Genomic DNA, 44,558 nt, shown 5'->3' with positions numbered 1-44,558 from the left:
AATCTGGTGAGCGTTGAGGGGAGCAGGCATGGCCCGGTGCCCTGCGCATGGCAACCGGATTCAGCTGATCCACTCCAGAGCGGTCAACCTGTTTGGCGCGACCCCTCAACCAGATTGTCGTCGGACATTCGGCTCTCAACGCGATGACACCAACTCCCCCAGGTCTGCGTTGAAGCGTCCTGCACTGCAGCCTGATTGCCTGGTGATCGGCATCGGCAACCCCCTGCGCGGCGACGACGGCGTCGGCACCCTGCTGGCTGAGCAGGTGGGTGGGCGCAGCGTGCACCAGCTCACGCCGGAGCTGGCCGCCGATCTGGCGCCGCTGCAGCGGGTGCTGTTCATCGATGCCTGGCTGGCTCCACAGCAGCCCGGCCCCGTGCCCCAGCCCCGGCTCGATCCGTTGCCTGCCGTAACGCCCGGCGTTGGCAGCGGCGCCAGCCACCACCTTGATCCTGCCCAGTTGCTGGCGATCACCGCCGCCCTCTACGGCCGTGCCCCCAGCGCTTTCTGGCTGCGCATCCCCGCCCACAGCTTCAGCCATGGCAGGGATTTCTCCCACCGCCTCAAGGCCTCCCTGCCGGCGGCCCGCCGCCTGCTGCGCCGCTGGCTGGTGGACGCCTGAAATCCAATCGGCTTTCCGAGCGGTATCCGTGCGACCGGTGGCTGCATCACCCAGCCGGCCGCGCTCGATCCTTCGTTTTCCACCCCCCATTCCGATGAACACTCCTCAGGCGCCCCATGCCGCGGTCAGCACCGCCATCTCCGGCCTTCTGGCCCTTGGCTGGTGGCCGCCACAGGCGGCGAAGCCCTGGCCGGCAAGGCTGGGATGGAAAAGTGCGCCGGCATCGCCAAGGCCGGCATGAACGACTGCGGCACCAGCAAGCACTCCTGCGCCGGCGAGGCCAAGGTGTCCGGCGACCCGGAAGAGTGGGTCTACGTTCCCACAGGCACCTGCAAGAAGATCGTGGGGGGAACGCTGAAGAAGTCCTGAGCCTGCGTTGATCCATGGGGCTCTGGGGTGGTGTGTCCTCCACCCTCCAGAGCCCCCGCCCTTCTGTTGCTCTGCGCCTGCCGTGGCTGATTCCGATATCCAGGGGGTGGGCGTGGGTCTGCGCTCGCCCCACTACGCCGACATCCTCAGCCGCTGGCCGGCACTTCCCTGGTTCGAAGCGCTCTCAGACAACTACCTCGGTGGGGGCCTGCCCCTGCATCACCTCAGCCTCATCCGCGAGCGCTATCCGATCACCCTGCATGGGGTGGGCCTCTCGCTCGGTTCGGTGGATCCGCTCAATCAGGCCTATCTCCAGCGCCTGAAAGCGTTGGTGGATCGGGTGCAGCCCAGCTTCGTTTCGGATCATCTGGCCTGGGTGTCCCAGGGGGGCCGCTATTTCCATGACCTCGCCCCACTCCCTTACACCGAGGAGGCCCTGGTGCATGTGGCCGAACGCATCCAGCGCGTGCAGGACTTCCTGGGACGGCAGATTCTGATCGAGAACCTCTCTCCCTATGTGAGCTTTGCCGCAGCCGACTACCTCGAATGGGAGTTTCTCAGTGAGCTGGCCCGCCGGGCCGACTGTTTCCTGCTGTTGGATGTGAATAATGTGTTTGTGAATGGCTTCAATCACGGCTTCGATCCGCTCCTCTATCTCGATGCCCTGCCCGCCGAGCGGGTGAAGGAAATCCATCTCGCCGGCTATGAGGAAGAGGGCAGCTTCCTCTTCGACACCCATGGACGCGCCGTGCAGGATGGGGTCTGGGCGTTGTACCGGCAGGCCCTGCAGCGCTTTGCCCAGGTGCCGGCCCTGATCGAGTGGGACACCGACATCCCCTCTCTCGATGTGCTGATGGCGGAGGCTGCCAAGGCGGAGGCGCTGCGCTCGGATCAGGCGCTGCCATGAAGCTGGCAGCGCTCCAGCAGCTTTTCGCCGCAGCGGCCCTGGGCACGGCCAGCGAGCCCGAGCAGGCCCGCCTGGCAGCTCAGCTGCAGGGCAGCCGGGTGTTGCCGGCCCGGCAGGGGATCGAGGCCTACCGCACCAGCGTGAACGGCAAACTGCTGCGCAGCCTTGAGCAGATCTATCCCGTGTGCCAGCGGCTGGTGGGCGAGGCGTTCTTCCAGGCCATGGCGTCTGCGTTCCTGGAGCAGGGCGTTTCCCGCTCGCCAGACCTGGGCGACTACGGCGCCGGGTTGCCCGGGTTCCTGGCGGAGTTCCAGCCGGCCGGCGCCCTTCCCTACCTGGCGGATGTGGCGCAGCTGGAATGGCTCTGGCACCGGGCCTTCAATGCCCCGGATCAACCCAGCCTCAATCTGCAGGCCCTGGCCCAGGTGCATCCCGAGCACTGGGATCGGCTCGTGTTCCGCTTGCCGGCCGGGGCTGCCCTGATCGCCTCCGACTACCCCATCCACCGCATCTGGGAGGTCAACACCAACCCGGCGGCGCAGCACCAAGTGGTTGATCTCGATCAGGGAGGGATCCGGATCTTCGTGTGGCGCGACGGCCACACCACCCGCCTCGATCTTCCCGGCGAGCCGGAATGGCAGCTGCTCCAGGCCTTCGCGCGGGGGTTGCCCTTCGGTGAGGTCTGCCACCAGGGCATGGAGATCTCCGGCGCCTCGATCGGCTCCATCCTGCCCCTCTGGGTGCAGCGCGGCTGGCTGCGCGATTTCGAGCTGCAGGATGCCGCGATAACATCAGAATGGGGCGATTCGGAACCACTTAGCCCAAGACAACCGAAGGCTAGGCAGAAGGCAAGCGAAGGCTAGGAAGCGGGTATCGCAAAGTGCTGATTGAGATGAGCTTCAAAGCGGAGAAAATCATCGTCGATGCTGGGGTTCTTCATCACGTCGAAGCAAGCAAACGTTGGCAGCGGTTGCATGCCGAAGAATCGAAAGTTCAAATGCATTGGCCAGAACAAGTCGTCCAGACTCTTGCCCTCAAAAAACGACTGACTAGCATCATTTAAGGCAGACTTGGGAGCATTTAATGTCAGTGAGAGCATGTACTTGGCGTCGGTCAAGCTGCCACCAGTGCCATACTGCGAGCTGGGGTCGTGGCGGCTTCTACCATCACCGTTACAAAGTTGACCACCCATTCCAGCAGAGTAGACCAAATCCATGTAGCGCTTAAAGCTCCATGGCACTTCCATCCAATTCACAGGACTCTGTAGAATCAGCACATCAGCCCATTGATGGTTGCTCAGCTCTCCCTCGATGTCATAGTTATCCTTCATTGTCGTGATTCTGACTTCATAACCCTTCTGGATTAGATTGACTTTTGCTATGTCTACCAACGTGGCATTGAGCTTGCCTTCTGAGAAAGAGTAGGCTTCGTGAGCATTGATAATGAAGGCATTCTTCATGGTTAAATGGGGCTACGTGGTGATCGGCTAAGAGTGAGCTGCATTGGTCTCAAGCCTGCAGGGCCTTGACGATCTCACTGGGTTCAGCTCGCTTGGTGTAGTCGACATCCGCAAATGCATACTGGATGACGCCATCTTGCCGCACGACATAGGTTGCGGGGATCGGCAATTCAAAATGGTCATTGCCGTTGTAGGCAGTCAACTCGATGCCAAAGCCTTCGTAAATAGGCAACAAAGCTGCTGGTAGTTGAAACACCAGGCCAAAGTCCCTAGCCACCTGATTGTCAGCATCACTGAGCACTGGGAACTCCAAGTGGTTCTTTTCCTGGGTGGTCAGAGAGTTGTCGGGAGTTTCCGGAGAAATGGCAACCAGTGTCGCACCTGTGTCTCGGATACTTCTCAGCGCCTGTTGCAGTGCCCTGAGCTCAAGGTTGCAGTAGGGACACCATCCGCCGCGATAAAAGGCAAGGACCACCGGTCCATTGGCGAGTAAGTCGCGCATGCTCACGGTTTCCCCCGTTGCATTCGGGAGAGCAAAGTCTGGGATAGAGTCACCCACCTTGAGACTCTTCTCCAGAAGTCCTGATTGTTCCAAGGCGGACGTCGCCTGTTGCATCAGTGTTTGTGTGCTCTCAGGCACGTGGCTGAGGAAGCTTTCTCGTTGGGTCTGCAACTCAATCGCTAAAGTCATGCTGAAGTTTCCAGGGAAATGGTGAGCGTCTGCTTAGTCATTGAAGCGTGAGGCGTTTTCAGCCTGGGAGGCGGCTTCATCCCCTTGCCCAAAGAAGGCGGGAAATGGCTTGGGAATCGTGATGGCCTTTTGCGTGGCAGGCCGGGCGTCCATCCGATCAAACCAGGCTTGGAGGTGTTCTAATCCTTGGATTACAACCTTGGCCCAGGGAAATGACCTTGCCCACGGATACGTGGCCATGTCCACAATCGTGAACGTATCGCCAAGCAAGTAAGCCTTGCCCTCCAGCTGACGATCCAAGACCTCTAGGAGACGGCGCGACTCGCTCACATAGCGATTGATGGCATAATCATCTCGGTCGCCTTTTGGGGCAGCGATCCGCTGAAAGTACATGGCCTGTCCCATCATCGGGCCAAGCCCAGCCATTTGGAACATCAACCATTGGAGGGCTTCTGAACGGGCATTCTCCCCACATGGCAGAAACTTCTGGTATTTCTCAGCCAGGTACCAAAGAATTGCGCCCGACTCAAACACCACGAAGTCACTGTTGCCATGGTCGACAATGGTGGGAATCCGGCCATTGGGATTAAGCTTCAGATACCACTCAGACTTCTGCTCTTTCTTGCTGAAGTCAATCGGGGTGATGTCATACTCAATTTCTGCTTCTTCCAGAAAGATCACCGGTTTCCAGCCATTCATCGTGGAGGCGGTGTAGAGATGAATCTCGGAACCCATGACAGCTCTGACTGACGGCTGCACCGTAGACAGGGCAGTAACCAGAGTCAACTAGTATACTTTTAGTAACCACTCGATCCATGAGCGCATCCTCAGCGATCAGCACCGATGGCCAAGGCCGCAAGCAGGCTTTGCAGCCTTGCCTGGAGCCCTGCCCCATCGAGCGGGGCATGCGTGTTGTCGGCGGTAAATGGAAAGGATCCATTCTCTGGCATCTGAAGGATGGCCCTTTGCGGTTCAATGATCTGGCACGTCAGCTGGGAGGTGCCAGCAAAAGATGGTGACGCAGCGCCTGCGTGAGATGGAGGAAGCAGGCCTGATCATCCGCGAGGTGGTGAGTGATCGCCCGATTGCGGTGCAGTACAGCATTACTGATTTCGGCAAGACGGCCCTGGGCGTCCTCGATGCTCTGAAGGACTGGGCTGAAAAGCACCAACTCTAGTAGATTGTCGATATGATCGGTTACATCGAAACAGCTCAGCCACTCGCAATGTTGTCTCCATCCAAGCCATTGAATGACTCTTGCGTGACGACCTTCGAGGAGTTTGCACACGCGGCAGATTATTCATTGATGAACTCCTTGATTGCCGACCCTGATGCCACCGTTGATGGCGATGATCACCGTGTCAGGCAGGTCTTTTCGGGCCACTACGTCCCTGTTACGCCTACTCCCCTTGCTGACCCTGTCTATGTCGCCCACAGCAGCGCCCTGTTTGAAGACCTTGGCTTGAGTGACGCGCTCGCCCAGAACAATGACTTTCGCCAGGTCTTTTCCGGTGACCTGTCGAGCGTTCGGAAGCCGATGCATCAGCTCGGCTGGGCCACGGGGTATGCCCTTTCGATCTACGGCACCGAATACATCCAGCAATGTCCTTTTGGCACGGGCAATGGTTATGGCGATGGCCGGGCGATCTCTGTCTTTGAAGGTGTGTTCAAGGGCCAGCGTTGGGAGATGCAGTTAAAGGGTGGCGGCCCCACGCCCTACTGCCGTGGTGGCGACGGGCGTGCCGTGCTGCGCTCCAGTGTGCGTGAGTTTCTGGCCCAGGAGCACATGCACGCTTTGGGCGTTCCCACATCGCGCTCGTTGACCCTGTATGTGTCGACATCCGAGACCGTTGTGAGGCCTTGGTATTCGCCGGAATCCCGCTCCAGTAATCCTGATATTGCGGTCAGCAATCCTGTGGCTATTTCTACTCGCGTAGCACCGTCTTTTTTGCGGGTCGGTCAACTGGAGCTGTTTGCTCGCCGTGCTCGCAGCAAGGCACACCCTGGTGCACTGGACGAGTTGCGCATGATCGTGTCCCATCTCATCGAGCGGGAATATCGACAGGACATTGACCGAGGTCTTGCCTTTGTCGATCAGCTCGTTGAGCTGGCCAGGTGTTTTCGCGGCCGCCTCACCGCCCTGATCGCCAACTGGCTCAGGGTGGGGTACTGCCAGGGCAACTTCAACAGTGACAACTGTGCCGCTGGTGGCTTCACGCTTGACTACGGCCCCTTCGGATTCTGCGAGCTGTTTGATCCTTCCTTCCAGCCCTGGATCGGCGGCGGTGATCACTTCGCCTTCTTCAATCAACCGGTCGCCGCTGAAGCGAACTTCCATATGTTCTGGACCGCTGTGCGCCCACTGCTTGCAGACCATCCTGAAGTCCTGGACCGTTTCGATCACGTGCGTCGTGACTTTGCCGCGGCGATGGAAACGGAACTCCAGGCCATGTGGGCTGCCAAGCTTGGCTTGAGCACATCCAACCCAGCCCTGGTCACAGCATTGCTGCAGTTGATGGCCGAAACGAAGGTGGATTACACCATCTTCTTCCGCGAGTTGTCCCATCTGCCAGACCAGGCCTCAGCCCTGAACAGCAGCTTCTACGCCAACCCATCGCAGCAGCTCGATCAGCAATGGCAGGCTTGGCTGCAACGCTGGCGCGACCACGTCGGCAAAGACCGTGATCCAGCTGAGCTGTCAGCACAGATGAAGCAGGTGAACCCCAAATACACCTGGCGAGAGTGGCTGATTGTGCCCGCGTACGAACAGGCCATGCAGGGTGACTACGCCTTGGTGAGGGAGTTGCAGAACGTTCTTTCCCACCCCTACGAAGAGCAATCAGAGGAGGTGGAAGCTCGCTACTACCGCTTGAAGCCTGAGCAGTTTTTCAATGCAGGGGGCGTTTCCCACTACAGCTGTTCGTCGTGATGCTGCATGAGGGCGACGGTTGATCAACGCCCAGCCTGAACGCCCATGCATGAGCTCAGCATCATGGAAGCCGTGCGCGATCAGGCCCTGGAGCAGGCCGAGCGCCATGGCGGCGGTCTGATCACCGCCATCACCCTGCGCATCGGCAGCCTGGCCGGGGTGGAGATCGACGCCCTGGCGCTGGCCTTCGAGGTGGTGATGGCCGGCACCCCTGCCGCCGCGGCGCGGCTGCTGATCGAGCCGGTGGCGGCGGAATGTTTCTGCGCCGCTTGCCAGGCGCCGTTTCCTGCCCAGGATGGGGTGTGTGAGTGCCCCCGCTGCGGCGCCATCAGCCGCCAGCTCCTGCGGGGCCGTGAGCTGCAACTGGCCTCCCTGGAGCTGGCCGATCCGGAGCCCTGCTGACACCCCCACCGGGAGCCTGCTGAGATGTGCACCACCTGCCACTGCGGCCAGAGCGAACCGGCCGTGATCACCGCCCCCTCCCCCAGCGCCCGCCGGCTGGAGCTTGGGGCGGCCCTGCTGTCGCGCAACGACGCCGTGGCTGCCAGCCTGCGCCGGCGCTTCACGGCCGCAGGTCTGCCCGTGCTCAACCTGCTCTCCTCGCCCGGCTCCGGCAAAACCGCCCTGCTGGAGCGGCTGGGGCGCGACTGGAGCGGCAGCGGCCGCCTGGGCGCGATCGTGGGCGACCTCGCCACCGACAACGACGCCCGCCGTCTGCGCGCCGCCGGCATCGAGGCGGTGCAGATCACCACCGGCCAGGCCTGCCACCTGGAGGCCGCCATGCTGGAGCCGGCCCTGGAGCGCTTTGATCTGGCCGCCCTGGAGCTGCTGGTGATCGAGAACGTGGGCAACCTGGTGTGTCCGGCCGCCTACGACCTGGGCGAGAGCCTGCGGCTGGTGCTGCTGTCGGTCACCGAAGGGGAGGACAAACCGCTCAAATACCCGGCCATGTTCCACAGCGCCGATCTGGTGGTGATCAACAAGATCGACCTGGCCGCCGCTGTTGACTTCGACCGCGACCATGCCCGCCGCCACATCGCCAAGGTGGCGCCGGCGGCCTCCATCGTGGAGGTGTCGGCCCGCACCGGGGAGGGGATGGATGCCCTGCGCGACGCCATCACCGCCGGGCTGGCCGCACCGGCCCTGGCCTGAGGCCGCAGCTCCGTGACCGATCCGGCCCGGTTGCTGCTGCACTGCCGCGGCACCGTGCAGGGGGTGGGCTTCCGGCCGTTTGTGCACCGCCTGGCCAGCGCCCTGGAGCTCTGCGGTGAGGTGGAGAACGTGGACGGGGCGGTGCGGGTGGACCTGCACGGCGAACGCCCGGCCCTGGAGCGCTTTCTGGGCCGCCTCAGCAGCGAGCTGCCCGTTCCGGCGCGCCTGGAGCCGGTGGAGCCCAGCTGGCTGCCGCCCCTCTCCCAGCCACCGGCGGGCCTGCGCATCGCCGCGGCTGCCCCCCGGCCCCTGGGCACCGGCCTGATCGCCCCGGCCCTGGTGGCCGATCGGGCCCCCTGCAAGGCCTGCCTGGCCGAGCTGGCCGACCCCGCCAACCGCCGCTACCGCTACCCCTTCATCAGCTGCTGCGCCTGCGGGCCGCGCTACTCGATCGCCACCGCCACCCCCTTCGCCCGCGCCCACACCACCCTGGCGGCCTTCCCCCTCTGCCCCGCCTGCCGGCGGGAGTTCAGCGATCCCGCCGATCGCCGCTTCCATGCCGAGACGATCGGCTGCCCGGCCTGCGGGCCCCAGCTCAGCCTGAGCCTGGCGGCCTCGGCAGACCGCGAGCCGATCCAGGCTGCGGCGGCCCTGCTGCTGGCCGGCGGCATCCTGGCGCTGCAGGGGGTGGGCGGCTTTCAGCTGCTGGTGGATGCGTCCCAGCCCGAGGCCATCGCCCGGTTGCGCCGGCTCAAGCGGCGGCCCCACAAGCCCCTGGCCCTGCTGGTGCACGATCCCGCCGCCCTGGAGAACTGCGTGCAGATCTCGCCCCTGGAGCGCGACCTGCTGCACGCCCCGGCCGCCCCGATCGTGCTGCTGAGGCGGGCCGATCCCCTGGCCACGGAGGCCTGGCCGGGAGTGGCCCCAGGCAGTGCCCAGCTGGGGGTGATGCTGAGCGCCTCGCCCCTGCACCAGCTGCTGGCCCGGGCCGTGGGCCGCCCCCTGGTGGCCACCAGCGGCAATCTCAGCGGTGATCTGCTCTGCACCGATCCCCAGGAGGCCCGCCAGCGGCTGGCCGGCATCGCCGATGCCCTGCTGCACCACAACCGCCCCATCGCCCGCCCCCTCGACGATTCCCTGGTGCAGGTGGTGGAGGGCCGGCCGCGGCTGCTGCGCCGGGCCCGGGGCCATGCCCCCGCCGCCCTGGTGCTGCCGCTGGCCCCACCTGTCGACTGCCGCGCCCTGGCCCTGGGGGGCGATCTCAAGAACGCCGCCGCCGAGGCCAGCGGCGGGCACATCCGGCTGGCGCCCCACCTGGGGGATCTGGCCGGTCCGCGCCAGCACAGGGTGCTGGAGGTGTGGCTGCAGGAGCCACGGGCGGGGCCGCAGCCGCCCCAGTTGATCGCCTGTGATGCCCATCCGGGCTACGTCAGCCAGCGGCTGGCCAACGACGCCCTCATCAGCTGGAACCGGCAGGCAGCCGGCCCAGAGCGGGTGAGGTTGGTGCCGGTGCAGCACCACCGGGCCCATGGCCTGGCGGTGGCGGCGGAACACGGCTTGCCGCTGCCCTTGCTGGTGTGGGCCTGGGATGGCCTGGCTACGCCCCCGGCCAGGGCACCGGCCACCAGCTCTGGGGCGGCGAATTGCTGCGGCTCAACAGCCTTGACTCCACGCGACCTGCAGCTGAGCGGCTGGCGGCCCTGCGGCCCTTTCCCCTGCCCGGCGGTGAACGGGCCATGCGGGAGCCCCGTCGGGTGGCGCTGGGCCTGCTGGCCGCTCTGGAGGATGGGCGCTGGCTCGACCATCCGGCCGCGCAGTGCTGCCGCGAGGCCTTTGCCGAAGCGGAGCTGCCCCTGCTGCTGGAGGCCCTGCGGGCCGGCTGCCAGGCACCCCAGACCTCATCGGTGGGGCGGCTCTTTGACGGCGTGGCGTCGCTGCTGGGGGCGTGTCAGCGGCAGAGCCATGAGGGCCAGGCCGGCCTGCAGCTGGAGGGACTCGCCCGCCGCGCCCAGGCCCAGCGGCGGGCCGAGGGCCAGCGGAAGGCCCAGTCCAGGCGGGCCGGCGGTTCGCCGCTGTTGCCGCTGTTGCCGGCCCCGGACCTGCCCCTGGGCTGGCTGGACTGGCAGCCCTTGCTGCGCCATCTGCTGGAGCAGCGCAGCCAGGGGGTGGATGCGGCGAGGCTGTCGCTGGCTGTGCACCAGGCCCTGGCCGATGCGATGGCGGCTGCAGCGGCTGCGGCCGCGCCGCCAGGGGCGCCCCTGGCGCTGGCCGGGGGCTGCTTCCAGAACGCTCTGCTGCTGGAGCTCTGCGCCGCGGCCGCTCGCTCCGCGGGCCTGCGGCCCTTCTGGAGTGAGCAGGTGCCCTGTAACGACGGCGGCCTCGCCCTGGGCCAGCTGTGGGCAGTTTGTGAGCGGCCTTCCTAGAACGGAAGTAGCCCTCGCGGCACGGCCATGTGCCTGGCCACAGCAGGATTGATCCTGGCGATCAGCGACGCCGCCGATCCCCTCTGGCGCCGGGCCGATGTGGATTTCGGCGGCGTGCGCCAGCAGGTGAGCCTGGCCTGTCTGCCCCAGGCGCTGGTGGGCGATCGGGTGCTGGTGCACGTGGGCGTGGCCCTGGCGCTGGTGGATGACGACACCGAATCCCCCCGGGCGGAGCTGGAGCCATGACCGTTGCCGCAAGACCAGATCCAGGCGCCTGCATCACGGTGGATGGCAACGAGGCCGTGGCCCGGGTGGCCTACCGGCTCAACGAGGTGATTGCCCTCTACCCGATCACGCCGGCTTCGCCGATGGGAGAATGGGCCGATGCCTGGGCCGCCGAGGGGCGCCCCAACCTCTGGGGAGCGGTGCCGGAGGTGGTGGAGCTGCAGAGCGAGGCGGGGGCGGCCGGCACGGTGCACGGCGCCCTCCAGGCCGGGGCGCTCACCACCACCTTCACGGCCTCCCAGGGGCTGCTGTTGATGCTGCCCAACCTCTACAAGCTGGCCGGCGAGCTCACGCCTGCGGTGCTGCATGTGGCGGCCCGCTCCCTGGCGGCCCAGGGGCTCTCGATCTTCGGCGACCACAGCGACGTGATGGCCACCCGGGGCAGCGGCTGCGGCATCCTCTGCTCGTCCTCGGTGCAGGAGGCCGCTGATGGCGCCGTGATCGCCGCCCGGGCCAGCCTGCTCAGCCGCCTGCCCTTCCTGCACGTCTTCGACGGCTTCCGCACCTCCCACGAGATTCAGAAGGTGCACGCCCTCGACGACGAGCTGCTGCGCCAGATGATCCCGGAGCAGGCGATCCGGGATCACCGCGCCAGGGCCCTGAGTCCGGCCCATCCGGTGCTGCGCGGCACCGCCCAGAACCCGGATGTCTACTTCCAGGCGCGGGAAGCGGTGAACCGGTTCTATGACGCCGCGCCGGGCCATCTGCTGGAGGCGATGCAGCGGTTCGCCGCCCTCACCGGCCGCCACTACCGCCCCTACGACTACGCCGGCCCCGCTGATGCCGCGCGGGTGCTGGTGCTGATGGGCTCGGGGGCCGAAACCGCCCTGGAGGCCAGCGAGGCCCTGCAGGCCCGCGGCGAGCGGGTGGGGGTGCTGAAGCTGCGTCTGTTCCGGCCCTTCGCGGCCCGCTGGCTGGTGGAGGCCCTGCCCGCCAGCACCCGGGCGATCGCCGTGCTGGATCGCTGCAAGGAGCCCGGGGCGCCGGGGGAGCCGCTCTACCTCGACGTGCTCGCCGCCGTCAGCGAGGAATGGCGCCAGGTGCATGGCCCCCAGCCGCAGCCGCTGCTGCTGGGGGGGCGCTATGGCCTCTCCTCCAAGGAGTTCACCCCGGCGATGGTGAAGGCCGTGTTCGATCACCTCCAGGCGGCGATCTCCAGCCCAGGGGATGGTCCCCGGCCCCTCAATCACTTCACGGTGGGCATCCACGACGACGTGACCCGGCGCTCCCTGGCCCTCGACGAGGCCTTCGTCACCGAGCGTCCCCGGGCCGAGAGCGGCCAGGTGAGGGCTGTGTTCTACGGCCTCGGCTCCGATGGCACCGTGGGCGCCAACAAGGCCGCCATCAAGATCATCGGCGAGGGCACCGATCTGCACGCCCAGGGCTACTTCTCTACGACTCCAAGAAGGCCGGCTCGGTCACGGTGTCGCACCTGCGCTTCGGGCCGCAGCCGATCCGCTCCACCTACCTGATCCAGCGGCCCACCTTCGTGGCCTGCCACCAGTGGGACTTCCTGCGCCGTTTCGATCTGCTGGCGGGCATCGAGCCCGGCGCGGTGCTGTTGCTGAACAGCCCGTTCGAGAGCGCCGAAACCTGGATCCGGCTGCCCGAGCCCGTGCGGCAGCAGATCAGGCAAGCCGGCCTGCAGGTGCATCAGATCAACGCCGAGCGGGTGGCGCGCCAGGCCGGCATGGGGCCCCACATCAACACCGTGATGCAGGCCTGTTTCTTCGCCCTCAGCGGCGTGCTGCCCCGGCAGGAGGCGATTGCCCGCATCCGCGCCTCGATCCACCACAACTACGGCCGCAAGGGCGAGGCGGTGGTGGCGATGAACCTGGCGGCCCTCGATGCCAGCCTCGACCACCTGGAGCCCCTCGACTGGCGCCAGCTCGACGCCCAGGCTGCCGCAGGCAGCAACGACCCCCAGGCTGCCCCGCCTGATCCGGCCACCCTGCCGGGCACCGGCGAGCGCCTGGCCGGCGCGCCGGCCTTCGTGCGGGAGGTGATCGGGCCGATGCTGGAGCGCCGTGGGGACGAGCTGCCGGTGAGCGCCCTGCCCTGCGATGGCACCTGGCCTGTGGGCACGGCCCAGTGGGAGAAGCGCAACATCGCCACGGCCGTGCCGGTGTGGGAGAGCGACCTCTGCGTGCAGTGCGGCAAGTGCGTGCTGGTGTGTCCCCACGGGGTGATCCGCGCCAAGCTGGCGGCGCCTGAGGCCTTTGCGGCGGCGCCTGAGGCTTTCGCACCGCCCCCTGCCGGGACCGGACGTTCGCCGGCCAGACCTTCACCCTGCAGGTGGCCGTTGAAGACTGCACCGGCTGCTCCCTGTGCGTGGAGGTCTGCCCGGTGCGCGATCGCAGCCAGCCGAAGCGCAAGGCGATCAACATGGCCCCCCGGCGTGCCGAGCTGCCGGCCGCCCGCGGCCACTGGGACTTCTTCCTGCAGCTGCCCCATCCGCCCCGGGAGCTGCTGGATCCGCACCGCGTCGCCCACCAGCAATGGCTGGAGCCCCTGTTCGCCTTCTCAGGCGCCTGCGCCGGCTGCGGCGAAACCCCCTACCTCAAGCTGGCCAGCCAGCTGTTCGGCGATCGCATGCTGGTGGCCAATGCCACCGGTTGCAGTTCCATCTACGGCGGCAACCTGCCCACCACCCCCTGGAGCGCCAATGCCGAGGGGCGGGGCCCCGCCTGGAGCAACTCCCTGTTTGAAGACAACGCCGAGTTCGGCTACGGCATGCGCGTGGCCCTGGATCAGCAGCGCGCCATGGCCCTGGAGCTGCTGGCTCAGCTGGCGCCGCTGCTGCCGCCCAGGCTGGTGGAGGCGACCCGGGCCCACGCCGGCGGCGCCCCAGCCGACCAGGCCGGCGAGGCCGCGATCCTGGAGCAGCGCCAGCGGGTGGCGGAGTTGAAGCGCTGCCTGCAGCGGTTGCTCGGCCTCGATGGCGGCCAGGAGCCGGGTGGGCTGAGCGGCTCCGATCGCCCGCTGGCCGAACGCCTGCTGGATCTGGCCGATGCCCTCACCAAGACCAGCGTGTGGCTGGTGGGCGGCGATGGCTGGGCCTACGACATCGGTTTCGGCGGGCTCGACCACGTGCTGGCCAGCGGCCGCGATCTGAACGTGCTGGTGCTCGACACCGAGGTGTACTCCAACACCGGCGGCCAGGCCTCCAAGGCCACGCCGCTCGGGGCCGTGGCCAAGTTCGCGGCCTCGGGCAAGGCCGCCGCCAAGAAGGATCTGGGCCTGATGGCGATGACCTACGGCCACGTCTACGTGGCCAGCGTGGCGATGGGCGCCCGCGACGAGCACACGATCCGGGCCTTCCTGGAGGCCGAGAGCTATCCGGGCCCGTCCCTGATCCTGGCCTACTCCCACTGCATCGCCCACGGCATCGCCATGGCCCGCGGCATGGACCACCAGAAGCTGGCGGTGGACTCGGGCCGCTGGCTCCTCTACCGCCACGATCCCCGCCGCGCCGAGCGGGGCGAGAACCCGCTGCAGCTCGATAGCCCAGCGCCGCAGCGCTCCCTGCGGGAGGCCATGGCCGCCGAACAGCGCTTCGAGGTGCTTCGCTACAGCCAGCCGGAGCGGGCCCGCGAGCTGTTGAACCAGGCCGAGGCCGAGCGGGCGAGCCGCTGGGCCCGCTACCGCGCCCTGGCCCAGCCCTGGAGCCGCCAGAGCGGCCCGCCTCAGCCATGAGCGGGCCCGACCTCGCCACCACCTACCTCGGCCTGCCGCTGCGCACGCCCCTGGTGGTGGGTGCTGCCGGTCCGCTGAGCGAGAGCGTGGAGGCGCTGCAGGAGCTGGAGCGCTGCGGTGCGGCGGCCATCGTGCTGCACTCGCTGTTCGAGGAGCAGATCGAGCGGGAGCAGCTGGCCCTGCACCACCTGGGCCAGCAGGGCGCCGAAAGCTACGGCGAGGCCCTCAGTTACCTGCCGGAACCAGCGCTGCAGCACGGCGGGGCCGACGCTTACCTGCGCCTGATCGAGCAGGCCTGCCGCCGCCTGACGATCCCGGTGATCGCCAGCCTCAACGGCCGCAGTCCGGGCCGCTGGGTGGAGAGCGCCCGCCGCATCGAGGCGGCCGGCGCCGCGGCCCTGGAGCTGAACATCTACGCCATTCCCACCGATCCGGAGCTCTCCAGCGCCGCGATCGAAGCCCAGGTGGAGGAGATCGTGCGGGAGGTGCGCGCCGAGGTGGCCCTGCCGCTGGCCGTGAAGCTGGGGCCGTTCTTCAGCAACTTCGGAGCGATGGCCCGGCGCCTGGAGCACTCGGGTGCCCAGGGGCTGGTGCTGTTCAACCGCTTCTACCAGCCCGACATCGACATCGAGTCGATGACCGTGCGGCCCAACCTGCTGCTCAGCACCCCCCACGACCTGCGCCTGCCGCTGCGCTGGATCGCCCTGCTGCACTGCCGCGTGGGCCTGGACCTGATCGGCAGCGGTGGCGTCCACCGCGGCACCGATGTGGTGCGTCTGCTGATGGCCGGTGCCGCCGCCACCCAGGTGGTGGCGGCCCTGCTGCGCCATGGCCCCGGACGCCTGCAGGGGCTGGAGGATGAACTCGCCACCTGGATGCGCGACCACGAGGTGGCGAGCGTGGCCGCCCTGATCGGCTGCATGAGTCAGGCCCACTGCCCCAATCCCGAGGAGTACGAGCGCGCCCAGTACATGCAGGCCATCCACAGCTACAGCCCGGCCGGCGCGGCCACGGCCCGGGGGCCCTGGTGAGCAGCACCGCGGCGGTCACCGCGCTGGCCGCCAGGCTGCGGGCCACGGTCACCCGTCCCTGGACGTTGATGGAGGTGTGCGGCGGCCAGACCCACGCCATCGTGCGCTGGGGCCTCGATCAGCTGCTGCCGGATGGGCTGCGGCTGATCCACGGGCCGGGCTGTCCGGTGTGCGTCACCCCCGCCGCCAGCATCAACCAGGCCCTGGCTCTGGCCCGTCGCCCGGAGGTGATCCTCTGCGCCTATGGCGACATGCTGCGGGTGCCGGGCAGCGAGCCGGGCGACGACCTGCTGCGGGTGCGGGCCGCGGGGGGGGACGTGCGCCTGCTCACCTCGCCCCTGCAGGCGATCGCCCTGGCCCAGAGCCACCCCGCCCACCAGGTGGTGTTCCTGGCCGTGGGCTTCGAGACCACCGCTCCGGCCACGGCGCTGCTGGCTCAGCAGACGGCCCGGTTGGGCCTGGCCAACCTGTCGTTGCTGATGGCGCACGTGCGGGTGGTGCCGGCCATGGCAGCGATCCTGGCGGCGCCCGGCAACCAGGTGCAGGGCTTTCTGGCGGCCGGCCATGTGAGCACGGTGATGGGCCTGGAGGAACTCCGGCCCCTGGTGGAGCGGCATCGGCTGCCCGTGGTGGTGAGCGGCTTCGAGCCCGAGGAGCTGCTGCGCGGCGTGCTGGGCTGTGTGGAGCTGTTGGAGGCCGGCAGGCCCGCCGTGCTGAACGCCTACCCGCAGGTGGTGCGCGAGCAGGGCAACCCCGGGGCCCGGGCCCTGCTGCAGCAGGTGTTCCAGGTGGTGGATCAGCCCTGGCGGGGGCTGGGCGTGATCGCGGCGGGGGGCCTGGCCCTGCGGCCCGAGCTGGCCTGGCTCGATGCCCGCGCACGCTTCGATCTGGCGGAGCAGGGCCGGGCCGAGGGGGCGGGAGCCCAGGAGTGCATTGCCGCCCAGGTGCTGCAGGGGCGGGCGCTGCCCAGCGACTGCGCCGCCTTCGGCAGCCGCTGCCGGCCCGAACACCCGCTGGGGGCGCCGATGGTGTCGAGCGAGGGGGCCTGCGCGGCCTACCACCGCTACCGGGCGGTTCCATGCAGGAGCTGATCCAGCTGGCCCACGGCGGCGGCGGCACCCTGATGCAGCAGCTGATCGACCGGGACCTGCGGCCCCTCTACGCCGATCCCGCCCAGGTGCTCCACGATGCCGCCAGCCTGGCGCTGCCCCATGGCCGGCTCGCCTTCAGCACCGACGGCTACGTGGTGCAGCCCCTGGAGTTCCCCGGAGGCGACATCGGCCGGCTGGCCGTGATCGGCACCGCCAATGACCTGGCCATGGCCGGAGCGCGACCCCTGCACCTGAGTGTGGCCCTGATCCTGGAGGAGGGCCTGCCGCTGGCGCTGCTGCGCCGGGTGGTGGCCTCCATGGCCGCGGCCGCCCGGCTGTGTGGCCTCACCATCGTGACCGGTGACACCAAGGTGGTGGAGCGCGGCAAGGGCGATGGCCTGTTCATCACCACCAGCGGCATCGGCCTGCAGAGCCTGGGCGGAGCGCAGCCGGCAACGCCCGATGGCCCGGCCCTTGTTCCCAGCGCGATCCAGCCCAGCGCGATCCGGCCCGGCGACCAGCTGCTGGTGAGCGGCGATCTGGGCCGCCATGGCGTGGCGATCCTCGCCGCCCGCCACGGACTGCAGCTGGATCCGCCCGTTCTGTCTGACTGCGCTCCACTCTGGCCCCAGGTGGAGCGGATGCTCGCCGCCGGCCTGCGGCTCCACTGCCTGCGGGACCTCACCCGCGGCGGCCTGGCCAGTGCCCTGCAGGAGCTGGCCGAGGCGGCGGGGGTGGAGCTGGCGATCGAGGAGCCTCAGCTGCCGGTGATCGAGCCGGTGGCCCGCACCTGCGCCCTGCTGGGTTTTGAGCCACTGCATCTGGCCAACGAGGGCCGTTTCGTGGCGGTGGTGCCCCCTGAACACAGCGCCCGGGCCCTCGCCCTGCTGGAGCCCGACGGGGGCGCCTGGATCGGTGAGGTGCGGCCCGCCTCGGGCCGGCCGCGGGTGGTGCTGACCACGGCCCTGGGCACCGAACGGCTGCTGCTGCCCCTCAGCGGGGAGCTGCTGCCGAGGATCTGCTGAGCGGCGCCCGTTGCCACAGGGCCAGTCCACCGCCCCGGCCCCGGGCCACCAGCCAGGCCCCATCGCCCTGCTGCCCCGTGGCAATCAGGGCGAAGAACGGCAGTGCCCGCGGCTCGGGGCGCTGCAATGCCTTCTGCAGCAGCAGCCGCTCCCCCCAGCGCAGTTGCAGGCGCTCGAACCAGAACAGCAGCAGCGGCCGCCGCCCCCACAGTTCACCGGCACCGTCAAAGCGGAGCTGCAGCTGGCCCAGCTGCACGCTGTTGGTCACGGCCAGGGCGCCATCGCTGCTGGGATGGAGCTCCAGGGTGGCGGCCAGGGGGCGCAGCAGGGCCGCGGCTGCCAGCGGCCTGGCCTGCTGGCGGCTCCAGAGCCGGCTCAGCAGCCAGGCACCCTCCAGTTGAGGGGCGGTGAGGCCCGAGCCCTGGCTGCGGCTGCGTCGCTCCAGCTCCAGGATCGCGTCGCCATCGGGAACGCTCACACCCGGCGGGGGCACCATGCTTCACACCGCGCAATCAAGCCATGGGTATCCCTGCTCAATCTGCTTGCTTCCTGAACGTGCTGTTCATACGGTTCATGCACGTTCCCTCACATATGTCGCCATGACAGCCTCCCACACCAACGCTTCCCTCGCCCCTCGCAGTGGCGAACACGCCACGGCCGGATTCCCCGCTGCCGATCATGACCCGGTGGAGGCCTACTTCGAGTGCATCACCACCTGCTCGGTGGATGACGGCGACTGCGTCACCACCTGCACCGAGATCCTGCGCGAGCACAGCTGAACAACTTGTGATCAACGTTCCGAGCCTGAGGATCTAGCGGTTGGTCAACATGTTGCCTGCGACGGTCATGCGCAGGCAACTCCCACAACCGGCTCAAGGCCAAGATCAGCCAGGATGAACCGATCAGCCAGGATTCACCTTGGCAACTCACACTCGGGATTGACGCTTGGCTCTCATCCAGCACTCGGAGTCCTATCCCCACTGGGAGTTCACCGATGCCTCCGGATCGGAGGTTCTGCGGGTGGTTCCAGAACGTGGCGGGTTGGTCACAGGCTGGCGCAGCCTGGGCCGTGACTGGCTCTATTTCGACACCGAGCGCTTCACCGATCCATCCTGTTCGGTGCGAGGCGGCATCCCGGTGCTGTTTCCGATCTGTGGCGGGCTGCCGGGCGATGCGGTTCGCCTGCCCCAGGGACTGGTGCAGCTGAGCCAGCACGGCTTTGCCCGCGACCGGCCCTGGCGGCTGGCTGAACGTGCCGATGGCCAGGGGGTGAGCCTCAGCCTGGAACACGACACCACCACCCTGGAGGCCTTCCCCTTCCGCTTCCGGCTGCAGCTCGACTACCGCCTCGCCCCCGGGCTGCTGGAGATCACGGCCAGGGTGGAGAACCAGGGCAGCTCACCGATGCCGTTCAGCCTCGGGCTGCATCCCTACTGGGCTGTCACCAGCCTCGCGGATGTTCGTCTGGAAGGCCTGCCCCAGCAGGGTTTTGACCACCTCAGCATGGCGGAGGCGCCCACCGCCGCGGCCCTGGCCCAGCTGGAGCAGGGGGTGGATCTGCTGGTGCGGCCCAGCGGGCCGGTGAGCCTGGTGGATGGGGCCACAGGCTGCAGGGTGAGCCTGGAGCCCCAGGCGCCCTGGGATCTGGCCGTGATCTGGAGTGATCCGCCCCGGCCGATGCTGTGCCTGGAGCCCTGGACGGGCCCGCGCCTGTCCCTGATCAGCGGCGACCGGCTGCTGCAGGTGCCCCCCGCCGATGGCCTCAGCCTGCAGTGCCGCTATGGGGTGGCGTTGTCCTGAGGGGTCAGGGGCGGCGGCAGGGTGCTGGGGTTGCCGTTTCGCATGGCGTGGTACCCGGGCGAGAGGATTTCGATCTTGGCGTCGGCGAACTGATCCTGAATCGCACCGAGCAGCTCGGAGAGGGTTTCACGGTATTTCTTGGAATCACGGATGCTGGCGGTGAGTTCGTAGCTGATGTTGAAGTCGTTGAGGCTGGTCTGCAGCACAAACGGTTCTGCTTCCCGGCTGATGCCTTCCACACTTTTCGCCGCGCTGATCATCAGCTCATGCACCTGGCGCCAGGGCACGTCGTAGCCGATGGTCACCGTGGTGCAGACGGCCACCGGCTTGCGGATCTCGCGCCTCGAGAAGCTGTAGTTCACCACCGATGAGGTGATCACCGCCGCATTGGGGATGCTCACCAGTTCATTGCGAGGGGTGCGGATGCGGGTCACCAGCAGGGCCCGCTCCTGCACCAGTCCGATCACGCCGTTGATCTCCACCCGATCGCCCTCCAGGAAGGCCCGGGTATAGATGAGCATCAGGCCACTGATCACATTGGTGGCCGCGGCGCTGGAACCCAGGGCGGCCAGCACGCCGAACAACAGGCCCGCTCCCTGGAAGGCCCGGCTGTCGGAGCCTGGGATGTAGGGGAAGGCGAACAACAGGCCCGCCAGCACGATGAAGGTGTTGGCGATCCGACGGGTGGGAATCGCCCACTCCCGATAGAACCAGGAGATCTTCAGCCGCCCGCGCCGCAGGGCCCCGAACAGGAAATTGCTGAGGCGCACCATCAGCGCGGTGCACACTGCGATGAAACCCATCCAGAAAAAGTTTGGCACCAGGCTGAGCACGGCCCGCACGACCTGCATGAACCAGGTCAGGAGCTGGCCCCGCAGACCCTCGGCCATGGCCTGGGTGGGTGGGAAGAAGCTGAGCAGCAGCGGAATCAGGAGCCAGCTGATCAGCAGCAGCGCCCCCCAATGCGCCGTGTTGAGCAGCAACCGCGTGGTCACGATCGTCTGGGCCGGGGTGACCAGGGTCTGCTCCCCGAGCTTCAACCTGGGCGCCAGCGCCACGCTGCGGCGACTCAGCCAGCGCAGCAGCCGCCTGTGCAGGCGTTGCTGCCAGCGCACCCACAGCACATACACCCCCAGCACCAACATCGCCAGCAGGGTGCCGACGATCCAGGAGCGCCGGCTGTTGCGCACCCGGTAGTCGCGCACGGCGGTGCGGATCTGGTCGCGGTAGCGCTCGGCCAGCGCCTGCCGGCTGAGGCCGGCCTGCTTGGCGGCCCGGTCGTCCACGGCCAGGCCCGGCAGGAACTTGCCGTCTGAGGCGAGCAGCCCCACCGTGGCGTAGGGATCCTGATCCCGCACCACGATCCGATCCGCCCGGAAACGCGGATCACGCACCAGGCGCTGGAGCTGCCCGGTGATGCGTCGGGCCACGTCCTTGGGGTTCTGAGCGCCGGCGGCACTCTTGATCTCGATCACCCGGCGGCCATCCAGCATCACCCAGGCCCCCGCATCGTCTGCCGGGTCCGTGGCGGCGCTCTTGGTGTCTGGCTTGGCGGTGTCCTGCTTCGCCTGGGCAGTGAGCTGTTGACTGGCCAGGGGCTGCAGGGCCGGCTGTGCCAGGGACACCTGGTGCATTGGCCCGATCGCCAGAAGCACGGCCAGCATCAAGCGCTCAGCCAGCGCCAGGCCTGCCCAGGCTGTTTCAAGCTGAACCAACGCCGCATGGCCAAGGTGCTCGGGGGCTCAGGTCGATGCACCATTATCCGGGCCACTGGAGGCGGCTTCAAGGCGTGCCGAGCCGCCAGCGGTGGAACCGCTCCAGCAGCCCCAGCAGCCGCTGGGGAGCCCGGGCCTTCTTCCAGGCCCCGGCGGCGTACTTGTTCACCTCAGCGAAGGTGGGGTAGGCGTGAATCGTGCCGAAGATCCGGCTGAGTCCAAGCCCCCAGCGCATCGCCAGCACAAACTCCGCCAGCAGCTCGCCGGCGTGCTCGGCCACGATCGTGGCCCCCAGGATCGTGTCCTTGCCCGGGGCGGTGAGCACCTTCACGAAGCCCCGCTCGGCGCTCTCCACGATGGCCCGGTCGAGCTCGTGCAGGGGCACCCGCGTGACCTCCACAGGGATCTGCAGGGCCGAGGCCTCCGTTTCGGTGAGGCCCACCGTGGCCACTTCCGGATCGGTGAAGGTGGTGCGGGGGATCACCCGGTAGTCGGTCTTGAAGCGCCGCACGCTGCCGAACAGGGCATTCACCGCGGCATACCAGGCCTGATGGGAGGCGGTGTGGGTGAACTGGAAGGGGCCTGCCACGTCACCGGCGGCATAGATGTTGGGGTAGAGGGTCTGGAGGTAGTCGTTGGTGGTGATCGTGTCGCCGCTGGGAATGCCCAGCTCCTCAAGGCCGTAGCCCTCCAGCCTGGCCCTGCGGCCCAGGGCGCAGAGCACCGCATCGCAGGCGATCGAGCTGCTGGCTCCCTCGTGCTCCAGCAGCACCTGGGCCGTGGGTTCAGCTGCCGCACCTGGCGGGGTCGCGGCAAAGCCCAGCACCCTGGTCTGCAGCAGCAGCTGCACGCCATCGGCCTCCAGGGCCCGGCGCACCTCCTCGGCCACGTCGGCATCTTCCTTACGGAGCAGCCGCTCGCCGCGGTGGATCAGGGTCACGGGCAGGCCCAGCTGGGCCAGAGCCTGGGAGAGCTCGCAGCCGATCGGTCCGCCGCCCAGCACCGCCAGCCGTGGCCGCTCCAGGGGGCACTCGCGCAGCCAGCTCCACAGCGTTTCGCTGCTCAGCAGCGGCACCTGCGAGGCTCCCGGCAGGTCGGGCAGCACCGGAGCGGCACCGGTGGCCAGCACGATCGAGCGGCCGCTGAGCCGCTGCTCCTGGCCATCCCGGCCGCGGATCGCCACGGTCCAGGGATCCACCAGGCGGGCATGGCCCTTCACCACTTCCACCCCCAGCGCCTCATAGCGCTCCACGCTGTCGTGGGGAGCCACGGCGGCCACCTTGGCCGCCACCCGCTCCAGCACCTGCCTCACCGAGAGGCTCGGCTCCACCGGCCTGAGGCCGTAGCGATCTGCCCGGCGCATGCGGGCCGCCAGCCGCGCCGAGGCGATCAAGGCCTTGCTGGGCACGCAGCCGGTGTTGAGGCAGTCGCCGCCCATCGCCTCCGCTTCGATCAGGGTGACGCGGGCCTTCACCGTGGCGGCGATGTAGGCCGTCACCAGCCCGGCGGCGCCGGCCCCGATCACGATCAGGTTGCGATCGAAGCGGCGCGGACGGTTCCAGGGGCGGTAGAGCCGCCAGATGGCCAGGCGGTCGGTGGCGGCGCGGGCCAGCCAGGGGAACAAGGCCAGCAGGGCGAAGGAGAGCAGCAGGGGCGGCGACAGGATGCCGTCGAGGCCGCGCAACTGAGCCAGCTGGGTACCGGCGTTCACGTACACCAAGGTGCCTGGCAGCATGCCCAGCTGGCTGGTGAGGTAATAGGCCCCGGCCCGCATGGGGGTGAGCGCCATCAGCAGGTTCACCAGGAAAAAGGGAAACACCGGCGCCAGGCGCAGGGTGAGCAGATAGAGCACGCCGTCGCGCCGCACCCCCGCTTCGATCGGAGCGAGCTGGCGCCCGAAGCGCCGCTGCACCAGATCGCGCAGCAGGGTGCGGGCCAGCAGGAAGGCCAGCAGGGCGCCGGCGCTGGAGGCAAACGACACCAGCAGCGTGCCGAGGCCGAGGCCGAACAGGGCGCCGCCGGCGAGGGTGAGCACCGCCGCCCCCGGCAGCGACAGGGCCGTGACCACCACGTACACGGCCATGTAGGTGAGGGCGCTCTGCAGGGGCGCCTGCTGACGCCACCCCTGCAGGGAACCCTGGGCCTGCTGCAGGGCCTCGAGGGTGAGGAAGCGCTGCAGGCCAAACCCGAAGAACAGGGCCACCACCAGGGCGATCGCGGCCAGCAGGGAGAGCTTGCGCCAGCGGCCGCCGGACTGCTCCGGCTCAGGGGAGTCGTCGCCCGGGGAGGAGGCTTCTGAGGGGGGAGTCATGGGAGCCGGCGGTCTTCCTCTCTACCTTCGGGGGGCTGGAGCGGATTCGGGGCCCTGGGCTCCGCTGAGCTCGGCTCAGAGTCGCACTTTGGTCACCGCAGCCTGAATCGGCCGGCGCTGGGTCCCGATGTCGATCGGGCTGCGGGTGAAGATCTCCACCCGGATGCCCAGCCGGGCCACCACCACCACGGCCCGGGCCAGCAGAGCGGCGACCACCACCGCAGCGCCTGGCCAGAGCAGGGCGCGCAGGGGCAGGCAGCTGCTCACGGCCACGACACCCGCCCCGGCCAGCAGATGGTTGAGCAGCAGGCCCAAGGCGGCACCGCCGATCAGCAGGGCCAGCGAACGGGGTTGGAAGAGAGCAGGCATCAGACCACGGGCCCTTGGCGGTTGCGGAGGACGGAACTCTCAACCTATGGCTGCGGCCGTGGATGCAGCCGCTGGACACGGCCACACCTTCAGGCGCTCCTTAAGTGAGCAGGGAGCCCTCCACGAAGGGGACTCCCTGCAGCAGCGACTGGAGATTCGTACCGGTGATGCGAGCGATGTCGTTGAGGGCTTCATGGGTCAGAAACGCCTGGTGCGCCGTGATCAGCACATTGGGGAAGGTGAGCATCCGTGCCAGCAGATCATCCTGCAACACCGTTCCGGAAAGATCCTCGAAAAACACCCCTTCCTCCTCCTCATACACATCCAGTGCCACCCCACCCAGCGCCCGGACTTCAGGCCTTCGATCAGGGCCACGGTATCAATCAGGCCACCCCGGCTCACATTCACGAGGATCACGCCGGGCTTCATGCAGTCTATGGTCTCCCGGCGAATGATGTGATGGGTTTCGGCTGTCAGGGGAACATGGAGGGAGATCACATCGCTGAGGCTGGAGAGAGTGATCGGATCCACATAGGTGATCCCCTCTCGTGCCGCCCAGGCCGGATCGGGATAGGGGTCGTAGGCCACAACCACCATGCCGAAGCCCCGCAGGATCTTGGCCAGGATGCGCCCGATCTTGCCCGTTCCCACAATGCCCGCCGTGCGGCCATTGAGATCAAAACCCACCAGGCCCTGCAGAGAGAAATTGTGTTCCCGCACCCGGTTGAACGAACGATGCACCTGGCGATTGAGGGTGAGCAGCAGAGCCACGGCATGCTCGGCCACGGCATTGGGGGAGTAGACGGGCACGCGGGTCACGGCAACACCGAGATCGCGGGCCGCCTCGAGATCCACGTTGTTGAAGCCGGTGCAGCGCAGGGCCACCAGCTCGACGCCGCGGCTGGCCAGGGATTCAAGGCAGTACTTGTCAATCGCGTCATTGACGAACACGCACACAGCCCGAGCCCCATCGGCGGTGCCGGCCGTGTCCACGCTCAGGCGAAAATTCAGAAAGCGCAGATCCACATCAGGGCCCGCCGCCGCCGGCAGATGCAGCAGGTCGTAGGGCTTTGTGTCATAGACAGCCACAGAGCATTGCGTCCTCTGCATGAAGATTTTGGGGAGCAGCACGATTGTGACTGAATCACTCTAGCCACGCCTCGTCAGGCCACCGGCTCTGGCCCCGCCCCGTCAGGAAAGCCGGAAATGTTCAGCCCTGGATGGCGTCACAGACGTCCCTTCCAGGCCCAACTCCCATGACGAGAAGTTTCGTTGTCGTCCGGATTGCGTGGAGGACAGCAGCTCCCTGAGTGCAGAAATGGCATCGCCTCAACATCCACCAAAACACAGACTCTTTCTGAACGCAGATGCTTTCTGGACCGAGATGCTGCCTGAGTGGAAGGTCCACCTGGCCATGGCCGCGCCTTTCACCTCGTATCGCCCTGGGCCAGCTGGCCCAGGGCGATACGGTCGATCTTGCCCACCGGATTCAGCGGCAACGCCGGCAGGAAACAGATCTCTTCAGGGGCCTTGTAGCCCACCCGTTGCCGGGCGAAAGCGATCAGCTCGGCTGCCGCCGGGGCCGGCTGACCTGGCCTGAGCGCCACGTAGGCCCGCACGTTCTCGCCATGGAGCGGATCACGGATGCCGACTACTCCCGCCAACGCCACCGCCGGGTGCTCGGCCAGGGCCTCCTCCACGTCCTGGGGGCAGATGTTGGAGCCGTCGTGCACGATGATCTGTTTGCGCCGGCCGCAGAACCAGAGGTTGGCGTCGCCGTCAAGGCGCATCTCATCGCCGCTGTCGAGCCAGCCGTCCTGAATGCTGTCGGCCGTGGCGGCGGGATTGGCCCAGTAGCCCGTCATCACGGACGGGGCCCGCAGCCACAGCCGGCCGGCCTCACCCCGCTCCACCTCCTGGCCCTCGGGGTTGCGGATCGAGCCGCTCAGCCCCGGCGAGAGCGGGCCCACCGAGCCGATCCGGCCGTCCTGCGAGGGCGGCGCCAGGGTGGCGTAGGCGCACTCGGTGAGGCCGTAGCTCTCGTGGATGCAGAAGCCGGTGGAGGCCTGGAACTCCTGCTGCAGCTGGTGGGGCACCTTGTCGCCGCCGCTGATGCACAGCCGCACCGAGGCCAGATCCTGACGCTGTAGCCCCCCATCGCGCACCAGGCCAAACAGTGGGGCGGGCAGCATCAGCAACACCTCCGGCCGGTGGCGGCGCAGCAGGGTTTCAACGCTGGGGCTGTCGATGGCGTTGGCGATCACGGCCCCCGCCCCCGCCCCCAGGGCACCGAGGCAGAGGGCCGAGGCGGCCACATGGGCCAGGGAGCAGCCCGCCAGCACCTGCTCCCCCGGCCGCAACTCCAGGGCCTGCGCCAGCGACGCCAGCAGCGCCCCGAGGCTGGCGCGGCTGTGGGTCACGCCCTTCGGTTTGGCGGTGCTGCCGGAGGTGAAATAGATCACGCAGGGGGCATCACCTGGCAGCACCGGCCAGGGGGCATCGCTGCCGGGACAGCGTTCGAGCAGCGCCTCGAAACCGCACGGGTCGTCGAACTCAATGGTGCCCAGCGGCAGTCCGCCCGCCAGGGCGCTGGCCGCCACATCCGCCTGCCGCTCGCGGTGGAACACCAGGGCCGCCGCGCCGCTCACCGCCAGGGCATGGTCGATCTCGGCCGGCACGTAGCGGTAGTTGAGCGGGGTGAGCACCAGGCCACTGCGTAGCCCGGCCAGGTAGTGCACCACCAGTTCCACGCCGTTGGGCACCAGCGAGGCCAGCCGGTCGCCGGGCCCCAGGCCCAGGGCCCGGTAGGCCCGCGCCAGCTGCTCTGTGGCGCGCTCCAGCTCGGCCCAGCTCAGGCTGCGGCGCAGATCCCGCAGCGCCAGCTCCTGAGGAGCCCGCGCCAGCCCGAGCGCCAGGGGGCTGTCGATGGGGTCCGGCCGTGTCACCGCGGGGCCGTGGAAGGGCATGGACTCGGCCCGGCGGGGGAGTGGCTGAGGGCTGGCCCTGGGCCGGCCCTCAGGGGGGTTTCTAGGCTGGCATTCAACTGAGCCTTCCAGAGAGTTCCTGCCGATGCCTCTGCTGCCGCGCTGGCGCTACATGACCGATGAGGCCAAGGCCCTCACCAGGAGAACGGCGGTATCGGCCCTGGTGGTGCTGGCGGTGCTGCTGGTGTTCAGAGCCCTGCTGCCCTGGGTGCTGGTGGCTGTGGCTGCCTGGTGGCTCTGGAAGGCGTTCAGCCGATAGGGCCGCGCTCAAGGTGCAGCAGTCGCCTGGCAGAACGAATCAACATGGCAGATTCGTGGCCTGAAACTGAGCCTAAACAGTGAAGAACCAGCTGCCCAATCAAAACGTGCTGCTCATTGGGCTCAAGCCCGAGCTGGGTGGACTTCTCCCAGTGGCCAGGCTTCAGCGCCGAAAAACTGAACGCTGGCTTCAAGGACGTTATCAATCAGCTTCAGATGCTCAGGTTCACTCCTGAATGGTGCTTGACAGACCTTGGCGAGATAGCAGCAGACATGGTGAAGGGAAAACTCATCAATCGCTCCTACGTGGTGGTCGCTGTCGGCGCCGAGCTTAGCCAAACCTTGCCTTGAGGCATGGTCTTGTTGGTTCCCACGCCTCTGCACTCCTGGGCCGTCACCTCCCATCAGACTGAGCCTGCAAGACCCGCTCAACGCCCGCGTTGGCCTGGTGAATCAGCCCGACACCACAGCCATGACCAGCCCATCCCTACCGCCGATCGCGGGACGAGAAGCCGAGATCCTCGGCCTGGTGCAGCAACGCGGCCCCGCTGTTCGATCTCCCCAGGAGCGCAGCCTGGAGCAGATCCGCTCCGGTTTTGCCTGTGCCCTCCACATGCACCAACCCACGATTCCAGCCGGCGTTGATGGTGCACTCATCTCCCATCTCCAGTACATGCTGGAGCATCCGGGGGAAGGCGATAACCACAACGCAGAGCCCTTTGCCCAGTGCTATAGGCGCCTCGCTGAGATCATCCCCCAGCTGATTCAAGAAGGCTGCAATCCCCGGATCATGCTGGATTACTCCGGCAACCTGCTCTGGGGCTTTGAGCAGATGGGCCGCCGCGACATCCTCGAGGCCCTAGAACGCCTCAGCTGTGATCCCGGCCTGCAGCCCCACGTGGAATGGCTCGGCAGCTTCTGGAGCCATGCCGTTGCCCCGTCCACGCCGATTCCCGACCTCAAGCTCCAGATCCTGGCCTGGCAACAGCATTTTGAAACCCTGTTTGGCGCTGAGGCCCTGCAGCGGGTGAAGGGGTTTTCACTGCCGGAGATGCATCTCCCCAACCATCCCGACAGCCTCTACGAACTGGTGAAGGCCCTGCGGGAGTGCGGCTATGAGTGGCTGCTGGTTCAGGAGCACAGCGTGGAAAACCTGGACGGCTCCAGCCTCAGCCACGGCCAGAAGTACGGTCCCAATCAGCTGGTGGCATGCAACTCCTCTGGCGCTGCGCTGTCCATCACGGTTCTGATCAAAACCCAGGGCTCCGATACCAAGCTGGTGGGCCAGATGCAGCCCTGTTATGAAGCTCTTGGCCAAGAGCCCCTGCAGCTGGCGGGAACCACAATTCCCGCCTGGTGTCTCAGATTGCCGATGGCGAAAATGGTGGCGTGATGATGAACGAGTTCCCCTCCGCCTTCATCCAGGCGCACCACAGGATTGCCGCCCAGAGCAGAGAATCGGGCCCCGGCCCGGCCACGGTGGCCATCAACGGCAGCGACTACCTCGAACGACTTGCTGCGGCCGGAGTCAGCTCTGCGGACTATCCCAGAGTTCAGGCGATCCATCACCACAAGCTGTGGCAGGTCGTGGACGAGCGCACGGCGGGCGGACCCCCCACCCCCGAGGCCACCGAAGCCGCCATCGCCGAGCTCCAGGTCAGCGACCCCGCGTTCTCGATGGCGGGAGCCTCCTGGACCAACGACCTCAGCTGGGTGGAGGCTACGCCAACGTGCTGGAGCCGATGCAGCGGCTCAGTGCCCGCTTTCACCAGGTGTTCGATCCCCTGGTGGACAACGATCCCTCAGTGACCACCAGCGCGACCTACCAGAACGCCCTGCTGCATCTGCTGCTGCTGGAAACCAGCTGCTTCCGCTACTGGGGCCAGGGAACCTGGACCGACTACGCCCGCGAGATCCACAGGCGCGGTGAGGCCGCCATCGATGCCGCCGTCGCCCCTGGCGTCGTTCAACCACAAGCACCTGATTAGGAGGAAGGGGCCAGGGGCGGCCGGGGACTGCCTCCGCCGCCCGGTGCCGTGGCTGCCCCTGGGCTGTTCTCCTGCTTGTCCTTGCAGGTGGAGCACAGCAGCCGCCCTTTCTGCTCCCGATAGAGCCGCACCGACCGCTCGATCTGAACGCCGCAGCCCGCACAGGAGAACAGGGGACTCATCGGCGGCTCCAGGGTCATCCTGACTACCGGAGCCGGGGTCCAGCTGCAGTGTCATGCAGCACCGAAGGGGTGGAGACCGGGGTAGATCCCCCTGAAACAGATGTCCTTTAAATCCCGCTGAGACAGATGATCTGATCCAGGAAGCATGAACTCATTCAGCTCCACTAGATCCCCTTGAAGCAAGTCTCCCGATTACGATCTGAACAACTTCACTGAGAGCACCGTTGCGGCATGGAGACCGCAGGCGGCCTGCGGGTGCCCTCGTAAAGAGTTGTTCGAGTGGTTACTGTCTTGGTCCAGCAGCCCTCCTGTGGGTGGCACAAAACGGCCCTGGCCAAGGCGTTTTGCGTCAGTTGACGGAATCCAGCTGGCATGCCTGGATGCCATCAGTGATGCAACCTTGGCGGAATAGCTTCATGAGTACGTCACAACACTTTATTCTGCTTCGGGATCTCAATCAAGGGCGCCGTTTCACCGGCCTGTCCAGCCCTTCCCTGCCCTACCCGGGCGTGCGCAGTTTTGGCCTCGAACCGGCCGCCGACCTGCCCCCGGAACCCGCGATCAGCCTGGAGACGCTCAGCCCCGCGGACCTGCGCGACGCCGCCCGTGACCCCGACGTGCTCGGCGTGGCCCGCTCCATGCCCACGCGCCTGATCTCCCCCAGACCATCGGATGCCCCCGGTGCACCCGCGGCCGCGGCCACGGGCCCCACCTGGGGCGTACGGGCCGTGGGGGCTGACCGCAGCAGCTTCGACGGCTCAGGGGTGAGCGTGGCCATCCTCGATACGGGCATCGACCGCAACCACCCCGCCTTTGCGGGAATGGCGATCACTGAGCTGGATTTCAGCGGCGACGGCGATGGCGATGTCAACGGCCACGGCACCCACTGCGCCGGCACAGTGTTTGGCCGCGACGTGGACAGCCAGCGCATCGGTGTGGCCCGGGGCGTGAGCACGGCGCTGATCGGCAAGGTGCTGGGCGATCAGGGCGGCGGCGGTTCCGAGATGCTGTTCAACGGCATGGAGTGGGCCATCCGCAACAACGCCCAGGTGCTGTCGATGTCGCTCGGCTTTGATTTCCCCGGCCTGGCGGCCAACCTGATCAGCCAGGGCTGGCCCGAGGCCCTGGCCACCAGCGCGGCCCTGGAGGGCTACCGCATGAACCTGCGCATGTTCGATCGTCTGCTGGCCATGCTGGAAGCCCGCGCCGCCTTCAACGGCGGCACCGTGGTGGTGGCGGCCAGCGGCAACGAGTCCAGGCGGCCGCAGTTCGAGCTCTCGGCGTCGGTGCCGGCCGCGGCCCTGGGGGTGCTGTCGGTGGGCGCCCTCGGGGAGGGGCCAAGCGGCTTCACGGTGGCCTCGTTCTCGAACACCAACCCGGTGCTGGCCGCTCCGGGGGTGAATGTGGTGTCCGCCGCCACGGGCGGGGGGCTCACCGCCCTCAATGGCACGAGCATGGCGGCGCCCCACGTGGCCGGCGTGGCGGCCCTGTGGTGGCAGGCGATCCGCGAGCGCGGCGTGCCGGTGAACGCCGGTGCGGTGCAGGCCCGCCTGCGGGCCATGGCCAGCCTCGATGGCCTCGCCCCGGATCAGGACGTGCTCGACCGCGGCGACGGCATGGTGCAGGCCCCCTAGGAATCACCAGGCAGCACGCTGCCGTTGGCATGCCAGAAGCTGCCCGAATTCTCCAGGCTGAGTGCGTCGATGCGCTGCAGCAGGCCCTGCACCGCCTCCTCGGCGCTGATGCCCTGGCTGGTGAAGCCCGTCATGCGAGTGCTCACCAGGCCTGGGTGCAGGATCGCCACGGCGATGCCACGCGGCCGCAGGTCGTGGGCCAGCGACTTGCCCGCCATGCCCAGCGCCACCTTCGACATCCGGTAGCCGTAGGAACCGCCGGAACTGTTGTCGGCGATCGAGCCCATGCGGCTGCTCATCAGCGCCAGCTTCGACCCCTGGTGCAGCTGGCTGAGCAGGGCCTGGGTGAGCCGCAGCGGCGCCACGGCATTGAGCTCGAACTGGCGTCGCAGGCTGGCGGGATCGAGGCGCTCCAGGCTGGTCCGCTCCAGCACACCGGCGTTGAGGATCACCACATCGAGGGGCAGGCCCTCCAGCCGCCGCACCAGATCCGCCACCGCCTCCTCGACCGTGAGGTCCACCCCCGCCTCGATGCGCACGCCCAGCTGCTCCAGCTCCGGTGAGGCCGTGCGGCACACCGCGATCACGCGGTCGCCGCGGGCCTGCAGCTGGCGGCAGTAGGCCATGCCGATGCCGCGGTTGGCGCCGGTGATCAGACAGGTGGCCATGGCGGAACCCCGGGGGCGGGTGGAGGGAGACCGCCGCACCCTCTCACCTCCCCTCGCCCCAGCCAAGACCTCCCCGCTCTGCTTGGGCCCCGGCCACCGCTGGCAGTGCCGGGTGAACGGTTCATGCCGGCATCGGGGGGTTCAATGGAGCCCCACAGCCCCTGCGCAGCGATGGCCGAACGCCTGGTGGGCCACGTGGAGGCGCTGTGGCGCTATCCGCTCAAATCGATGCAGGGCGAGCGCCCGGTGCAGGTGGACGTGACCGCCGGCGGCATCTGCGGTGACCGGGCCTATGCCCTCTGGGACCATGCCACCCAGCGGGTGGCCAGCGCCAAGAACCCCCTGATCTGGCAGGCCCTGCTGGGTTATCGCGCCCGCTATGGCTCACCACCCCAGCCGAATGAGCCCCTGCCGGCGCTGGCGATTGCCCCGGAACTGCCAAGCGATGGCGCCTCAGCGGCCGCACCCCTCCTCAGCAGCGATCCCGGCGTCGATGCCGCCCTCTCCCAGCTGTTGGGGCGGCAGGTGAGCCTGCTGCACCAGGCCCCGGCGGGCGCCAGCCTCGACCAGTACTGGCCCGATGTGCCCGAGCGGGATTTTCAGAACGTGGTGAACGAACTGCCATTGCCGGAGGGCACGTTCTTCGATGCCTGCCCCATCCATGCCCTCACCACCGCCACCCTGGAGCGGCTGCGGCAGCTGGAACCCCAGCTCGATTTCGCCGTGGAGCGCTTTCGCCCCAACCTGCTGATCCGCCCCTGTGGACAGGGCGAGGGGTTCGTGGAGCAGGACTGGATCGGCGCTGATCTGCGCCTGGGCCGCGGGGCCCTGCTGCGGGTGGATGGCGGCTGCCCCCGCTGCGTGGTCACCACCCTGGCCCAGGGCGGCCTGCCCCAGGAGCTCGAGATCCTGCGGGCCACGGCTCGCCACAACAAGGTGGTGGCCGGGGTTCGCCTCTCGGTGCTGGAGCCGGGGGCCGTGGCCGTGGGGGATCCGGTGCTTCTCAGCTGAGGGAGGCGTCAGCGGCAGCCTCAGCGAAAGCCCCCCGGCTTACGGCGGCTGGTGGACAGGGAGACATTGCCCACCGGGGCCGGCGCCGCCTTGGCCTGGGGCGACACGGCCACCACGTTGAAGGCGAGGGAGAGGCGATCCCCCTCGCCCCGGAAGGGGGCCACGGAGTGCGGTTGCCAGGCGGGGAACACGTAGAAATCGCCCGGCACCGGCACCACGTAGTGGGCCATGCCGGTGCGGAAGCTCTGGATGTGCCAGTCCTCCGGGCCGTAGAAGCAGAGCTGGCCGTCGAAGCGCTCCGCCGTGATCTGGGGGGGCACCTCCAGAAACACCACACCCGAGAAGGTGCCGCCGTGGGTGTGGGTGGGGTTGTAATCGCCGGCCCGCTGCACGTTCAGCCACACATCCACCAGCTGCAGCTGGTAGCGCCCCCGCGCCCAGGGGCCGTGGGCTTCGGGCGGCTGCTGGTCCACCACATGGCGGATCCAGCGCTCACAGGCCGGCAGCAGCACCTGGGCACAGAGCTCCACCACCGGCGGATACTGGGGCCCCAGCTCCCGCTGCAGGGCCAGCTGGCCGGCCAGCTTCACCGAGGCATCCGGGGCCACGCCAGGCTCGGCCCGCACGCTGTGGGCCAGCTGCTGCAGGTCCGACAGCAGCGGGCCGGGCAACTCACCCTTGAGCAGGTGGCGGGGGAAGAGGCTCAACACCTCCATGCGGGGTTCCATGGCGCTGCAGGACATCCCGCAGAACTCTTGCAGATGCCCGCACTGTTGGACGGCACAGCCGATGGGATCAGCTGTGCATGCGCGGCTCGGGGTGCAGCTCCGCCAGCAGCGAGGCCTCCAGGCTGGCCAGCTGCTCCAGCCGCGCCACCAGCTGCGGGCGCGGCCAGCGCTGCTCCGCCAGCACCCAGTAGAGGCCGAAGTGGCGGGCCTCGCTGGCCAGAAGCGCGGCGTAGAGGGCCCGCAGCTCGGGTTCCGGACTGTGGGCGGCCAGCAGGGCCATGCGCTCGTGGCTGCGGGCCTCGATCAGGCCGGCCACCAGCAGGGAATCCAGCAGCCGCTGCGGCTCCTGGCGCTGCACCGCCTTGGCCAGCCCGGCCCCGTAGGGCGGCGGCGCCAGGGGCCGCAGGGCCCCACCGCGCCGCTGCAGCAGGGCCACCACCTGCTCGAAGTGCTCCAGCTCCTCCCGGGCCAGGGGGCTGAGCGCCAGGGCCAGGGCTGCGTCGCTGGGGTAACGGAACATCAGCTGCAGGGCCACCCCGGCGGCCTTGCGCTCGCAGTGCGCATGGTCGATCAACACCAGATCGGGGTGGGCGATTGCCTGGACGAGCCAGGCGTACTGGCTGGGGGCCGCCAGCCAGCGGATACGCGCCGCGGCCGCGGGGTTCGGGGTTGAGATCTGCGTCATGGACGGGCCCGCAGGTGGGCCACCAGGCCCTCCAGTCCCAACAGGTAACTGCCGGCGCCGAAGCCGCAGATCACCCCCACGGCCCTGTCGGCCAGATGGGAGTGGTGGCGGAAGGGCTCGCGGGCGTGGATGTTGCTGAGGTGCACCTCCACATAGGGGATCGCCACGGCCAGCAGGGCATCCCGCAGGGCGATGGAAGTGTGGGTGTAGGCGGCGGCGTTGATCACGATGCCGTCCACGGCGCCGCGGCCCTGCTGGATCCGGTCCACCAGGGCGCCCTCGTGGTTGCTCTGGACGCAGTCGATGCTCACGCCCAGGGCCGTGGCGCGCTGGTGCAGATCGGCATTGATCTGCTCCAGGCTGGCGCTGCCGTAGAGCCCCGGTTCCCTGCTGCCCAGCAGGTTCAGGTTGGGTCCATGGAGGACAAGGAAGTGCATGGAGAACGGCCGGTGGCCGGCTTAGTCGGCTGGTAAGTTCTTGCGGTGTGGTTCGGGTCGGTGCCCGAGTGGTTAATGGGGGCGGACTGTAAATCCGCTGGCTCTGCCTACGTTGGTTCAAATCCAACCCGGCCCATCCTCCACATGCCCTTGTAGCTCAGTGGTAGAGCACTCCCTTGGTAAGGGAGAGGTCACGAGTTCAAATCTCGTCAAGGGCTCTTCTCCCCGGTGGCACCCCGGGGCAACCACACTGCCCCGGCTGGAGCCGGCACACTGCGGCCTCACGCTTCTGACGCCATGGCCCAGCCCAACAGCTCTCCGGCCGAGCCGGTGCTGGTGCTGAGTGAGGCGGAGCGCTTCAAGCTCGACGGCAGCGACGACGCCCTGTTCTATGCCGAGCCGCGCCTGGTGCATCACCTCGATGCCGGTTTCCGGCAGCGGCTCAGCGCCCTCTACCGCGAACGGATCCCCCCCTGCGCCACGGTGCTGGATCTGATGAGCAGCTGGGTGAGCCACCTGCCCGAAGACATCCAGTACGACACGGTGATCGGCCACGGCCTCAACGCCAGGGAGCTGGAGGCCAACCCCCGTCTCAACCGCCACTGGGTGCAGAACCTCAACAGCAGCCAGCGCCTGCCACTGGAGGACGCCAGCGTCGACGCGGCCCTGATCGTGGCCGGCTGGCAGTACCTGCAGCAGCCGGAGGCCGTGGCGGCTGAGCTGCTGCGGGTGGTGCGTCCCCACGGGCAGCTGATCGTGGCCTTCTCGAACCGGATGTTCTTTCAGAAGGCGCCCCAGATCTGGACCGACGGCGGCGACCGCGACCACCTCGCCTATGTGGCCAGGGTGCTGCTGGCCCAGGGCTGGGGCCAACCGGAGCTGGTGGCCGAGGCCACCCGGGCGCCGGGGCCGCTCGGCTGGGTGGGCGGCCATGGCGATCCGTTCTTCGCCGTGATCAGCGCCCGCCCCGGGGGCTGAGCGGGGAGGGCCACGCTGCGCCGGGGGCATCCGTGAGACTGAAGCCACGCCTTGCCCTCGATGCCGTGACCGTGGAGAGCCCCCCAGCGCCTGCCGGCGCCCTGCTCAGCGTGGCGGTGGCCGCCATGCGCGACCCGGTGAGCCGGGGCCTCACCCAGCCGCTCGCCTGGCGGCTGGAGCAGCTGCAGCGCCTGGAGACGCTGCTCGACGAGCACGCCGAGGCCATCGCTGCGGCCCTGGCCGCCGATCTGGGCAAGCCGCCCGTGGAGGCCCACTTCGAGCTGGTGGCCGTGCGCCAGGAGCTGTGCCACAGCCGCCGCCAGCTGCGTCGCTGGATGGCTCCGCGCCGGGTGGCCCTGGATGTGGCCCTCAAGCCCGGTCGGGCCTGGGTGCAGCCCGAGCCCCTCGGCTGCGTGCTGATCATCGGACCCTGGAACTATCCGGCCCAGCTCTGCCTGCATCCGCTCGTGAGCGCCCTTGCCGCCGGCAACACGGCGGTGATCAAACCCTCCGAGCACGCTCCCCACACCGCTGAGCTGCTGGCTCGGGCCGTGGCCGCCTCCTTTCCCCAGGAGGTGGTGCAGGTGGTGAGCGGCGACGGCGCTGTGGCGGCGGCCCTGCTGGAAGAGCGCTTCGATCACATCCTGTTCACCGGCGGCGGCCGCGTGGGGCGGCTGGTGATGGCGGCAGCGGCTCGCCATCTCACCCCGGTGACGCTGGAGCTGGGCGGCAAGAGTCCGGCGATCGTGCTCGACGACGCCGATCTGGCCGTGAGCGGCCGGCGGCTGGCCTGGGGCAAGAGCCTCAACGCCGGCCAGACCTGCATCGCCCCCGACCACCTGCTGGTGGCCGCATCCGTGCGGGAGCCCCTGGTGCAGGCGATCGCCGCCGAGCTCACCAGCTTCTACGGCCCCGATCCCCTCGCCTCCCCCGACCTGGGCACGATCGTGAACCAGGCCCAGTACGAACGCCTGGAGGCCCTGCTGGAGGGGGCCCGCAGCCGCGGCCAGATCCTCCACGGCGGGGCCTGCGACCCCAGCCGCCGCAAGATCGCCCCCACCCTGGTGGCCGTGGCGGATGGCGACGACCCCCTCATGCAGGAGGAGCTGTTCGGACCGCTGCTGCCCGTGCTCAGCGTGGCCAACCTCGAGGAGGCCCTGGCCCAGGTGCGCTCACGGCCCAAACCCCTCGCCCTCTATCTCTTCAGCCGCTCGGAGGCGGCCCGCCAGCAGGTGCTGGCCGGCACCAGCTCCGGCTCGGTGTGTTTCAACGACGTGGTGATGCAGGCCGGGGCCACAGCCCTTCCCTTTGGAGGCGTCGGCGAGAGCGGCCTGGGCCGCTACCACGGCAAGGCCGGCTTCGACACCTTCTCCCACCAGCGCAGTGTGCTGAGCCGCCCCTTCTGGCTCGATCTGCCCGTGCGCTACCCGCCCTACGCCGGCAAGCTGGCGCTGGTGAAACGGCTGCTGGGCTGATCCAGCTGGGCCTGGGGGGCTGGACGAGGCGATCAGAGCCCTTACCTTGACGCCAGCTCTGCGTAGCGTCGATGCAACGTGCCCTTGCAGCCCTGGCCCTGGCGTTGGCGTCGCCGCTGCCCCTGCTCCTGGCTGGCCCCGCCCACGCCCAGGTGGTGGTCCGCTCCGGCGAAACCCTCTCTGAACTGGCCGAGCGCCACGGCGTGAGCCTCTCGGGGTTGATGCAGGCCAACGGAATCAGCAACCCCGACCACGTGATGGTGGGCCAGACCCTGGTGATCCCCGGTTCCGGCCGCAGCGCGCCGCGGGCCTCCGGCAGTCGGGGCGGCAGGGTGACCGTGCAGCCCGGGGACACCCTCTCCGAAATCGCCGCCCGTGAAGGGGTGGGCCTGACGGCGCTGATGCAGGCCAACGGCCTCGGCAATGCCGACCACGTGATGGTGGGCGAGCAGCTGCTGATCCCGGGCGGGGGGCGCAGCAGCGCCGCCGCTGCCGCCGGCGCGTCCCGCAAGAGCACCCCCACGGCGCCCTACACGGTGAAGGGCGGCGAAACCCTCTCCGACATCGCCGCTCACTTCGGCACCAGCACTGAGCGGCTGATCCAGATCAACGGGATCAGTGACCCCGACCACGTCATGGCCGGCTCGCGGCTGCAGATCCCCGTCCGCCCCGGCGCCCGCCCTGCCGCGAAGAGCTCCAGCTCCGCGAAGGCCTCCGCCACGGCGAAGGAGCACGTGGTGAGCCCAGGCGAGAGCCTGGGCGACATCGCCAGCCGCTACGGCACATCGGTGGCCCGTCTCAGCGCCCTCAACGGGCTTGACAACCCGGATCTGGTGTTAGCCGGCACGCGTCTCAAGCTGGTGGGCACCCCCCCCGCCAAGACCGCGGCGGCACCCGCCGCCAAAGCGGCCGCCAAGCCCGCCGCCAAACCTGTTGCCCAGCCTGTCGCCAAGCCCATGGCGCAGCCAGAGCCCAGCCCCACGCCAGATCAGACTGCGGCGGCGCAGGAGCCCGCCAGCACCAGCTCGCCCACAAGCACCTCCTCTGAAGCGTCCACAGAAGAACCTGCCGCCGCTCCAGCCACCCAGCAGCCCCTGATTCAGGCCAGCGGTGCCCTGGCGCCCCGCGCCGAGACCGCAACCGATGGCCTGGCCCCAAGGGCCAGCGTGGCTCCCGCAGCCACAGCCCTCCAAGCGACGACCCCCGCAGCCATGCCGGTCGCAGCCACCGCAGTCGCAGCAACCGCGGCCACGGCCACGGCAGCCACGGCCACGGCAGCCGCGGCAAGCCAAGCCGACGCGGCAGTCAGCAGCGCCCGTGCCACCACCAGCTCACTGCCCACCAGCAGCCGCCTTGCCCTGGCCACCGCCGGGGTGGGCAGTGTGAGCCAGGTTACCGCCGCCCCAGCCAAGGCAGCCAGCGCCGCGGCGACCAGCTCCACCATCGCCGCCCGGGCGGTCAGCAGCACGACCACCAGGCCCGCCGGCACCAGCAGCACCTCAGGCACCTCAGCCAGCCCAGCCAGTGATGAGACCCACGACTGGCGCAGCTACGGGCCCCTGCAGGTGGACTGGGCTAATTGGAAGCCCATGGGCGGCAGCTACGTGGCCCCCACCCTCAACAGCGAAGGAGCCCCCCTCTACCTTGCGATCAACTGCGGCGCTCGCAAGGTGAATGCCACCAGCCAGTCGGGCCAGTGGAACACCTGGGAAGACCCCACCGACGACCACGAGCAGAAGCTGGTGACCGATCTCTGCAAGACCAAGGGGGGCTGACGCTCAGGCCGCCCAGGGCAGCGGCCAGGGCTGGCGCAGGTAGTGCCGACCCGTGGGTTGCAGATAGAGGCGCTGGGCCCCGTCATCGCTCTCGCTGAGCAGCTCCTCCTGCACCAGACGCCGCGCCAGCCAGGCCCAGCGCTCCTCTGCCTGAAGCTCCTCTGCCTGAAGCTCCTCTGCCTGAAGCTCCCCTGCGTCCCCGGCGCCAGCTCCGGCCAGATCGGCCGCCAGGTTGCGCAGGTCGCGGCCGTCCCGGGGCAGCAGCGCCTCCAGCAGCGCGGTGGCCTGGGGAGCCCAGTCCTGACGCTGGTCCTGGCGCTGGCAGCGGTCGCAACGGCCACAGGGTGCCACCACCTCGCCCACGGCCAGCAGCAGGGCCTGTTCGCGGCACCCCTCGCCCTCCGCCACGGCCTCCATGCGGCGCAGCTGCCGCTGGGCCAGCTCCACCCGGCCCTGGTGGCGCGCGTCAGCCAGCCTGGCCGCAGCGGCTCCAGCCCCCCGGATCGCCCAGCCCAGAGAGGTGCGATCCCCCGGGTCGAACAGCACCAGGCAGTGGGCCGGCAGGCCGTCACGGCCCGCCCGGCCTGACTCCTGCAGATAGCCCTCCGCACTGGCGGGCAGATCGAGGTGCAGCACCAGCCCCACGTCGGGGCGATCCACGCCCATCCCGAAGGCCACGGTGGCCACCAGCACGGGGGTCGGCTGCCGCTGAAAGTGCTCCAGGGCCAGCTGGCGGCTCTCCGCGTCCAGCCCGGCGTGGTAGGCGATGGCCTCGCGGCCGCTGGCTGTGAGCCGGCTGGCCCACTGCTCCACCGAGCGGCGGGTGCGGGCATAGATCAGCACGGCGCCATGGCTGCGCTCCAGGGCCTCCAGCACCGCCGGCAGCGGATCGGCCGGCCGTCGCCGCATGGTGTAGGTGAGGTTGGCGCGGCGGGCGGAGCGCACCTGCACCAGGGGCTTGCGCAGTTGCAGCAGGCGGATGATGTCGGCGCGCACCCGCGGCGCCGCCGTGGCGCTCAGGGCCACCAGCGGCACCCCCGGGCACAGGGACCGCAACTGGCCGAGGCGGCGGTAGTCGGGGCGGAAGTCGTGCCCCCAGGCGCTGATGCAATGGGCCTCGTCCACGGCCAGGGCCACCAGCCGGCCCGTGTCGAGCACCTCCTCCAGCAGGCGGCGCGTGGCCTCCCCCTGCAGCCGCTCCGGGGCCAGGTAGAGCAGTCGCAGCCGACCCTCCCGCAGGCTCCTGTGCAGGCCCAGGCGCTCCGCAGGCCCCAGGCCGCTGTGCAGACAGGCCGCCGCGATGCCATGGCGCTGCAGCTGCATCACCTGGTCCTGCATCAGGGCCACCAGGGGGGAGATCACCAGCACCAGCCCCTCGCGCACGAGGGCGGGCAGCTGAAAGCAGAGCGACTTGCCACCCCCCGTGGGCAGCACCGCCAGGCAGTCCTGCCCGGCCAGCAGGGCCTCCACCACCGGTCGCTGGCCCGGACGGAAGGCCTCCCAACCGAAATGGCGACGCAGCGCGTCGGCCAGCCGATCCGCTCTGGGATTCAGGGGAGTGGCCGGCGCTGACGACACCGGGGCAGGCGAAGCCAACGAGGCAGCGTCCGGACCGGAAGGCACCAAGATCACCACAGCTAGCGCAGAGCGACCCTAGACGGCTCCAGATCTGGTGGATCAGGGCAACGGCGGGGCAGGGAGCTGCTCCGGGCTCTCTTCCACCAGCTGCAGCCGCAGCCGCTTGCCGCCGGCCAGCTCCCCCAGAGACACGCGCAGCACGTTGCCGCTGAGTGACTGCAGGGCGGTGAGCAGGTCGCGCAGGTGGGGCGTGCTGCTGCCGCTCTCCACCCAGAGCCTCTCCTGCAATCCGCCCAGCCGCCGCCAGCTGGTGTGCAGCTTCAGGGCGGCCGCCTCCAGGGCCTGGGCCTGACCCACCGCATCGGCCAGCAGGCCCAGGGCGTCGAGGCGCTGGGCTTCCTGCAGGGCCTTCTCGAACTGCAGGTCTCCCTGCTGAAACGCCCGCACTGCCAGGGCCGCCTCCGCCGCCTTGGAGAGCCAGCGGGCGGTGCTGGTCACGTCGCGGATGCGCTCGAGCTCGGGCTCTTCCCGCAGTACCCGGCGCAGGTCGTCCTGCTGCTCCTCCGGCAACTTGGCCAGCTCCTTCACCAGGGGCGCCACCACCCGGGGCGGCAGCAGGTTCTCGGCGGTGCGCTGGCGGATCTCCTCGGGCAGCAGGGGGCTGGTGGCGGCGGTGAACTCGTCGCTGAGGCGCCGCACCTGCTTGCGGGTGATCTGCTGGCCCTCGTTGGCGGCCTCCGAGATCATCAGCTGCACCTCCGGATCAGCCTGGGCCGTCTCCAGGAAGGCCCGCTTCGAGAAGTTGTTCACGCTCTCCTCTTCCAGCAGGCCCTCACCCACCAGGTCCTGGGCCGATTCGGCCAGCTGGATCAAGGTGTAGGCGCGGGTCTTGCTGATCTCCCGCTCCCGCAGCCACTGCAGAAAACCGGTGCCGCGGCCCTCGCCGCCACGCTTTTCGCGATCCCGCACCGCCCGCAGGATCCGCCCCCGCCAGATCTCCGTCTGCAGGTCGAAGCGGTCGCACACGGCCCAGGCCTCCTCGAGGCGGGCCAGGAACTCCATGGTGCTGATCGTGTCGCTGTCCGGATCGGGCAGCTCCAGGGAGAGAACGGGCGGGGCGGAGAGCTCCGTGGGCGCCATGGGCCGGTGCCGGCAGCAGTGCCGCCGATGCTCCCACGGGTGCGGTTCGGGCAAGGGCGACGAAACGTGACGCCACCGCCAACCGCCCCTGGCGGGCCGGGTATCTTCCCCTACGACAGCCTCCGAATCCACAGCGCAGCGATGGCTATTTCCCGCGGCGACAAAGTGCGCATCAAGCGCCCCGAGTCCTACTGGTTCAACGAAGTCGGCACCGTCGCCTCGGTCGACACCTCCGGGATCCGCTACCCGGTGGTGGTTCGCTTCGACAAGGTGAACTACACCGGCTACAGCGGCTCCGAGGGCGGCATCAACACCAACAACTTCGCCGAAGCCGAACTGGACAAGGCCTGAGCCTCGGCTCAGGGCCCATTGCAGATCCCCCTGCCATGGCAGCGCAGGATGGCTGACGCCCAGCCCCGCTCAGCTTCGCCGTGCCGGAACTTCCAGAAGTTGAAACGGTGCGGCGGGGCCTGGAGCAACGCACCCGGGGCTTCACGATCCAGCGGGCTGCGGTGCTTCGGGCCAGGGCTGTGGCCAGCCCCAGCGATCCCGCCGCCTTCATCCAGGCCCTGCAGGGCTGCACGGTGGAGGCCTGGAGCCGCCGGGGCAAGTATCTGATGGCGAGCCTCAGCCGCCAGGGTCGTGATGCGGGCCATTGGGGCGTGCACCTGCGGATGACGGGGCAGTTTCTCTGGCTGGAGCAGTCGCGGGAGCCCTGCTCCCACACCAGGGTGCAGTTCTGGAATCCCGCTGGCCAGGAGCTGCGCTTCATCGACACCCGCAGCTTCGGCCAGATGTGGTGGGTGCCGCCCGAGCAGCCGCTTGAGGCCGTGATCACCGGCCTGCAGCGGCTGGGCCCCGAGCCCCTGGGCCCGGATTTCACGGCCACCTATCTGCGCCAGCGGCTGCGGGGCTCCAGCCGGCCAATCAAGAACGCCCTGCTGGATCAGGCCGTGGTGGCCGGTGTGGGCAACATCTACGCCGATGAAGGCCTGTTCGCCGCCGGGATCCGCCCCCACTCCCCCAGCGGCAGCCTCAGTCGCACCCGGCTGGAGGGCCTGCGCCAGGCCCTGGTGGAGGTGCTCAGCATCAGCATCGGCGCCGGCGGCACCACCTTCAGCGACTTCCGCGACCTCACGGGCACCAACGGCAACTACGGCGGCATGGCCTGGTGTATCGCCGCGGCGGCGAGCCCTGCCGGCGTTGCGGCCAACCGATCCAGCGTCAGAAGCTGGCGGGCCGCAGCAGCCACTGGTGCCCGAACTGCCAGTCATGACTGCCAGCCATGACAATGGAAACCGAGCAGCCCCTTAGCCCGAGCGCCCAGACCTTGACCAGTTCTCCTGCAAGCCGTGTCCAACCAGCCCAAGTCCGCTGAGCTAGCCAGCGCCCTCAGCAGGGCGATGACAGACATTCACCAACGCGGCTGGTGTGACGGCACAGGCGGCAACTTCAGCTGCGTGCTCAGCACCTCCCCCCTGACCCTGTTGATGGCGCCCAGCGGGGTGGATAAAGGAGCTGTAGCACCTGAGAGCTTGATCACTGTGGATGGTGACGGCCGCGTGCTGCAGGGCAACGGCAGGGCCAGTGCCGAAACGCGCCTGCACATGACGATCGTGGAGACCACCGGCGCCGGGGCGGTGCTGCACACCCACTCCCAGGCAGGCACGTTGCTGTCGCTGCAACATCGGCCCAGGGACGGCGGAGCCGGCTGTTTCAGCATCAGCGATCTGGAAATGATTAAGGGCCTCGAAGGCATGACCACCCACGCCACCACTGTGCAGTTGCCGGTGCTGGCCAACGACCAGGACATCAAGCGACTGAGTGCGCTGGCGCGGCCGCTGCTGAGAGACGCCCCCAAGGGTCTCCTGGTCGCTGGCCATGGTCTCTATGTGTGGGGCAAGGATCTGCAGCAGGCCCGCCGTCACCTGGAAATCCATGAATTCCTTCTGGAGCAGGCCTGGCGGCAGCTGTTGCTTCAGGCGCTGCTGGACTCGCCTGCAACCCAGTCCTGAAGACGTTGGCCTTGCCTCCCGTGAACCCCGTAGCGACCCAAAGCCCCAGCCCCGGTCCGATCGTGCAGGTGCGAGGCGTGAGCCACGTACTCCTGGACATCGAAGGCACGACCTGCCCGGTGAGCTATGTCACCGATCAGCTTTTCCCCTATGCGGAGCACCGCATGGCGGGCTACCTCGAAGATCATGGCGAGAGCAGCGTTGTTCAGGCACTCCTACGGGAGAGCCTGCAAGCCCTGGAGCAGGATCCCGATCCAGCTGCCGTAGCGCTGCGGGGGAAAAGCAACGCTTGCCCCCTTGAGTATCTGAAGCTCCTGATCCAACAAGACCGAAAACTCACCCCACTCAAGGAGCTCCAGGGACTGATCTGGGAAGCCGGATACAGCAGCGGCGAACTCCGCGCACCGTTGTACCCGGACGTGGCCCAGGCCATCAGGCGCTGGCTGGACCAGGCGCTCGTTCTGGCCGTGTATTCCTCCGGGTCGGTGAAGGCGCAGCAACTGCTCTATGGCCACAGCACCAGTGGTGATCTGAAGGCCTGCTTCCAGCATTGGTTTGACACCCGGATCGGAGCGAAACAGCAAGCCGACAGCTACCGGGCCATCGCTGAAACCATGAACGTGCCCCCCTGTCGCGTGCTCTTCATCAGCGATGCCCTGGCCGAGTGCGAAGCAGCCAAGGTGGCTGGCCTCCAGGCTTTATTCAGCTCTCGTCCAGGGAATCCGGCCCGTGCGTGCGGCAGCTTCCCGGTGGTCGACACCTACGACAACCTGGAGATCGTCTGCACCTAGAGCGGCCAGTCGCCACCATGCCGCAGCAACCAACAACCGATGGGCGCTACGGACAATCGGCACAAAAAAAGGCCACCCACAGGGTGACCTTTTGATCATCGGAGCAAAGCACAAAAAGTTTTACCTGGCATCGACCTATTTTCTCAGGGGCTTCCCCCCAACTATCGTCGGCGCTGCAGCGTTTCACAACCGAGTTCGAGATGGATCGGTGTGGTTCCACTGCGCCATGGACACCAGGATAGAAGACTCATGATGGAGTCTTCTGCTTCTTGTCTTGCTCTCAGGTTGAACCCTGAGAACTGCATAGGTTAGATCAGCTCCAGACAACCTTGATGGTCATCTCTTGCTCATCCTCT

General features: G+C 68.3%; 41 protein-coding genes, 2 tRNA genes, 1 rRNA gene and 4 pseudogenes. 30 read left to right on the top strand and 18 right to left on the bottom strand.

Going from position 1 to position 44,558, the window contains the following annotated elements; genetic code table 11:
- Positions 1-169 precede the first annotated feature (169 nt).
- From IQ220_RS14520 to IQ220_RS14505, 4 genes are all read left to right on the top strand, one after another.
- Positions 170-622, top strand: a complete 453-nt coding sequence (locus IQ220_RS14520) for a hydrogenase maturation protease (protein ID WP_193916088.1) — start codon at positions 170-172, stop codon at positions 620-622.
- Between the two features lie 162 nt (positions 623-784).
- Positions 785-991: a DUF2282 domain-containing protein gene (locus tag IQ220_RS16630; protein ID WP_370566507.1), complete on the top strand. Its 207-nt coding sequence runs from the start codon at positions 785-787 to the stop codon at positions 989-991.
- An 82-nt stretch (positions 992-1,073) separates the two neighbouring features.
- Complete coding sequence (locus tag IQ220_RS14510) at positions 1,074-1,898, top strand: DUF692 domain-containing protein (protein WP_193916087.1); 825 nt, start codon at positions 1,074-1,076, stop codon at positions 1,896-1,898.
- On the top strand, positions 1,895-2,761 hold the full coding sequence (locus IQ220_RS14505) for a DNA-binding domain-containing protein (RefSeq protein WP_193916086.1): 867 nt from the start codon (positions 1,895-1,897) through the stop codon (positions 2,759-2,761). The genes IQ220_RS14510 and IQ220_RS14505 overlap by 4 nt, the downstream gene beginning before the upstream one ends.
- Here the strand turns inward: IQ220_RS14505 and IQ220_RS14500 are convergent.
- Genes IQ220_RS14500 through IQ220_RS14490 form a run of 3 tightly spaced genes read right to left on the bottom strand, consistent with a single transcriptional unit; the run spans position 2,758 to position 4,783 of the window.
- Positions 2,758-3,357, bottom strand: a complete 600-nt coding sequence (locus IQ220_RS14500) for an NAD(P)H-dependent oxidoreductase (protein WP_193916079.1) — start codon at positions 3,355-3,357, stop codon at positions 2,758-2,760. The two genes, IQ220_RS14505 and IQ220_RS14500, sit on opposite strands and share 4 nt — an antisense overlap.
- 49 nt (positions 3,358-3,406) lie before the next feature.
- On the bottom strand, positions 3,407-4,048 hold the full coding sequence (locus tag IQ220_RS14495) for a peroxiredoxin-like family protein (protein WP_193916076.1): 642 nt from the start codon (positions 4,046-4,048) through the stop codon (positions 3,407-3,409).
- 33 nt (positions 4,049-4,081) lie between these two features.
- Positions 4,082-4,783: a glutathione S-transferase family protein gene (locus tag IQ220_RS14490; protein ID WP_193916073.1), complete on the bottom strand. Its 702-nt coding sequence runs from the start codon at positions 4,781-4,783 to the stop codon at positions 4,082-4,084.
- An 80-nt stretch (positions 4,784-4,863) separates the two neighbouring features.
- On the opposite strand from IQ220_RS14490, the pseudogene IQ220_RS16625 reads away from it, so the two are divergent.
- The 10 genes and pseudogenes from IQ220_RS16625 to hypE all read left to right on the top strand — a co-directional run bounded on the left by IQ220_RS16625 (position 4,864) and on the right by hypE (position 17,680).
- Positions 4,864-5,225 (top strand): annotated as a pseudogene (locus IQ220_RS16625) (winged helix-turn-helix transcriptional regulator).
- 48 nt (positions 5,226-5,273) lie between these two features.
- A complete protein-coding gene (locus tag IQ220_RS14480; RefSeq protein WP_193916100.1) occupies positions 5,274-6,977 on the top strand; it encodes a YdiU family protein in 1,704 nt (567 codons plus the stop codon).
- 45 nt (positions 6,978-7,022) lie between these two features.
- Positions 7,023-7,379 (top strand): hydrogenase maturation nickel metallochaperone HypA, encoded by a 357-nt coding sequence (gene hypA, locus IQ220_RS14475; RefSeq protein ID WP_193916070.1) that lies wholly within the window; start codon positions 7,023-7,025, stop codon positions 7,377-7,379.
- A 24-nt stretch (positions 7,380-7,403) separates the two neighbouring features.
- Positions 7,404-8,129, top strand: coding sequence for a hydrogenase nickel incorporation protein HypB (hypB, locus tag IQ220_RS14470; RefSeq protein ID WP_193916067.1), 726 nt, complete (start codon positions 7,404-7,406; stop codon positions 8,127-8,129).
- Positions 8,130-8,141: 12 nt separating this feature from the next.
- A complete protein-coding gene (locus IQ220_RS14465) occupies positions 8,142-10,604 on the top strand; it encodes a Sua5/YciO/YrdC/YwlC family protein (protein ID WP_370566506.1) in 2,463 nt (820 codons plus the stop codon).
- Positions 10,601-10,798, top strand: coding sequence for a HypC/HybG/HupF family hydrogenase formation chaperone (locus tag IQ220_RS14460; RefSeq protein WP_255510993.1), 198 nt, complete (start codon positions 10,601-10,603; stop codon positions 10,796-10,798). Before IQ220_RS14465 ends, IQ220_RS14460 begins: the two co-directional genes overlap by 4 nt.
- A pseudogene (gene nifJ, locus IQ220_RS14455) lies at positions 10,795-14,533 on the top strand (pyruvate:ferredoxin (flavodoxin) oxidoreductase). The gene IQ220_RS14460 and the pseudogene nifJ overlap by 4 nt, the downstream one beginning before the upstream one ends.
- On the top strand, positions 14,530-15,564 hold the full coding sequence (locus IQ220_RS14450) for a dihydroorotate dehydrogenase-like protein (protein ID WP_193916061.1): 1,035 nt from the start codon (positions 14,530-14,532) through the stop codon (positions 15,562-15,564). Before nifJ ends, IQ220_RS14450 begins: the two are co-directional and overlap by 4 nt.
- A gap of 68 nt (positions 15,565-15,632) precedes the next feature.
- On the top strand, positions 15,633-16,655 hold the full coding sequence (gene hypD, locus IQ220_RS14445) for a hydrogenase formation protein HypD (protein ID WP_370566508.1): 1,023 nt from the start codon (positions 15,633-15,635) through the stop codon (positions 16,653-16,655).
- A complete protein-coding gene (gene hypE, locus IQ220_RS14440; protein WP_193916058.1) occupies positions 16,643-17,680 on the top strand; it encodes a hydrogenase expression/formation protein HypE in 1,038 nt (345 codons plus the stop codon). The genes hypD and hypE overlap by 13 nt, the downstream gene beginning before the upstream one ends.
- On the opposite strand, the gene IQ220_RS14435 is transcribed toward hypE, so the two are convergent.
- On the bottom strand, positions 17,649-18,176 hold the full coding sequence (locus IQ220_RS14435; protein ID WP_193916055.1) for a hypothetical protein: 528 nt from the start codon (positions 18,174-18,176) through the stop codon (positions 17,649-17,651). The genes hypE and IQ220_RS14435 overlap by 32 nt on opposite strands.
- A 103-nt stretch (positions 18,177-18,279) precedes the next feature.
- Between IQ220_RS14435 and IQ220_RS14430 the strand changes: the two genes are divergently transcribed.
- Both IQ220_RS14430 and IQ220_RS14425 read left to right on the top strand, forming a co-directional pair.
- On the top strand, positions 18,280-18,459 hold the full coding sequence (locus IQ220_RS14430; RefSeq protein WP_193916052.1) for a hypothetical protein: 180 nt from the start codon (positions 18,280-18,282) through the stop codon (positions 18,457-18,459).
- 166 nt (positions 18,460-18,625) lie between these two features.
- Entirely contained in the window at positions 18,626-19,480 is an 855-nt protein-coding gene (locus tag IQ220_RS14425; protein WP_193916049.1) for a galactose mutarotase, read from the top strand.
- On the opposite strand, the gene IQ220_RS14420 is transcribed toward IQ220_RS14425, so the two are convergent.
- The 6 genes from IQ220_RS14420 to IQ220_RS14400 form a co-directional block, all read right to left on the bottom strand.
- Entirely contained in the window at positions 19,459-21,144 is a 1,686-nt protein-coding gene (locus IQ220_RS14420) for a mechanosensitive ion channel family protein (RefSeq protein ID WP_193916045.1), read from the bottom strand. The two genes, IQ220_RS14425 and IQ220_RS14420, sit on opposite strands and share 22 nt — an antisense overlap.
- A 118-nt stretch (positions 21,145-21,262) precedes the next feature.
- Complete coding sequence (locus IQ220_RS14415; RefSeq protein WP_193916042.1) at positions 21,263-23,506, bottom strand: FAD-dependent oxidoreductase; 2,244 nt, start codon at positions 23,504-23,506, stop codon at positions 21,263-21,265.
- Positions 23,507-23,581: 75 nt separating this feature from the next.
- Positions 23,582-23,875 carry a hypothetical protein gene (locus IQ220_RS14410; protein ID WP_228009274.1) on the bottom strand — a complete coding sequence of 98 codons (294 nt, stop codon included), beginning with the start codon at positions 23,873-23,875 and terminating at the stop codon, positions 23,582-23,584.
- A 100-nt stretch (positions 23,876-23,975) separates the two neighbouring features.
- Positions 23,976-24,122 carry a hypothetical protein gene (locus IQ220_RS15935; protein ID WP_228009273.1) on the bottom strand — a complete coding sequence of 49 codons (147 nt, stop codon included), beginning with the start codon at positions 24,120-24,122 and terminating at the stop codon, positions 23,976-23,978.
- A complete protein-coding gene (locus tag IQ220_RS14405) occupies positions 24,098-24,985 on the bottom strand; it encodes a 2-hydroxyacid dehydrogenase (protein WP_228009272.1) in 888 nt (295 codons plus the stop codon). The genes IQ220_RS15935 and IQ220_RS14405 overlap by 25 nt, the downstream gene beginning before the upstream one ends.
- Positions 24,986-25,302: 317 nt before the next feature.
- Positions 25,303-26,841, bottom strand: a complete 1,539-nt coding sequence (locus IQ220_RS14400) for a class I adenylate-forming enzyme family protein (RefSeq protein WP_193916039.1) — start codon at positions 26,839-26,841, stop codon at positions 25,303-25,305.
- Positions 26,842-26,944: 103 nt separating this feature from the next.
- Between IQ220_RS14400 and IQ220_RS14395 the strand changes: the two genes are divergently transcribed.
- The 3 genes and pseudogenes from IQ220_RS14395 to IQ220_RS14385 all read left to right on the top strand — a co-directional run bounded on the left by IQ220_RS14395 (position 26,945) and on the right by IQ220_RS14385 (position 29,105).
- Entirely contained in the window at positions 26,945-27,118 is a 174-nt protein-coding gene (locus IQ220_RS14395) for a hypothetical protein (protein WP_193916036.1), read from the top strand.
- Positions 27,119-27,255: 137 nt separating this feature from the next.
- A complete protein-coding gene (locus IQ220_RS14390; RefSeq protein WP_193916033.1) occupies positions 27,256-27,468 on the top strand; it encodes a hypothetical protein in 213 nt (70 codons plus the stop codon).
- Positions 27,469-27,589: 121 nt separating this feature from the next.
- Positions 27,590-29,105 (top strand): annotated as a pseudogene (locus IQ220_RS14385) (glycosyl hydrolase family 57).
- On the opposite strand, the gene IQ220_RS14380 reads toward IQ220_RS14385, so the two are convergent.
- Positions 29,102-29,287: a hypothetical protein gene (locus IQ220_RS14380; protein ID WP_193916102.1), complete on the bottom strand. Its 186-nt coding sequence runs from the start codon at positions 29,285-29,287 to the stop codon at positions 29,102-29,104. The pseudogene IQ220_RS14385 and the gene IQ220_RS14380 sit on opposite strands and share 4 nt — an antisense overlap.
- Positions 29,288-29,703: 416 nt before the next feature.
- On the opposite strand from IQ220_RS14380, the gene IQ220_RS14375 reads away from it, so the two are divergent.
- On the top strand, positions 29,704-30,921 hold the full coding sequence (locus tag IQ220_RS14375) for a S8 family serine peptidase (RefSeq protein WP_193916030.1): 1,218 nt from the start codon (positions 29,704-29,706) through the stop codon (positions 30,919-30,921).
- Here the strand turns inward: IQ220_RS14375 and IQ220_RS14370 are convergent.
- A complete protein-coding gene (locus tag IQ220_RS14370; RefSeq protein WP_193916027.1) occupies positions 30,918-31,589 on the bottom strand; it encodes an SDR family oxidoreductase in 672 nt (223 codons plus the stop codon). The two genes, IQ220_RS14375 and IQ220_RS14370, sit on opposite strands and share 4 nt — an antisense overlap.
- A 171-nt stretch (positions 31,590-31,760) precedes the next feature.
- Here IQ220_RS14370 and IQ220_RS14365 point away from each other — a divergent pair, with 171 nt between their 5' ends.
- On the top strand, positions 31,761-32,600 hold the full coding sequence (locus IQ220_RS14365) for an MOSC domain-containing protein (protein WP_193916024.1): 840 nt from the start codon (positions 31,761-31,763) through the stop codon (positions 32,598-32,600).
- A gap of 20 nt (positions 32,601-32,620) precedes the next feature.
- Here the strand turns inward: IQ220_RS14365 and IQ220_RS14360 are convergent, their stop codons facing one another.
- The 3 genes from IQ220_RS14360 to aroQ form a co-directional block, all read right to left on the bottom strand.
- On the bottom strand, positions 32,621-33,316 hold the full coding sequence (locus tag IQ220_RS14360; RefSeq protein WP_193916094.1) for a putative 2OG-Fe(II) oxygenase: 696 nt from the start codon (positions 33,314-33,316) through the stop codon (positions 32,621-32,623).
- A 79-nt stretch (positions 33,317-33,395) separates the two neighbouring features.
- Positions 33,396-34,013, bottom strand: a complete 618-nt coding sequence (locus tag IQ220_RS14355; RefSeq protein WP_193916021.1) for a tRNA-(ms[2]io[6]A)-hydroxylase — start codon at positions 34,011-34,013, stop codon at positions 33,396-33,398.
- Entirely contained in the window at positions 34,010-34,450 is a 441-nt protein-coding gene (aroQ, locus tag IQ220_RS14350) for a type II 3-dehydroquinate dehydratase (RefSeq protein WP_193916018.1), read from the bottom strand. Before aroQ ends, IQ220_RS14355 begins: the two co-directional genes overlap by 4 nt.
- A 54-nt stretch (positions 34,451-34,504) precedes the next feature.
- Here aroQ and IQ220_RS14345 point away from each other — a divergent pair.
- The 5 genes from IQ220_RS14345 (at position 34,505) to IQ220_RS16240 (ending at position 38,678) form a co-directional block, all read left to right on the top strand.
- A tRNA-Tyr gene (locus IQ220_RS14345) sits at positions 34,505-34,586 on the top strand.
- 10 nt (positions 34,587-34,596) lie between these two features.
- Positions 34,597-34,668: transfer RNA gene (locus IQ220_RS14340), tRNA-Thr, on the top strand.
- Between the two features lie 79 nt (positions 34,669-34,747).
- Positions 34,748-35,428: a class I SAM-dependent methyltransferase gene (locus IQ220_RS14335; protein ID WP_193916016.1), complete on the top strand. Its 681-nt coding sequence runs from the start codon at positions 34,748-34,750 to the stop codon at positions 35,426-35,428.
- Between the two features lie 125 nt (positions 35,429-35,553).
- Positions 35,554-36,903, top strand: coding sequence for an aldehyde dehydrogenase family protein (locus IQ220_RS14330; protein ID WP_193916092.1), 1,350 nt, complete (start codon positions 35,554-35,556; stop codon positions 36,901-36,903).
- Between the two features lie 71 nt (positions 36,904-36,974).
- Positions 36,975-38,678, top strand: coding sequence for a LysM domain-containing protein (locus IQ220_RS16240; RefSeq protein ID WP_193916013.1), 1,704 nt, complete (start codon positions 36,975-36,977; stop codon positions 38,676-38,678).
- Between the two features lie 3 nt (positions 38,679-38,681).
- Here the strand turns inward: IQ220_RS16240 and IQ220_RS14320 are convergent, their stop codons facing one another.
- Entirely contained in the window at positions 38,682-40,256 is a 1,575-nt protein-coding gene (locus IQ220_RS14320) for an ATP-dependent DNA helicase RecQ (protein ID WP_370566505.1), read from the bottom strand.
- Positions 40,257-40,355: 99 nt separating this feature from the next.
- Positions 40,356-41,396: a hypothetical protein gene (locus tag IQ220_RS14315; RefSeq protein WP_193916010.1), complete on the bottom strand. Its 1,041-nt coding sequence runs from the start codon at positions 41,394-41,396 to the stop codon at positions 40,356-40,358.
- Positions 41,397-41,537: 141 nt separating this feature from the next.
- Between IQ220_RS14315 and IQ220_RS14310 the strand changes: the two genes are divergently transcribed.
- From IQ220_RS14310 to mtnC, 4 genes and pseudogenes are all read left to right on the top strand, one after another.
- Entirely contained in the window at positions 41,538-41,747 is a 210-nt protein-coding gene (locus IQ220_RS14310) for a photosystem I reaction center subunit IV (protein WP_186697210.1), read from the top strand.
- 80 nt (positions 41,748-41,827) lie between these two features.
- Positions 41,828-42,672 (top strand): annotated as a pseudogene (locus tag IQ220_RS14305) (DNA-formamidopyrimidine glycosylase).
- 127 nt (positions 42,673-42,799) lie between these two features.
- Positions 42,800-43,411, top strand: coding sequence for a methylthioribulose 1-phosphate dehydratase (mtnB, locus tag IQ220_RS14300; RefSeq protein WP_193916008.1), 612 nt, complete (start codon positions 42,800-42,802; stop codon positions 43,409-43,411).
- 68 nt (positions 43,412-43,479) lie between these two features.
- The gene (gene mtnC / locus IQ220_RS14295; RefSeq protein WP_370566504.1) at positions 43,480-44,202 is read left to right on the top strand and encodes an acireductone synthase; all 723 of its coding nucleotides are present in this window, start codon (positions 43,480-43,482) and stop codon (positions 44,200-44,202) included.
- Between the two features lie 122 nt (positions 44,203-44,324).
- Here mtnC and rrf read toward each other — a convergent pair.
- Positions 44,325-44,440 (bottom strand): 5S ribosomal RNA (rrf, locus tag IQ220_RS14290).
- Positions 44,441-44,558 lie beyond the last annotated feature (118 nt).

The sequence above is a fragment of the Cyanobium sp. LEGE 06113 genome (genome assembly GCF_015207615.1).
This window is presented reverse-complemented; position numbering and strand designations above follow the sequence as displayed.

Excerpts from the sequence above, each read along its gene's own strand:
- IQ220_RS14505 (WP_193916086.1), top strand. The coding sequence starts at position 1,895 with ATGAAGCTGGCAGCGCTCCAGCAGCTTTTCGCCGCAGCGGCCCTGGGC.
- IQ220_RS14500 (WP_193916079.1), bottom strand. The coding sequence starts at position 3,357 with ATGAAGAATGCCTTCATTATCAATGCTCACGAAGCCTACTCTTTCTCA.
- IQ220_RS14495 (WP_193916076.1), bottom strand. The coding sequence starts at position 4,048 with ATGACTTTAGCGATTGAGTTGCAGACCCAACGAGAAAGCTTCCTCAGC.
- IQ220_RS14490 (WP_193916073.1), bottom strand. The coding sequence starts at position 4,783 with ATGGGTTCCGAGATTCATCTCTACACCGCCTCCACGATGAATGGCTGG.
- IQ220_RS14480 (WP_193916100.1), top strand. The coding sequence starts at position 5,274 with ATGTTGTCTCCATCCAAGCCATTGAATGACTCTTGCGTGACGACCTTC.
- hypA (WP_193916070.1), top strand. The coding sequence starts at position 7,023 with ATGCATGAGCTCAGCATCATGGAAGCCGTGCGCGATCAGGCCCTGGAG.
- hypB (WP_193916067.1), top strand. The coding sequence starts at position 7,404 with ATGTGCACCACCTGCCACTGCGGCCAGAGCGAACCGGCCGTGATCACC.
- IQ220_RS14450 (WP_193916061.1), top strand. The coding sequence starts at position 14,530 with ATGAGCGGGCCCGACCTCGCCACCACCTACCTCGGCCTGCCGCTGCGC.
- hypD (WP_370566508.1), top strand. The coding sequence starts at position 15,633 with ATGGAGGTGTGCGGCGGCCAGACCCACGCCATCGTGCGCTGGGGCCTC.
- hypE (WP_193916058.1), top strand. The coding sequence starts at position 16,643 with ATGCAGGAGCTGATCCAGCTGGCCCACGGCGGCGGCGGCACCCTGATG.
- IQ220_RS14435 (WP_193916055.1), bottom strand. The coding sequence starts at position 18,176 with ATGGTGCCCCCGCCGGGTGTGAGCGTTCCCGATGGCGACGCGATCCTG.
- IQ220_RS14430 (WP_193916052.1), top strand. The coding sequence starts at position 18,280 with ATGACAGCCTCCCACACCAACGCTTCCCTCGCCCCTCGCAGTGGCGAA.
- IQ220_RS14420 (WP_193916045.1), bottom strand. The coding sequence starts at position 21,144 with ATGCTGGCCGTGCTTCTGGCGATCGGGCCAATGCACCAGGTGTCCCTG.
- IQ220_RS14415 (WP_193916042.1), bottom strand. The coding sequence starts at position 23,506 with ATGACTCCCCCCTCAGAAGCCTCCTCCCCGGGCGACGACTCCCCTGAG.
- IQ220_RS14410 (WP_228009274.1), bottom strand. The coding sequence starts at position 23,875 with ATGCCTGCTCTCTTCCAACCCCGTTCGCTGGCCCTGCTGATCGGCGGT.
- IQ220_RS15935 (WP_228009273.1), bottom strand. The coding sequence starts at position 24,122 with ATGCTCACCTTCCCCAATGTGCTGATCACGGCGCACCAGGCGTTTCTG.
- IQ220_RS14405 (WP_228009272.1), bottom strand. The coding sequence starts at position 24,985 with ATGCAGAGGACGCAATGCTCTGTGGCTGTCTATGACACAAAGCCCTAC.
- IQ220_RS14400 (WP_193916039.1), bottom strand. The coding sequence starts at position 26,841 with ATGCCCTTCCACGGCCCCGCGGTGACACGGCCGGACCCCATCGACAGC.
- IQ220_RS14395 (WP_193916036.1), top strand. The coding sequence starts at position 26,945 with ATGCCTCTGCTGCCGCGCTGGCGCTACATGACCGATGAGGCCAAGGCC.
- IQ220_RS14380 (WP_193916102.1), bottom strand. The coding sequence starts at position 29,287 with ATGAGTCCCCTGTTCTCCTGTGCGGGCTGCGGCGTTCAGATCGAGCGG.
- IQ220_RS14375 (WP_193916030.1), top strand. The coding sequence starts at position 29,704 with ATGAGTACGTCACAACACTTTATTCTGCTTCGGGATCTCAATCAAGGG.
- IQ220_RS14370 (WP_193916027.1), bottom strand. The coding sequence starts at position 31,589 with ATGGCCACCTGTCTGATCACCGGCGCCAACCGCGGCATCGGCATGGCC.
- IQ220_RS14365 (WP_193916024.1), top strand. The coding sequence starts at position 31,761 with ATGGCCGAACGCCTGGTGGGCCACGTGGAGGCGCTGTGGCGCTATCCG.
- IQ220_RS14360 (WP_193916094.1), bottom strand. The coding sequence starts at position 33,316 with ATGGAGGTGTTGAGCCTCTTCCCCCGCCACCTGCTCAAGGGTGAGTTG.
- IQ220_RS14355 (WP_193916021.1), bottom strand. The coding sequence starts at position 34,013 with ATGACGCAGATCTCAACCCCGAACCCCGCGGCCGCGGCGCGTATCCGC.
- aroQ (WP_193916018.1), bottom strand. The coding sequence starts at position 34,450 with ATGCACTTCCTTGTCCTCCATGGACCCAACCTGAACCTGCTGGGCAGC.
- IQ220_RS14335 (WP_193916016.1), top strand. The coding sequence starts at position 34,748 with ATGGCCCAGCCCAACAGCTCTCCGGCCGAGCCGGTGCTGGTGCTGAGT.
- IQ220_RS14330 (WP_193916092.1), top strand. The coding sequence starts at position 35,554 with ATGCGCGACCCGGTGAGCCGGGGCCTCACCCAGCCGCTCGCCTGGCGG.
- IQ220_RS16240 (WP_193916013.1), top strand. The coding sequence starts at position 36,975 with ATGCAACGTGCCCTTGCAGCCCTGGCCCTGGCGTTGGCGTCGCCGCTG.
- IQ220_RS14315 (WP_193916010.1), bottom strand. The coding sequence starts at position 41,396 with ATGGCGCCCACGGAGCTCTCCGCCCCGCCCGTTCTCTCCCTGGAGCTG.
- IQ220_RS14310 (WP_186697210.1), top strand. The coding sequence starts at position 41,538 with ATGGCTATTTCCCGCGGCGACAAAGTGCGCATCAAGCGCCCCGAGTCC.
- mtnB (WP_193916008.1), top strand. The coding sequence starts at position 42,800 with ATGACAGACATTCACCAACGCGGCTGGTGTGACGGCACAGGCGGCAAC.